The organism is Gammaproteobacteria bacterium (assembly GCA_024235095.1).
Lineage (GTDB): Bacteria > Pseudomonadota > Gammaproteobacteria > Competibacterales > Competibacteraceae > UBA2383.
Window position 1 is genome coordinate 230,420 of record JACKNC010000002.1, and the last position, 57,671, is coordinate 288,090.

46 protein-coding genes and 2 pseudogenes (2 of these 48 running past the window's edge) are annotated in these 57,671 nt (G+C 57.0%); 21 read left to right on the forward strand and 27 right to left on the reverse strand.

All coding sequences use genetic code 11. The features are described 5' to 3' along the window. Positions 1 to 306, forward strand: the end of a protein-coding gene (locus H6973_14170) for a hypothetical protein (protein ID MCP5126734.1). Its footprint begins 372 nt before the window's first position; 306 of the gene's 678 nt are visible here — the last part of the coding sequence; its start codon lies beyond the left edge, outside the window; it ends in the stop codon at positions 304 to 306. On the opposite strand, the pseudogene H6973_14175 reads toward H6973_14170, so the two are convergent. Continuing rightward, positions 295 to 1,469 (reverse strand): annotated as a pseudogene (locus H6973_14175) (IS630 family transposase). The gene H6973_14170 and the pseudogene H6973_14175 sit on opposite strands and share 12 nt — an antisense overlap. Before the next feature lie 79 nt (positions 1,470 to 1,548). Here H6973_14175 and H6973_14180 point away from each other — a divergent pair. The 4 genes and pseudogenes from H6973_14180 to H6973_14195 all read left to right on the forward strand — a co-directional run bounded on the left by H6973_14180 (position 1,549) and on the right by H6973_14195 (position 6,414). Then, positions 1,549 to 2,094 (forward strand): hypothetical protein, encoded by a 546-nt coding sequence (locus H6973_14180; GenBank protein ID MCP5126735.1) that lies wholly within the window; start codon positions 1,549 to 1,551, stop codon positions 2,092 to 2,094. A 62-nt stretch (positions 2,095 to 2,156) separates the two neighbouring features. Beyond that, positions 2,157 to 3,331: pseudogene (locus H6973_14185) on the forward strand (IS630 family transposase). 185 nt (positions 3,332 to 3,516) lie between these two features. Next, entirely contained in the window at positions 3,517 to 5,778 is a 2,262-nt protein-coding gene (locus tag H6973_14190) for a YgiQ family radical SAM protein (protein ID MCP5126736.1), read from the forward strand. A 69-nt stretch (positions 5,779 to 5,847) separates the two neighbouring features. Next, a complete protein-coding gene (locus H6973_14195) occupies positions 5,848 to 6,414 on the forward strand; it encodes a Uma2 family endonuclease (GenBank protein ID MCP5126737.1) in 567 nt (188 codons plus the stop codon). 8 nt (positions 6,415 to 6,422) lie between these two features. Here the strand turns inward: H6973_14195 and H6973_14200 are convergent, their stop codons facing one another. The 3 genes from H6973_14200 to H6973_14210 are packed head-to-tail and all read right to left on the reverse strand — an operon-like array spanning position 6,423 to position 10,017. After that, complete coding sequence (locus H6973_14200; GenBank protein MCP5126738.1) at positions 6,423 to 7,103, reverse strand: response regulator; 681 nt, start codon at positions 7,101 to 7,103, stop codon at positions 6,423 to 6,425. Positions 7,104 to 7,109: 6 nt separating this feature from the next. After that, positions 7,110 to 8,576 carry a HAMP domain-containing protein gene (locus tag H6973_14205; GenBank protein MCP5126739.1) on the reverse strand — a complete coding sequence of 489 codons (1,467 nt, stop codon included), beginning with the start codon at positions 8,574 to 8,576 and terminating at the stop codon, positions 7,110 to 7,112. Between the two features lie 31 nt (positions 8,577 to 8,607). Continuing rightward, entirely contained in the window at positions 8,608 to 10,017 is a 1,410-nt protein-coding gene (locus H6973_14210; protein MCP5126740.1) for a hypothetical protein, read from the reverse strand. Positions 10,018 to 10,388: 371 nt separating this feature from the next. Between H6973_14210 and H6973_14215 the strand changes: the two genes are divergently transcribed. After that, positions 10,389 to 11,156: a GntR family transcriptional regulator gene (locus H6973_14215; protein ID MCP5126741.1), complete on the forward strand. Its 768-nt coding sequence runs from the start codon at positions 10,389 to 10,391 to the stop codon at positions 11,154 to 11,156. On the opposite strand, the gene H6973_14220 is transcribed toward H6973_14215, so the two are convergent. Then, entirely contained in the window at positions 11,131 to 12,072 is a 942-nt protein-coding gene (locus H6973_14220; GenBank protein MCP5126742.1) for a ribokinase, read from the reverse strand. The two genes, H6973_14215 and H6973_14220, sit on opposite strands and share 26 nt — an antisense overlap. 169 nt (positions 12,073 to 12,241) lie before the next feature. Here H6973_14220 and H6973_14225 point away from each other — a divergent pair, with 169 nt between their 5' ends. The 5 genes from H6973_14225 to ald all read left to right on the forward strand — a co-directional run bounded on the left by H6973_14225 (position 12,242) and on the right by ald (position 17,309). Further along, the gene (locus H6973_14225; protein MCP5126743.1) at positions 12,242 to 12,904 is read left to right on the forward strand and encodes a hypothetical protein; all 663 of its coding nucleotides are present in this window, start codon (positions 12,242 to 12,244) and stop codon (positions 12,902 to 12,904) included. 50 nt (positions 12,905 to 12,954) lie between these two features. After that, a complete protein-coding gene (locus H6973_14230; protein MCP5126744.1) occupies positions 12,955 to 13,122 on the forward strand; it encodes a hypothetical protein in 168 nt (55 codons plus the stop codon). Positions 13,123 to 13,238: 116 nt separating this feature from the next. After that, on the forward strand, positions 13,239 to 14,360 hold the full coding sequence (locus H6973_14235) for a hypothetical protein (protein ID MCP5126745.1): 1,122 nt from the start codon (positions 13,239 to 13,241) through the stop codon (positions 14,358 to 14,360). Positions 14,361 to 14,613: 253 nt separating this feature from the next. Further along, positions 14,614 to 15,894: a VWA domain-containing protein gene (locus tag H6973_14240; protein ID MCP5126746.1), complete on the forward strand. Its 1,281-nt coding sequence runs from the start codon at positions 14,614 to 14,616 to the stop codon at positions 15,892 to 15,894. A gap of 296 nt (positions 15,895 to 16,190) precedes the next feature. Next, positions 16,191 to 17,309 (forward strand): alanine dehydrogenase, encoded by a 1,119-nt coding sequence (ald, locus tag H6973_14245; protein MCP5126747.1) that lies wholly within the window; start codon positions 16,191 to 16,193, stop codon positions 17,307 to 17,309. 122 nt (positions 17,310 to 17,431) lie between these two features. Here the strand turns inward: ald and H6973_14250 are convergent, their stop codons facing one another. Next, positions 17,432 to 17,593, reverse strand: coding sequence for a hypothetical protein (locus tag H6973_14250; GenBank protein MCP5126748.1), 162 nt, complete (start codon positions 17,591 to 17,593; stop codon positions 17,432 to 17,434). Between the two features lie 522 nt (positions 17,594 to 18,115). Here H6973_14250 and H6973_14255 point away from each other — a divergent pair. Together H6973_14255 and H6973_14260 are read left to right on the forward strand one after the other, a co-directional pair. Continuing rightward, positions 18,116 to 20,599, forward strand: coding sequence for a DUF4214 domain-containing protein (locus H6973_14255; GenBank protein MCP5126749.1), 2,484 nt, complete (start codon positions 18,116 to 18,118; stop codon positions 20,597 to 20,599). Between the two features lie 554 nt (positions 20,600 to 21,153). Then, on the forward strand, positions 21,154 to 23,028 hold the full coding sequence (locus H6973_14260) for a potassium transporter Kup (GenBank protein MCP5126750.1): 1,875 nt from the start codon (positions 21,154 to 21,156) through the stop codon (positions 23,026 to 23,028). A gap of 132 nt (positions 23,029 to 23,160) precedes the next feature. On the opposite strand, the gene H6973_14265 is transcribed toward H6973_14260, so the two are convergent. From H6973_14265 to H6973_14285, 5 genes are all read right to left on the reverse strand, one after another. Continuing rightward, positions 23,161 to 24,387 carry a hypothetical protein gene (locus tag H6973_14265; GenBank protein ID MCP5126751.1) on the reverse strand — a complete coding sequence of 409 codons (1,227 nt, stop codon included), beginning with the start codon at positions 24,385 to 24,387 and terminating at the stop codon, positions 23,161 to 23,163. A 4-nt stretch (positions 24,388 to 24,391) separates the two neighbouring features. Further along, positions 24,392 to 25,474 (reverse strand): AAA family ATPase, encoded by a 1,083-nt coding sequence (locus tag H6973_14270; GenBank protein MCP5126752.1) that lies wholly within the window; start codon positions 25,472 to 25,474, stop codon positions 24,392 to 24,394. Positions 25,475 to 25,510: 36 nt separating this feature from the next. Beyond that, positions 25,511 to 26,341: a hypothetical protein gene (locus H6973_14275; GenBank protein MCP5126753.1), complete on the reverse strand. Its 831-nt coding sequence runs from the start codon at positions 26,339 to 26,341 to the stop codon at positions 25,511 to 25,513. Between the two features lie 96 nt (positions 26,342 to 26,437). Next, complete coding sequence (locus tag H6973_14280; protein ID MCP5126754.1) at positions 26,438 to 28,216, reverse strand: DEAD/DEAH box helicase; 1,779 nt, start codon at positions 28,214 to 28,216, stop codon at positions 26,438 to 26,440. Positions 28,217 to 28,342: 126 nt separating this feature from the next. Beyond that, on the reverse strand, positions 28,343 to 28,864 hold the full coding sequence (locus H6973_14285; GenBank protein MCP5126755.1) for a DUF2062 domain-containing protein: 522 nt from the start codon (positions 28,862 to 28,864) through the stop codon (positions 28,343 to 28,345). A 245-nt stretch (positions 28,865 to 29,109) separates the two neighbouring features. Between H6973_14285 and H6973_14290 the strand changes: the two genes are divergently transcribed. After that, on the forward strand, positions 29,110 to 31,152 hold the full coding sequence (locus H6973_14290; GenBank protein ID MCP5126756.1) for a lipase: 2,043 nt from the start codon (positions 29,110 to 29,112) through the stop codon (positions 31,150 to 31,152). A gap of 81 nt (positions 31,153 to 31,233) precedes the next feature. On the opposite strand, the gene hemL is transcribed toward H6973_14290, so the two are convergent. The 3 genes from hemL to H6973_14305 are packed head-to-tail and all read right to left on the reverse strand — an operon-like array spanning position 31,234 to position 33,955. Continuing rightward, on the reverse strand, positions 31,234 to 32,514 hold the full coding sequence (gene hemL / locus H6973_14295) for a glutamate-1-semialdehyde 2,1-aminomutase (protein ID MCP5126757.1): 1,281 nt from the start codon (positions 32,512 to 32,514) through the stop codon (positions 31,234 to 31,236). Positions 32,515 to 32,525: 11 nt separating this feature from the next. Beyond that, the gene (locus H6973_14300; GenBank protein ID MCP5126758.1) at positions 32,526 to 33,155 is read right to left on the reverse strand and encodes a thiamine phosphate synthase; all 630 of its coding nucleotides are present in this window, start codon (positions 33,153 to 33,155) and stop codon (positions 32,526 to 32,528) included. Positions 33,156 to 33,157: 2 nt separating this feature from the next. Further along, the gene (locus H6973_14305; GenBank protein MCP5126759.1) at positions 33,158 to 33,955 is read right to left on the reverse strand and encodes a hydroxymethylpyrimidine/phosphomethylpyrimidine kinase; all 798 of its coding nucleotides are present in this window, start codon (positions 33,953 to 33,955) and stop codon (positions 33,158 to 33,160) included. A 187-nt stretch (positions 33,956 to 34,142) separates the two neighbouring features. On the opposite strand from H6973_14305, the gene H6973_14310 reads away from it, so the two are divergent. Continuing rightward, positions 34,143 to 34,307, forward strand: a complete 165-nt coding sequence (locus tag H6973_14310; protein ID MCP5126760.1) for a rubredoxin — start codon at positions 34,143 to 34,145, stop codon at positions 34,305 to 34,307. Between the two features lie 100 nt (positions 34,308 to 34,407). Then, the gene (locus H6973_14315) at positions 34,408 to 35,115 is read left to right on the forward strand and encodes a hypothetical protein (GenBank protein MCP5126761.1); all 708 of its coding nucleotides are present in this window, start codon (positions 34,408 to 34,410) and stop codon (positions 35,113 to 35,115) included. Positions 35,116 to 35,228: 113 nt separating this feature from the next. Here H6973_14315 and H6973_14320 read toward each other — a convergent pair whose 3' ends face one another. Beyond that, positions 35,229 to 35,852: a twin-arginine translocation signal domain-containing protein gene (locus tag H6973_14320; protein MCP5126762.1), complete on the reverse strand. Its 624-nt coding sequence runs from the start codon at positions 35,850 to 35,852 to the stop codon at positions 35,229 to 35,231. A 250-nt stretch (positions 35,853 to 36,102) separates the two neighbouring features. Between H6973_14320 and mfd the strand changes: the two genes are divergently transcribed. Further along, positions 36,103 to 39,558, forward strand: coding sequence for a transcription-repair coupling factor (mfd, locus tag H6973_14325; GenBank protein MCP5126763.1), 3,456 nt, complete (start codon positions 36,103 to 36,105; stop codon positions 39,556 to 39,558). 12 nt (positions 39,559 to 39,570) lie between these two features. After that, the gene (locus tag H6973_14330) at positions 39,571 to 40,293 is read left to right on the forward strand and encodes a cobalt-precorrin-6A reductase (GenBank protein ID MCP5126764.1); all 723 of its coding nucleotides are present in this window, start codon (positions 39,571 to 39,573) and stop codon (positions 40,291 to 40,293) included. Between the two features lie 41 nt (positions 40,294 to 40,334). Here H6973_14330 and cobM read toward each other — a convergent pair whose 3' ends face one another. From cobM to H6973_14375, 9 genes are all read right to left on the reverse strand, one after another. After that, positions 40,335 to 41,090: a precorrin-4 C(11)-methyltransferase gene (gene cobM / locus H6973_14335; GenBank protein MCP5126765.1), complete on the reverse strand. Its 756-nt coding sequence runs from the start codon at positions 41,088 to 41,090 to the stop codon at positions 40,335 to 40,337. Then, entirely contained in the window at positions 41,087 to 41,650 is a 564-nt protein-coding gene (locus H6973_14340) for a nitrous oxide reductase accessory protein NosL (GenBank protein MCP5126766.1), read from the reverse strand. The genes cobM and H6973_14340 overlap by 4 nt, the downstream gene beginning before the upstream one ends. Beyond that, positions 41,647 to 42,273 carry a nitrous oxide reductase accessory protein NosL gene (locus tag H6973_14345; protein MCP5126767.1) on the reverse strand — a complete coding sequence of 209 codons (627 nt, stop codon included), beginning with the start codon at positions 42,271 to 42,273 and terminating at the stop codon, positions 41,647 to 41,649. Before H6973_14345 ends, H6973_14340 begins: the two co-directional genes overlap by 4 nt. Before the next feature lie 199 nt (positions 42,274 to 42,472). Beyond that, entirely contained in the window at positions 42,473 to 42,967 is a 495-nt protein-coding gene (locus H6973_14350) for a TlpA family protein disulfide reductase (protein ID MCP5126768.1), read from the reverse strand. Between the two features lie 7 nt (positions 42,968 to 42,974). After that, positions 42,975 to 43,970 carry a hypothetical protein gene (locus H6973_14355; GenBank protein ID MCP5126769.1) on the reverse strand — a complete coding sequence of 332 codons (996 nt, stop codon included), beginning with the start codon at positions 43,968 to 43,970 and terminating at the stop codon, positions 42,975 to 42,977. Positions 43,971 to 44,022: 52 nt separating this feature from the next. Next, positions 44,023 to 46,641, reverse strand: coding sequence for a DUF1566 domain-containing protein (locus H6973_14360; protein ID MCP5126770.1), 2,619 nt, complete (start codon positions 46,639 to 46,641; stop codon positions 44,023 to 44,025). 24 nt (positions 46,642 to 46,665) lie between these two features. Then, positions 46,666 to 47,493: a DUF1566 domain-containing protein gene (locus tag H6973_14365; protein MCP5126771.1), complete on the reverse strand. Its 828-nt coding sequence runs from the start codon at positions 47,491 to 47,493 to the stop codon at positions 46,666 to 46,668. A 69-nt stretch (positions 47,494 to 47,562) separates the two neighbouring features. Next, positions 47,563 to 48,480, reverse strand: coding sequence for an Rpn family recombination-promoting nuclease/putative transposase (locus H6973_14370; protein MCP5126772.1), 918 nt, complete (start codon positions 48,478 to 48,480; stop codon positions 47,563 to 47,565). Positions 48,481 to 48,741: 261 nt separating this feature from the next. Continuing rightward, a complete protein-coding gene (locus tag H6973_14375) occupies positions 48,742 to 49,683 on the reverse strand; it encodes an Rpn family recombination-promoting nuclease/putative transposase (protein ID MCP5126773.1) in 942 nt (313 codons plus the stop codon). A 281-nt stretch (positions 49,684 to 49,964) separates the two neighbouring features. Between H6973_14375 and H6973_14380 the strand changes: the two genes are divergently transcribed. Continuing rightward, on the forward strand, positions 49,965 to 52,184 hold the full coding sequence (locus H6973_14380) for a filamentous hemagglutinin N-terminal domain-containing protein (protein ID MCP5126774.1): 2,220 nt from the start codon (positions 49,965 to 49,967) through the stop codon (positions 52,182 to 52,184). Between the two features lie 113 nt (positions 52,185 to 52,297). Here H6973_14380 and tsaE read toward each other — a convergent pair whose 3' ends face one another. Both tsaE and H6973_14390 read right to left on the reverse strand, forming a co-directional pair. After that, a complete protein-coding gene (gene tsaE / locus H6973_14385; protein MCP5126775.1) occupies positions 52,298 to 52,753 on the reverse strand; it encodes a tRNA (adenosine(37)-N6)-threonylcarbamoyltransferase complex ATPase subunit type 1 TsaE in 456 nt (151 codons plus the stop codon). A gap of 3 nt (positions 52,754 to 52,756) precedes the next feature. Beyond that, positions 52,757 to 54,241: an NAD(P)H-hydrate dehydratase gene (locus H6973_14390; GenBank protein MCP5126776.1), complete on the reverse strand. Its 1,485-nt coding sequence runs from the start codon at positions 54,239 to 54,241 to the stop codon at positions 52,757 to 52,759. A 235-nt stretch (positions 54,242 to 54,476) separates the two neighbouring features. On the opposite strand from H6973_14390, the gene queG reads away from it, so the two are divergent. After that, positions 54,477 to 55,550, forward strand: coding sequence for a tRNA epoxyqueuosine(34) reductase QueG (queG, locus tag H6973_14395; GenBank protein ID MCP5126777.1), 1,074 nt, complete (start codon positions 54,477 to 54,479; stop codon positions 55,548 to 55,550). A 15-nt stretch (positions 55,551 to 55,565) separates the two neighbouring features. Here the strand turns inward: queG and H6973_14400 are convergent, their stop codons facing one another. Then, the gene (locus H6973_14400; GenBank protein ID MCP5126778.1) at positions 55,566 to 56,966 is read right to left on the reverse strand and encodes a sigma 54-dependent Fis family transcriptional regulator; all 1,401 of its coding nucleotides are present in this window, start codon (positions 56,964 to 56,966) and stop codon (positions 55,566 to 55,568) included. Positions 56,967 to 57,134: 168 nt separating this feature from the next. Here H6973_14400 and H6973_14405 point away from each other — a divergent pair, with 168 nt between their 5' ends. Further along, positions 57,135 to 57,671 carry the 5' portion of a ParA family protein gene (locus H6973_14405; GenBank protein MCP5126779.1) on the forward strand. Its footprint extends 228 nt past the window's final position, so the window shows 537 of its 765 coding nt (coding positions 1–537); it begins with the start codon at positions 57,135 to 57,137; its stop codon lies beyond the right edge, outside the window.

Sequence of the window (57,671 nt, forward strand, 5' to 3'; positions counted from 1 at the left end):
CTGGAGGGTTTTCTACCTACCCCGGTGCATATCGCTGTCGTCTCGATGCAGAACCCGGACGCCTTTACCTCGCAGGCCAATCTTCTGGATGCCATAGTACGACGAGCGTCAGAGGCCCTTCAACCGGAAAAAAAGCCTGCCGTGCAGACAGTTGGGAACTTGAAGGACTTTTTTCAACGGCTTACCGATTGCAACGCGCGTCTGGCGGAAATGGATCAACGGCTGATGCTGGCCATCGACGAGTATGAAAACCTGGACCGTAAATTAGGTGAAGGCGTATTCAATGAAGATCTGCTAGTGGGCTGACACAGAAGTTTTGACAGGTTCAGAGGTTTCTAGGTCCACCGGGGTTTCAGAAGATTTCAAGGGAGGATAGAGGCGCTTGAGTTTGACCCGGGCCAAGTCGGTGCCGAACTGCCAGTGGATTTTGGTCTGACGTAGGTTGCGTGGGCCTTGCCAAGCGGCGATTTCCTTCCGCAAAGTTTCGAGGTTCGCAATGCGGCGATTCAAACACTGGCCGGCGAGAACAGCGAACTCACATTCCGCCATATTGAGCCAACTGCCATGCTTGGGGGTGTAATGAAATTCGAGCTTGCGGGTGATCCGGCGGGCTTCCTCTGGAGAAAAGACACTATACAAGGCCGCAGGAGTGTGGGTATTGAGGTTATCCACGACCAACCGGATTCGCTCCGCCTTCGGAAAGTACACATCAACGAGTTGCTGCATTTGCTGGGCAAAATCGCGTTTGGTGCGCTGTTTCGTGACATTAACATGACGCCACCCGCGCAAGGGTTGTACGAATAGAAATAAATTGGCGGTGCCTTCGCGTTTGTATTCACAGTCATAGCGCGCCGGTTGACCCGGGCGGGCGGGTTGAGGACAGCGGGTTTCGCTGGTCAATTGCACCGGACTTTCATCGAAGCACACTTGGGGGTATTGAGGATCATCGGGTTCGGCGTACAGGTCCAACACATCCTCCATATGCCAAACATAATCGGGACTGACACTGGGAATACACCATTCTTGACGTTGCCAGGGTTTGAGGTCGTTTTTTTAAGGATGCGCCGCACACTCTCACGGGAAATGGCTTCGATGGGCCGGAGTTCCATGAAGCGGTCCGCTAACAATTGGAGAGTCCACTGACAACGGCCAGCGGGCGGGGTACTACAGGCCAAGGCGACCAGAAAGGCGGCCTGTTTGCCGGTCAAGGCCGGGGGCAAACCGACTCGTGGCCGCTCGCTTAACGCCGCCAGCAACCCTTCGTCGACAAACCGTTGACGGGTACGATGAACGGTCGAAATCCCCAAGTGAAGGCTTTGGGCAATGGCCTCATCCGTCGCCCCTTCCGCAGCCTGCAGCAACACATGGGCACGGGCAACCTTGCGCGCCGCTGCCTTGCCTTTATGAATGACCTTCAGCAGGTCTTCCCGCTCCTCTTCAGTTAGATCAACCAGATACTTGTGGGCCATGGTGATTCCTCCTGTTGATCTCAACCATAGGGCACCCACCGCTACCTGTCAAAACTTCTGTGTCAGCCCACTAGCTACGATGCGCGAATCGATCCAAACGCATCGGCAAATCACCTGGGTTCTCGCCGGGAGTCACGCTATCGCCGAACTGACCCATGCGCCTTGGTCCTCCTATCTGGTGAGCGCGCGGACCTTGGAGGTGCCGCCTTTTACCGCTGCTGAGACCCGTCTTTTGCTCACCGAACCCTTGCGCTATTCCTCCCTGTGGCCAAAAGATGATCCGATGCGCCCCCGGTTCAGTCCCGAATTCTGGGGCATGGATGGCATCGGGCGCATCCATACCGAAGCGGGTGGTTGGCCACACTTGGTGCAACTCTTGGCGGAAACGGTCGTCGATCTCTGCAACGATCACGAGCAGGATCAAGCGGACCCAACACTGCTGGAGCAGGCTATCGCCAAGGCCATCGTGGCGGGAGATACCGTACTCCGGCAATTGATGCAACCCGAGGACGCCGCACCGGGCGAGTGGGACTATCTACGCGGCTTCCGCACCCGTGATGCCCAGCTTCCACCGGACGACGATGTTGTTTATCAAGCCTTGCGCCGGCGCTTGCTAGTGGGCTGACACAGAAGTTTTGACAGGTAGCGGTGGGTGCCCTATGGTTGAGATCAACAGGAGGAATCACCATGGCCCACAAGTATCTGGTTGATCTAACTGAAGAGGAGCGGGAAGACCTGCTGAAGGTCATTCATAAAGGCAAGGCAGCGGCGCGCAAGGTTGCCCGTGCCCATGTGTTGCTGCAGGCTGCGGAAGGGGCGACGGATGAGGCCATTGCCCAAAGCCTTCACTTGGGGATTTCGACCGTTCATCGTACCCGTCAACGGTTTGTCGACGAAGGGTTGCTGGCGGCGTTAAGCGAGCGGCCACGAGTCGGTTTGCCCCCGGCCTTGACCGGCAAACAGGCCGCCTTTCTGGTCGCCTTGGCCTGTAGTACCCCGCCCGCTGGCCGTTGTCAGTGGACTCTCCAATTGTTAGCGGACCGCTTCATGGAACTCCGGCCCATCGAAGCCATTTCCCGTGAGAGTGTGCGGCGCATCCTTAAAAAAACGACCTCAAACCCTGGCAACGTCAAGAATGGTGTATTCCCAGTGTCAGTCCCGATTATGTTTGGCATATGGAGGATGTGTTGGACCTGTACGCCGAACCCGATGATCCTCAATACCCCCAAGTGTGCTTCGATGAAAGTCCGGTGCAATTGACCAGCGAAACCCGCTGTCCTCAACCCGCCCGCCCGGGTCAACCGGCGCGCTATGACTGTGAATACAAACGCGAAGGCACCGCCAATTTATTTCTATTCGTACAACCCTTGCGCGGGTGGCGTCATGTTAATGTCACGAAACAGCGCACCAAACGCGATTTTGCCCAGCAAATGCAGCAACTCGTTGATGTGTACTTTCCGAAGGCGGAGCGAATCCGGTTGGTCGTGGATAACCTCAATACCCACACTCCTGCGGCCTTGTATAGTGTCTTTTCTCCAGAGGAAGCCCGCCGGATCACCCGCAAGCTCGAATTTCATTACACCCCCAAGCATGGCAGTTGGCTCAATATGGCGGAATGTGAGTTCGCTGTTCTCGCCGGCCAGTGTTTGAATCGCCGCATTGCGAACCTCGAAACTTTGCGGAAGGAAATCGCCGCTTGGCAAGGCCCACGCAACCTACGTCAGACCAAAATCCACTGGCAGTTCGGCACCGACTTGGCCCGGGTCAAACTCAAGCGCCTCTATCCTCCCTTGAAATCTTCTGAAACCCCGGTGGACCTAGAAACCTCTGAACCTGTCAAAACTTCTGTGTCAGCCCACTAGTGACGGAGGAGCAGAATCAATGGCAGCTGCGCGTTCCGCTTATGCAACGCTGGCTGCGGGAACGTGGGTAGACAAAACCCACCCTGACAGGGAACAGGACGAGTCACGCATTGCTCTAACCGTCCACCCCCGTATAATTTCCGACTTCTTTCCCTGGTTATCGGCCCCGCGCCTTCTGAATGCTCATGCACACCGCTCCCCCGCTCTTCTCCTACCGTCCCTATTGGGCCACCCGTTTTGGCGTTGCGCCTTTTCTGCCGATGTCACGCGCTGAAATGGATCAACTCGGCTGGGATTCCTGCGACATTATCCTGGTCACCGGCGACGCTTACGTCGATCATCCCAGTTTTGGCATGGCGATTATCGGTCGACTGCTGGAGGCGCAAGGGTTCCGGGTGGGTATCATCGCTCAGCCGGATTGGACTTCGGCGGAATCGTTCCGGGCGCTGGGGCCGCCGAACCTGTTTTTCGGCGTGACTGCCGGCAATATGGACTCGATGGTCAACCGTTACACCGCTGACCGGCGCTTGCGCCACAACGACGCCTACACGCCCAACGACGAAGGCGGCAAACGCCCTGACCGGGCGGTGATCGTCTATAGCCAGCGTTGCCGTGAAGCCTACCCGAAAGCGCCGATCATCATTGGCGGCATCGAAGCCAGCTTGCGCCGCATCGCCCATTACGATTACTGGTCGGACAAAGTGCGCCGGTCGATCTTGCTGGACGCCAAGGCGGATTTGCTGTTGTACGGCAACGCTGAACGCGCCATCGTCGACATTGCCCACCGCGTCGCCGCCGGTGAACATCCATGTACTGTGCATGATATTCGCGGCACGGCCTTTATTCACAAAGGCGACTTGCCGGAAGGTTGGCTGGAAATTGATTCCACCGAAGTGGATCAGCCGGGACGGGTGGAACCGCATCCCGATCCATACTCAAACCACCCCGGCGCTACGCGCCACCCCTCCTCATCCAAGGAGGGGAATGTACAGATGAGTACGCTCACCTTCCGCCCCCGCGCCATCCGCCATGACCGCGCTAAAACGGTGATCCGTTTGCCCGCCTATGAGCAAGTGCGGGATGACCCGGTGCTGTACGCTCACGCTTCGCGGTTGCTGCATCTGGAAACCAATCCCGGCAACGCCCGCGCCCTGATCCAGCGCCACGGCGACCGCGATGTGTGGCTCAACCCGCCGCCGATCCCGTTGACGACCCCGGAAATGGACGCCGTATTTGACTTGCCCTACGCCCGCGTTCCCCACCCGGCCTACGGCAACGCCCGCATCCCGGCTTATGAGATGATCCGCTTCTCAGTCAACATCATGCGTGGTTGTTTTGGCGGCTGCACCTTTTGCTCGATTACCGAACATGAAGGCCGCATTATTCAATCCCGTTCGGAAGCATCCATTTTGCGCGAGATCGAGGACATCCGAGACCGGACGCCGGGCTTTACCGGCGTGATCTCCGACCTGGGCGGGCCGACCGCCAACATGTACCGGCTGGCCTGTAAATCCAGCGCGATTGAACAAAGTTGCCGCCGGCTCTCCTGCGTTTACCCGGAAATCTGCCCGAATCTGAATACTGATCATTCGGCGTTGACCGCGTTGTACCGTAAAGCCCGGGAATTGCCGGGCGTGAAGAAGGTGCTGATTGCTTCGGGATTGCGCTATGACCTGGCCGTGCGCGACCCGGCTTACGTGCGGGAACTGGTCACCCATCATGTGGGCGGTTATCTCAAGATCGCCCCGGAGCATACCGAAGCTGGCCCGTTGTCCAAAATGATGAAACCGGGCATGGGCGCTTATGATCAATTTAAGGCGTTGTTTGAGAAATTCTCGCGCGAGGCCGGTAAGGAGCAATACCTGATTCCCTACTTTATCGCTGCTCACCCTGGAACTACGGATGAAGATATGCTCAACCTGGCGCTGTGGCTGAAGCGTAATGGCTTTCGTGCTGATCAAGTCCAAGCGTTCCTGCCGAGTCCCATGGCGCTAGCTACCGCCATGTATCACACTGGACGGAACCCATTGAAAGGCATTCACCGCAACCGGGGTGAGCAGGTGGTTTCGGCGAGGGGATTGAAACAGCGCCGGTTGCACAAGGCGTTTCTACGCTACCATGACGCGGAAAACTGGCCGTTGCTGCGCGAGGCGCTCAAGCGCATGGGCCGCGCCGATTTGATCGGCAACGGTCAGCGGCATCTGATCCCCAGTTGGCAACCGGTGGGTACGGGTGCTGGCGGTGGGGAAGGCACGCGCACCGGTCGCAAACATCGACCGCAGCGTTTTTTGACACAGCACACAGGTTTACCTCCGCACAGCGAGGAGACAAAGCCCAGCCAGCCTGCGTCGAAACCGTCCAAGCCCACGATCACTGATCGACGACCAGCGCGGGCGTTTACTCAAGGCAGTCCCTGCGGCTCTGGTCGTCGGTCGCGCCGGCCTTAACGTTAGCCAATGCATTACGTCAAAATAGGGCTTTTCTGAGCGTTGCTCAGTCATCTGGAGAAGGCTGTCATGTCCGCACTCGCGCAATCCTCTTGTACGCCTGAGCAATACTTGATTCTGGAGCGTCAGGCCAACTACAAAAGCGAGTATGTGAGTGGCGGCATCTTTGCAATGGCTGGCGCAAGCAAGGAACATAATCAAATTGCGTTCAACCTCGCTGGAGAATTGCATAGTCAATTGAAGAATCGTCCGTGTCTAGCGTATCTCAACGATTTACGGGTTAAAGTCAGCGCTACCGGCTTGTATACCTATCCCGATGTGGCTGCGCTGTGTGATGAACCGGATTTCGAGGATGCGCACATGGACACCTTGCTAAATCCATCGGTCATTATCGAAATTTTGTCGCCAAGCACCGAAGCGTATGACCGGGGTGATAAATTCGCCCACTATCGCCGGTTACCATCGCTGATGGAGTATGTCTTAATCGCTCAGGACAAGGTGAGGATTGAACACTATATTCGGCAAGATAAACAGTGGGTGTTGACGGAGATGGATCATTTGGACGATATGCTTTGCCTAGTTTCGATTCAATGTGAAATTCCGTTGCGGGAGATTTACGCCAAGATTGAATACTGAACTTGACATTACTCCACTTCCAACTTGTAACCGACGCCGTAGATGGAATGGATGAGGGTTTGATCCGGTTTAATGGCCGCCAGTTTCTTGCGCAGGTTTTTGATGTGACTATCAATAGAGCGGTCGCTAACATCATGGTCGGTATCGTATAACTGATCCAGCAGGGCGTCGCGCGAATACACCCGGCCCGGTCGTTTCAGTAAAATAGCCAGCAACCGGTACTCGTTGGGAGTCAAATCCAGCGGTTGGCCAGCGCAGCGTATTTGCATTCGCTCTTCATCGACAGTAAAGCCGGTTTTCGGAGAGGCTTGATTGATGAGGCAATCAAGCCGCCGAAAAATGACCTTGACGCGCGCCACAACCTCGCGGGGACTGAAGGGTTTGCAGATGTAATCATCAGCGCCCAGCTCTAAACCCAGCAAACGGTCAATTTCTTCAACCCGAGCGGTAACCATAATCACGGGCAAGTCGCTGAACCTCCTTAATTCCTGGCAAATCGTCAGGCCGTCCTTGCCGGGCAGCATCAGATCCAGCAGCAACAAATCGGGCGTCGCGTGCTGGATCGAATCGATCACACGATCACCATGATCCAGCCAACGAGTTTGGAAGCTTGCCGCTTGCAGGTAGTCGCTTAGCAATTGCGCGATCTTGGGTTCGTCTTCGACGATCAAGATTTCTTTAGCGGGCATAAGGCATCAGTTCATAAAGTAGCGTGGCAGCGAGACGCTGATCCGCAATCCGCCCAAGGGCGACGGTTGCGCCGTAATAGCTCCTTCATGGGCAGTTACAATGCTCTGACAAATCGCCAGTCCGAGACCACTGCCGCCGCGCGTCCGACTCCGGGAGGCATCGACCCGGTATAAGCGTTCGAACAGACGAGGACATTCCTCCAGCGCCACACCGGGTGGAGAATCGTCGATGAAGACGCGGATAACCTGATCAGCGACGTGGACAGTCACTTCAATCCGCCCTCCTGCATCAGTATAGCGCACTGAATTTTCGAGCAGATTGGAAAAAAGTTGCAACAGACGTTGGCGATCGCCATGCACCGGCAACTCCGGCAAAGCTTGTTGCGCCAAGGCAAGCGTTAAGCCATGCCGTTGTGCGCGAATGACAAAAGTATCGGCTACCTGCGTCAGAATTTCCTGTAGATCCAGCAGACGCCACTGGTAACTTAGCGCGCCCAGATCAGCAAGGGATAGCTCGTGCAAATCCTCAATCAGCTTACTCAATCGGTCGATTTCATTCTGTAACGACTGCAACCCCGACCGGTCAAACGGACGAATGCCATCCTCCAGGGCTTCCAGTTCGCCACGCACCACAGTCAGTGGGGTGCGTAGTTCATGGGAAATATCTGCGATCCAGCGCTGTCGCGCTTGCTGATTGTCTGCCAAGGTGCGGGCTAGAGTGTTAATGTCCCGACCGAGTTCGGCAATTTCATCCTGACCATTGATGTAGACATGTGTCTGATAATCGCCTGAAGCCAGATTTTTGACCAAGCCAGTCAATTCACGCAGTGGTCGCGTTAATCGTTGCGCCAATAACAAAGCTAGCAATGCCGCGCCAGCGAGCAGAGCTACTGCAATTAATAGAAATGTGTGCGACTGCTGACGGATGAAACCCAACTCCCGTGTATTGGTGATTTGTCTCAGCGGCATCAATGTTAGCCAGCCAACGATCTGATTTTTTACAATCAGTGACTTACGAATCAATGAACGATCAGAGCTATCAATTTGACCAATCACCAGTTGCCCATCAGCGTTAAGTAGCGCTAAACGAGGCCCAAACGATAAGGGATCTGGGGGCAGTGGTGGTGGTGGCGGTGGCGGCGGCGGCGGTAGGAACGGTCGCGGCGGTAACGGCGGTCGCGGTGGCGGCGGTCGCGGCAGTGGCGATGGCTGGCCATAAACAGGCGCGTCCTGCTGCAACAACCACTGCCACATCCGAGGGTGATCCCGCAACCAGGCCCACTGCCTCCGATAAGCATATTCATTTTGCAAACGTATGGCCAGAGCATCCAGATGTTCACTTTCCATCTGATTAATATAGTTTAAAAAGCCATGGCCAATGCTCCACTGAGCGAGCAGAGCCATGACCGCCAATGCGCTTCCCGTACTGAGCAATAAGGTCAGAAAAAGTTGATGAGCAATTTTTAAACGCATCGGCACCCCATATCTTGAGAGGTTCTACGCCTTAATGTACAAATGTAGGTTTGTGCCGATCATTCGGACCCGCGGGATCCTGTGCGAAGCTGGCAAGCAGACTTTCCAGATCCTGCCGCCGTCGCTCCAGGTCGGCAAATTTCCGGGGTGTAACGCCATCTACCGGATCCAGCACTTCAGTACCGGTCAGAAAACCGGATAACGCCGCCGGTTCCCCAAGGGAGTTCGGCAAAGCGTGTTGCTCGGGGAACCCGACATGCAGGAAGCCCGTGCCGGTCTCGTCCCGATGGCAGCCGCTGCACGTGTTGAGAGCAAAGAGGTGACGGGCATCGTTATTGATGATGCCGGCGGCGCTCCAGGGAATATTGTTAAAGGGTCCAATCAAAGGAGTGACGGTGAAGCTGCGGTTATCCACATCGGGAAACTCCACCAACTGGAACGGGCCAGCGGCAGATACGCTACCGAACCATTGGGGGTCCAGTTCGAAGGTATCGTTCAGCAACCGGCGTTCATTGGCATTGATCAGCGCCGCCAAAGTTTCGGTACCGTTGAGCGCATAGGTATCGGGCGTCAGCGCTACCGGTTGGAGACGCAACCGACCGGTGGCAAAATCGATGACAAACTCTCTTAACTCCCAAGGCAAACCCAACGCCACTTCATTGGTGCGGATCTGGGCGAGGGCGGAACCATTAGGCTTGTCCGGAGCCATATTTTTGTCGGTAAATCGGCGAGTAAGGGCCTCCAGCGCCGCATTGTAACCCTGACTGCCAGGCGTGAACCGACTTAGATCCGACCAGTCTTCCGCCCAATATCGCAGTTCGTCCATGGTCTCGGCGGGCAGCTTGTACTCGAAGATGACCGTGAATCCCCCTGGTGCGGTGCCGGCTGCTGGCGGCAACGGTAAACCATTCTTATCCAATACGCCGAAGATAAAACGACCTTCACCGGCGTTCTTTGCCTGACGTTGGTCATGCTCGCGCAGATCAATGCGACTCACGATCGCCAGAAGCTTAAAGGGCGCCTTGCGTAAATCCAGCCGCTGGCCGCCGCTGGCCTGCAACCAGGGTTCAATAACCAGCGGGCAGATATTCGGGCGGGCCGGCACCCGACTTCCATTAATCACCTGTTTCTGCTCCCAGTTTTCGAGCCAGCGCAGCGCAAATTCGGCAGGATCCTGTTCACCGGCCATCTGCTCGATCAAATGACGGAAGGTCCAGACACCGGGAATGTCGGTGGTGGGATCCGTTCGCACCGGGTCTTCCACCACGCCAAGATCGGTGATCAGGAGACTACGATCAATCTCGATACCCTGATGTGGCGGCTCAGCGGCTGGGTTTGGAGGAGGTGCGGGCGCGCGTTGATCGCTGTAAGCGAGCGGCATAATGATGGCGCTGGCCAAAAGACCTGCAATCAGGAGTTGGACCGTCGATGCTTGTTTCATAGATTGTTCTCCCGTAAATCCGTGATTTGCGCTAAACGATGTAGGCCAGCCGCCGTACTCGGATAGTACGGTGAATGATCGATCACTGGATCGCTCGACCTCATGCGCCAACTTACTGGAGCAACATGGAAAAAATACGGATGAAATGAGGAGGAATTGTGGAGATGACAGAATTAAATAGTACGATCAGTGAGGTGCGCCAGTGGGATTTCCGTCGTTGGGCAGACGCATCTGAAAATGATGCAGGAACATCCCCGACGTCGACAACTCCAAACCTTACCGGCAAGGGTCAGCCAGCGTCTACTGCCAGCTACAAGAACTGAGTAATAACTTGGTAGTCGAGTATCACGTTTCCTTAATCCAGGATCGCTATGAAGTCAGAGCAACTGATCGAACATTTAGTCCCCGACCGTGAAATAGCTGAACCCAGCTACCTGCAGGTAGCGCAGAAGCTGACTCAACTGATCGAATCGGGAGAGGTTCCGGCAGGCCAGAGTCTGCCCTCTGAACGGGTGTTGGCCGGAAAACTGCAACTCAGTCGCACGACAGTGCGCCGGGCCTACGATGAGCTGCGGGCCAAAGATTACTTGTCAACGCATGGCCGCACAGGTGTGGCGGTCAAGGCGCCGCCGCGTTTGTCGCCGCGCCTGGGCCGTCTCAAGGGGTTCACCGAGGAAATGCGGGAATTAGGCATGAAGCCGTCGACCCGCCTGATGGAGCGGGGCATTGTGACGGATCGCACCCTGTCCTCGCTGTTTGAGCGCCCGACCACCGCGCAATTCCTGCGCCTGGTGCGGGTACGGCTGGGCGATGGCACGCCGCTATCGCGAGAAGTCGCCTGGTATGATCTGAGCGCCGCCCCAGCGTTGGCTGAGTGGAATGTCGTGGGTTCGATCTACCAGTATCTCTATGAACATTGTGGCATCGCCTTGACCTGTGGCGAACAAACGATTGAGGCCGTCATGAGTTCCCCCACGGAAATGGCGGTGTTCGATTTCGCCGAACCCGGCCCTTGCCTGCTTCTGAAGCGCAAAACGTATAGCGCTTCCCGGCAAATGATCGAATATGTCGAAGGCACTTTTCGTGGAGATGCCTATGCTTACCGCCTCACGCTCAATCTGGAACAGCCGCTGTCATGAAAGTCTTCACTGCGGTACGCCGGGGCAGGCCGTCCAGGATGCCCTCGCGGGCGGCGATAAGCGCGCCGCAAGCATTGCCGATGCGCAAGGCTTCGATCAGAGGTAAATCCCGCATCAGCGACCATACCAATCCAGCACCAAAAGCATCGCCAGCACCGGCGGCGTCGATCTGCTGGATGGGGTAAGCGGGTTGGCTTATGACCGTACCCGCCTCATCGAGAGCGACGCAACCCGCATCAGCCAAGGTAACGACCAGCAACCGACCCTGCCAGCTCATTTGTCGGGCCAGGGTGGACAGTCGCTCAGACCAGTCTTTCGGTGTCAGCTTCTCCAGATCCGTTTGATCGAACATCAGCGCCGCTTCGCTGGCGTTGACCACCAGCACATCAGTCAGCGCCAGTAACTCGTTGTCGATTTGACGCCATGGTGAGGGATTCAGGTAGGTGTGCTTGCCGAGCCGGCGGGCTTGACGAAAAGCGTGCAGGATGGCCGAATCGGGAATTTCAAACTGCGCCACGACCCAATCCGCATGAACGAAGACCTCGCGCGCCTGCTCGACATGCTCGGCGGTCAGCAAGGCGTTCGCGCCAAGATGAGCTGCCAGAAAGTTGCAACCGTCCGGGGCAATGAAACCGACGCCATAACCGGAATGCGATCTCAAAGTTAAAACCCACGTAGTATCCATCCCTTCCTCAGCGAGTCGGTGCTTGACCGCCGCGCCCGCTTCATCCTTTCCCACTGCCATCAGCAAGTCCACGGTAACGCCCAAACGGTGCAGTCCTACGGCCAGGTTCAACCCTTTGCCACCGTGTTCCTGGAAGATGCGTGTAGCCACCAGGGATTCGCCAGCTAGCGGCAGGCGATCCACGTATAAGAAGTTGGCGTTTATGTAGTTGCCAAGCACGAAGGCGCGCACGGGTCTATCTCTATACTCTTTACAGTCAGATTGACAAAATGGTTTTTTATGGTATTAATATGGTTTATCCAAACGACACGTGTAGGATGCTGTTCGTGTATCGCCTCATTTTGTTAATGCCGTATGTTATTGGTGGTCGATAATAGACACTCGGGCTTAGGAGAGAAATATGGAAACTTTCCATCGTCACCGCGAACCGCGCACGGTCGAGACGACCCACGCCAAGCGGGATGATTCGATCAGGCCAAAAAAACCTACGCTCGGCGGGCGCATCGTCCAAATCGCGCTTGGACTGGTTGGATGCCATTATATCAACGGTGCCTATGGCGCGACGCCGGGTCATAACGATGGCGCTTCCTGTCGACCTGGCGGTGTTCAATTGGTTGCTGACTCCAAACGCCTTGATCCCATCAAGCAGGCGGATAAAAAAAAGGATTTGGCGGTTTTAGCTGCCCACACTTTCATCAAAGATGAAAAACGACACATCGAAAGATACTGCATTTGCGGCGGCAACTATCAAGGTTTCAAGGGAAGTTTCAAGGGTAGACCCGCTTCACCCTCTGACTGGGATCTCAATAATTATCTGAACTTCCCTCAAAGGCAAGCATCCGGCGGCCTGGACCAATTACTACGGACACTTTACCCCTCGCCGTGTTTACGGGCCAGCACCCGGTGGCGATATCGGCGGCAAGCTGATATGGGCACAATCTTGCCAGGGCATTCGCCATTTCGACTGTATCGGGTTTATCAACTACTGTCTGTCACCAAGCGACGGGCAAGAAAGCTCTCCAACTTGAAATCGCCCAGTGGCGCACGCCCAACCAACCCATGACGGGCTCGAAGGTTTACGACCTAAGCGTGGGACGTAAGCCCGAGATATTAATGGATGGCGATATTCTGGTGAAAGCCGACCATCACATCGCCTGGGTTGCGGCCAATGGAACCATCATCGAAGCGGCGGACACCGATCTTGGCGTCGTGGCGAAGGGCCGGTTTGAACTCGGGAAACCGTCCGGCGCTTGGACCCATTTGGTGCGTTTGCCGCTTTAGAGGTCACGAGGATTGCAGCAGTGCTTGACCGTTCCAACGGGTGTTTCATTTCCGTTTTATCCTTCTAATTTCTAAAGCCGGTTGTTCAGTAGTGCTACTAGCTTTGAGGTAATACAATGGCTGAAAATTGGTTTCGTGGAGAAGGGCTTAGTATAAAGCCTGCGAAGGCAGGCGGTGTTGATAATGACATCGGCGATGGAATGTATCTGACCGACAAGCTCGATGTTGCAAAGCAATATGCTCAGGAGCGCGCCAGCAGTCCAGACGATCGTCGTGTATATATGGTGAAGGTAGACACAACCCAAATACGCGTTCTCGACTTAACAAAAGATATGCGGTGGAAAAAACATATTAGTTTTATGAAGCCGCCTACCGATAGCTCAGGTAAATGGTCATCCATTGAATCTGAACTACAAGCGGGGAACGCCAGTCAGTACAGTAAACATTTTAAAAATTTTTTGGACGCGAATAAAATTAATCTGAATGATTATGACGCTGTTATTGGATACGAATATCGAAGTGGCGGCAAGCAGATGTGTATTTTATATAATAAAAATGGGCAACCATCATCGGTTCAGGTTAAGCTAAGAGCATCATTCATTCCTATCCATGCAGTGGCAACGCCGAAAACTCCTGTTGGCGCTCTTAGATTTACTGGAAAAATTGGTCCAGGATTGAAGATTGCTGGAGGTACATTTATCGTTGCTATTATCAATCTCTTATTAGCATGGTTACTTGGAAAAGTCATAGAAAAGCAGCAAGAAGAAGATTTCAAGAAGAAACTAGAAGCCTTGCGTCCAAAAATCGAAGTCGCTATCAAAGGTGAAAAACAAACTGCTCTAAAACTCTTGGTAGATGGAAAACCAGCTTATGCTACGGTGCGTATATCGGTAACTAATCAGGAGCATTATCAAGGCGGTGGGCTTGGCTATATGCCAACTGTTCCATCTGTAGAGTATGTAGATATGGAAATCACTAGCCAGGAAGAAAACAAACCGGATGGTGAGGAGAATGAGAGATTTTTAGCTCCTGGTGCAATGTTGACAAGAAGATTTTTTAAAATGTCCCTTCAATTGACCTTCGCTCTACAGGAAGTTGAATTATATCGCGCCTATCTAAAGGAAATCGAATGGTGCGAGTCACAGATCAAGATTGCCCCTTCTATACAAGATGCACAACGCCTCAGTCAGGACAGAAATAATTTAGTCAATCAGCTTTATGCAGCACTTTCTGACTAGTTTGGACGGTTTTGTACGATAGTTCTGAAAAATTGGTCTTTTCTAAACCAAATAGCTGCACCGTCAACTCGCCAAGAAATCGAGGTTTTTCGAGGTGCCCGGAAGGTAGTGTTGATCGTGGTATAGCCCAACTGGGTTCTTTGAATCACACTCCCCTGAAACTACCCATGCGACAGCGGCTATTCGCTTACTAGTTTGTCCAAAATCCCAGCTTCTTTCACCATTCCATCATCTCGCTCATGAGGCTAGTCCAATGAAGAAACGCATCCTAATCGCCGGTCTGATGCTGGCTCTTTGTGGATCAGGCAGCGTCCGCGCCAACGCGCCCACAGTCCTGTTCGTGCTGGACGGCTCGGGCAGCATGTGGGCCAAGGTCGGCGATCAGCCAAAAATCGACATCGCCAAAACGGTAATGACGGACATGCTCCATAAGCTTCCATCCGACGTGAACGCCGGGTTGATGGTGTATGGGCACAACCGCAAGGATGACTGCAACGATATTGCCCTGTTAGCACCCATCGGTAGCGATCGCGCCACCATCGTTCAGGCTTTGCACAATGTCAGCCCGAAAGGAAAAACGCCTTTGACCGGAGCGATCGAATTGGCGGCTTTACAGCTTCAACAGACGGAGGGCAGCGCCTCGGTGGTGGTGGTCAGCGACGGCAAGGAAACCTGCGAGGGCGATCCGTGTAAGGCGGCGCAGGCGGTGACCAAGACAGGAGCTAACCTGCGTATCCATGTGGTGGGCTTCGATGTCACGCCCGATGAGACGCAACAGCTCAACTGCATTGCTGAGGAAGGCAAGGGCAAATATTTCGCCGCCGCCAATGCCGAGCAATTAACGGTTGCCTTGGCGGAAGTGCGGAAGGAAGTGGTGGCGCCCCCGCCGCCGGTAGAGGTCGCGCAGACTGCGCCGCCCCCTTCCAAGCCCGCTGCCGAAGTGCTGTTTGAGGATCATTTCGACCGGGATGAGCTGGGCGAAATGTGGGAGGTTTTGAATCTCGACTCCAACCGACTCACTCTCTCCGATGGCAAGCTTTTAATTGTAGGCTCCAATGAAACCAGCAATCTTGCATTGGTGCAGCAGCCCTTTTCGGGAAACTTTGTGGTTACCGTCAAAATGGATACGCAAATAACAGAGAAAAACTGGGCAGGGTTGCTTTACTGGGTTGATGAAAAGAATCTGCTCTCCTTTGGGCTACAAGGTTACTGTTGTGCGATAGGTCGTCGGCCTACCTTCACAAAAGTGGTCAATGGGCAGGCGAACTCAATTAGATTCGGAGAATTCAGTGCAAAGATTGGAGATCGTGAACTCAAGGAGTTGGCCAATAATTCTGAAACTTGGTACCTGCAAATTGAGCGATCTGGCGTCAAATTTATCGCACGAGTTAGCGTTGACGGTAAAGACTGGACAGAGGCAGGCACACATACACTCCTGCAGAAGAACGGCAGAATAGGTGTATCCGCTAATTCTGGTGGAGGTATTGAAAATGCCGCTGAATTCGACGACTTCGTGGTGAAAGGGACGAAGTAGTCTGATGAAATCGGCTGATCCACGCCAGGTTCAGCCGGACCTCGCAGTAGAGATTAGCCTTGTCGCTTTGCAGATCAATGAAGGCTGCAATAGCAGGGACTTGGCTTGTCGCGCGCGCAGGCAGGGTTAAAGCCCAGTCTACCGATCTTGCTATCATCTTAAAGCTAGAACGCAAGCAGGTGACCCGATAACTAAATCCAGTACGTCGAAACAATGGCCAGGATCACTCAACAGGAAATAGCCTATTCTTTTGAAGATCGGCGCTTGTTAGCGATCCCATTGAGGAGGCTCAAACCATGTTGATCGGCGTACCCAAAGAAATCAAAGTCCATGAATACCGCGTCGGCCTGACCCCGGACAGCGTGCGCGAGTTTGTTTCCCACAGTCACCGCGTGCTGGTGGAAACCAACGCCGGGATCGGCATCGGCAGTTCAGACGATGACTATCAAGCCGCAGGCGCTGACATCGCGCCCACGGCTTCGGATATCTTTGCCAAAGCCGACATGATCGTGAAGGTCAAGGAACCACAAGCAGTCGAGCGCCAGATGTTGCGTCCCGGCCAGATCCTATTCACCTATCTGCATCTCGCCCCCGATCCGGATCAGACGCGCGATCTGGTCAACAGCGGCGCAATCTGCATCGCTTACGAAACCGTGACCGATGGCCAAGGCGGACTGCCGCTGCTGGCGCCGATGTCTCAGGTCGCGGGTCGGCTGTCAATTCAGGCCGGCGCGGTGGCGCTGGAACGGGCCAAGGGTGGGCGCGGCATCCTGCTGGGCGGTGTCCCTGGCGTGGCGCCGGCCAAGGTGGTGGTCATCGGCGGCGGCGTGGTCGGTGAAAACGCCATCTACATGGCGCTGGGCATGGCCGCTGATGTGACTGTCCTCGACCGAAATGTCGGCGTGCTGGCGCGCTTGGCGCGCCGCTTCGGCGCGGCGCTCAAAACCGTATATTCCACCCAGGCGGCGCTGGAAGAGTATGTGCTGCAAGCCGATTTGGTCGTCGGCGGCGTTCTGGTCGCTGGCGCGGAAGCGCCCAAACTAGTGACTCGCGATCTGGTGCGGCGGATGAAACCCGGTACGGTGTTGGTGGACGTTGCTATCGATCAGGGAGGGTGCTTCGAAACTTCACATCCTACCACTCATGCCGAGCCGACCTATGTGGTCGACGGAGTCGTGCATTACTGCGTCGCCAACATGCCAGGAGCGGTGCCCAACACATCGACTTACGCCCTCAACAACGTCACCCTGCCCTACGCCTTGGCGCTGGCTGACAAGGGCTATAAAAAGGCGTTGCTGGATAATCCCAATTTCCTGGAAGGTCTCAATGTCTGTCAGGGCAAGGTTACCTATAAGGCGGTTGCCGACGAACTCGGCTATGAGTACGTGGATCCGCGCGTTGCGCTCGCTGGTTGAACCCATCCTGATGCTATTGCGGCTTCGGCATGGCTTCAAGAAACATAGACCTCAATCCAGATGCTGGAAGAGAAGGAGATTTTTTAATGAATAGACTTGTTCATCAATAAGCATGATCTAACTCATTCAACAATAAATGAATTTTTGAGGTTCCAGAGACTAGCAACGGCAAAAATAAAGTCATCGGCTAATTGTGTCAGATGGTTTCTCAAACAGATTGTCAGTATGCGAAAAGCTTTCATCCCGCCGATCGCATGCTCGACAAGAACACGAACCCGGCCGATTTGACGATTTTCTCGCTTTTGTCGGCGTGTTAATCAAGAATCCGGATTCTTTTTCTATTTTCGTGGTTTTTTATGAGGAATGTGGATATGTTGAGCCGACGAATAATCTTTTTGTATGCCTTGATAGCCGAGATCAACTGAGGCTTCTGTGGATTCAAATCAATCTATTTCCGGATTTAATTCTTCTTTTAAGAGGTTCTTCGAGGGTTCTTTTGGAATTCGGCTTATCTGGGCGGTTCAGTCCCCAAGCTCGCTGAAATTGACCATACCGCTTTCCAGATTAATAGATTGGTGAGGCAGCCTCTTCCCAATCCGCCTAGCTCCACAAAAACCCTCGAAGAACCAATCTGAAAAGATCATTTCGTTAAGGCGCTAAGTATAAACCTGTCGTGAGGTATGGACAGAAAGTTGCAGATCCTGAACGATCCAGAACAGCCAGACTGCCAAAGGCGACCGTCGTCACAGTCGCGCGAGGTGATGCGGCTTTTTTCGGCTCAATCGATATAACCAAGAGTAATCGCTATGGCCTTCAGTAATAAAGCCCCATCGTTTTGGCTCATCAGCCTGATCTTCATGGCTGCTCTTTCCATCCTGCCTGCCACCGGGCGGGCAGCGGCGCCCGTTTACACGGATAGTCTGGCGTCAGGTTGGGAAGACTGGTCGTGGGGAGAGTTCACTCGCAACTTCACGAATCCAACCCCCACACATAGTGGCAACGCTTCGATTGCGGTCACCTATACCTCAGGTTGGAGCGGACTGCTATTAGGTCAAACCGCATCCATCGACATTATCGGCCTTGACACGCTGCGGTTCTGGGCGCATGGCGGGACCAGCGGCGGTCAGCCTGTCGATATCATGGTGTGCATTGCCCCCCAAACCTGTATGCAGTATGGCCAGATCGCGTTGCAGGCCAACACCTGGACCCAAGTGGACGTGCCAGTAACAGAACTCGGCAACAAGGTTTGGTCCATCACCTGGTTCAACAACAGCGACCACGCCCAGCCTACGTTTTATCTGGATGACATCGCGTTCGTTGCCTCGGGTACGCTGCCACCACTTCCCATGAGCGGCCCCGAGTTGAGTGTGGATGTCAGCACTGATCGGCATTCCATCAGCCCGTATATTTATGGGATGAATTATGGGGTGAGTTTTACCGATGGATCGCTTGAGGCGCTGGCGGCTGAATTGCGCCTGCCGGTGCGGCGCTGGGGCGGCAATTCGGCTACCCGCTATAATTGGCAGAACGACACGCACAATACCGGTAGCGACTGGTATTTCGAAAATATCAGAGAGGACAATTCCAACCCCGGTGCTCTACCCAATGGGTCGGCAGCCGATCGTTTTATCGAACAAGACCGCCGAACGCAAAGCAAAACGCTGATGACGGCGCCGCTTATTGGCTGGACGCCCAAACGAAGGCTGGAAGATCATCCGTATGATTGCGGTTTCAGCACTGACAAGTACGGCGCCCAGCAGAGTACCGATCCATGGGATTCCAAATGTGGTAATGGCATTGGTACTAACGGTGTACCGATAACCGGCAATGATTCCCACGACACCAGTAGCGAAGTCACCCCCGATTTTGTCACCGAGTGGGTTCAGCACCTGATCGACCGTTATGGAACCGCCGACCAAGGCGGGGTGTTGTTCTATAACCTGGATAACGAACCGATGCTGTGGAACACCGCGCACCGCGATGTGCATCCACAGCCGGTCTCCTATGACGAAATCTGGAATCTTACCCGTACTTATGCGGCGGCGATCAAGGCGACAGACCCCGGAGCTAAAACGCTCGGTCCGGTTGTGTGGGGCTGGATGGCGTACTTCTGGTCGGCCTTGGATGGGGTATCGAACAACAGCGATCGGTTGGCGCATGGCGATACCCCCTTCCTGGAGTGGTATCTACAACAAATGCGCGCCTATGAGCAGCAACAGGGGGTGCGGATTCTGGATTACCTTGATGTGCATTTTTATCCACAGGCCAATGGGGTTTACAGTACGAGCGCGGGTGATGGCAACACCCAGGCCCTTCGTCTGCGCTCCACGCGGTCGTTGTGGGATCCCACTTACACGGATGAGAGCTGGATCGGCCAACCGGTCTACCTGATTCCCCGCTTGCGCGAATGGGTCGCCAACTATTATCCGGGTACCCAGCTCGCCATCAGCGAGTACAACTGGGGAGCGCCAGGCTTCCTGAACGGCGCCTTGGCGCAAGCAGACATTCTGGGAATCTTTGGCCGTGAAAGGGTTGACCTGGCTACCTTGTGGGGTCCGCCAGAGTCCTCCCAGCCCGGCGCTATGGCGTTTCGGATGTACCGCAACTACGATGGCGTCGGCGGCATGTTTGGCAATGTCAGTGTGCATGCGGCCAGCACCAACCAGGATCAACTGGCGATCTACGCCGCCGAACAGGGTCCGACGTTGACGCTGATGATCATCAACAAGACGAAGGACGCGCTGATCAGCACGATCACGTTATCCGGATTCAACGCTGCCGCCGCGACCGGGAAGGTCTACCGCTATAGCGTCGCCAACCTGAACGCCATCGTTCGGGAAGCCGATCAAGTGGTGAGTGGAGCGGGATTCACGACTACTTTCCCTGCGTCCTCAATCACCCTTATCGCCGTCGCCGATTTCGCCGCCGCCGCCACTACACTGATCACCCACTACTACGTCTCCATTCTCGAACGGGAACCGGAACCGGACGGACTGGCGTTCTGGCAGGCACTGATAGCTGATACAGAGGCCCGGGGCGAGGATGTCAAGGATGTTTTTCGACGGATGGCGGACTTTTTCTTCAACAGCTCGGAATACGTTGCTCGGAACACGACCGATCGTCAGTTCATTACCAACTTGTATCTGACCTTCTTCCAGCGCGAGCCGGATGAGGAGGGACTGGCGTTCTGGCTGGATCGCCTGGCCCAAGGTGATCCTCGTAATGGCGTGATGACCTTCTTCCTGTATTCGCAGGAATTCCTGGACTTCATGCTCAAACTGGGATTCTGAGAGGCTGTAATAAAAATAAGTTGTTTATTTTATTGTTATAAATTTTAAAAAATTCATCAAAAAGGCTAAAATTTATTGGCTCTTCGAGGATTCTTGTGGAGTCGGCCAATTCGGGAGCGGTTCGCGGATCCAACCCTTTGATCTTGCAAAGGCAAGCCACGGCTTGGCGTACTGATCTTGGCCCAAAGGCCCACATTCCACAGAAACTCTCGAAGAGCCAAAGAGGTTCTTCGATACTGATTGTGGAATCAATGCTGCGATCTCCTGGACCACATACGGTCGATACCCCTTGAACCGCGCACTGGCGGGAACCCCGGTCAAGGGGACATTCTAGGTTTCGTTAATTACACAATTAAATCAATGCATTACAGCATAAAATTTTTGATAGCCTTTAGAAGCATAAGCTAGAGGCTTACCCGCAGAGAATGAGCATGTACTCGGACGGATTGCTTTAACTACCACCGCTGCTTATGATGCGCTGCATCATTATCTGTTCCGGCGATGGCCGCGGAACAGGCCGGGATTTGAAGAACAACAAGCCTGGAGATAGCGCGATGTCCGCAAGTGAACACAAAAGCCGTGCGTCGGCGTTGGTGGTCGGCGCCATTGGGGTCGTCTTCGGGGACATCGGCACCAGTCCCCTCTATGCCTTGAAGGAAACCTTCGCCGGGCATCACCCGATTGCGGTGGAACCGGCCAGCGTTCTGGGCGTGTTGTCACTGATCTTTTGGACCATTATGGCCCTGGTTACGCTGAAGTATGTGGCCATCATCATGCGCGCCGATAACCACGGCGAAGGCGGCAGCCTAGCCCTGCTGGCCCGCGTCACGGAGTTGACGAAGAACTCGCGCGCGACCTGGTTTGTCACCATGCTCGGCATCTTCGCCGCCGCGCTGTTCTATGGCGACAGCATGATCACGCCAGCCATTTCCGTGCTCAGCGCCGTCGAGGGGCTGGAGGTGGTCGCGCCGCAATTCAAGGAGTATGTGCTGCCGGTCACCGCGCTGATTCTGACCGGTCTGTTCTGGATTCAGCGCTATGGCACCGGCGCAGTCGGGCGCTTCTTTGGTCCAATCATGTGCGCCTGGTTCGGCGTGCTGGCGATCCTGGGCCTGATCCATATCTGGGAAGCGCCAGCGGTGCTTGCCGCGCTCAATCCGATCCATGCGTTCGAGTTTTTGGTCCGGCACCCCTGGATCAGCTTCCTCGCGCTGGGAGCGATCGTGCTGGCGGTGACCGGCGGCGAAGCGCTGTACACCGATATGGGGCACTTCGGTAAATTTCCGATTCGCGTCGCCTGGTTTGGCTTTGTGCTGCCGGCGCTGGTGCTGAACTACTACGGGCAGGGCGCCCTGTTGCTCAAGGATCCTGCCGCTATCCAGAATCCGTTCTACCTGCTGGCCCCCGGCTGGGCGCTGGTTCCGATGGTGTTGTTGGCCACGGCAGCGACAGTGATCGCCTCGCAGGCGGTGATCTCCGGCGCGTTTTCGGTAGCGCGGCAAGCCATTCAGCTGGGCTATCTGCCCCGGATGAAAATTGTCCACACCTCCCATCAAGAGGCCGGCCAGATTTACGTCCCGTTCACCAACTGGACGCTCTATCTGGCTGTGATGGCACTGGTGTTCGGCTTTCAATCCTCCAGCAATCTAGCGGCGGCCTATGGCATCGCCGTGACTGGTACGATGATGATCGACACCATTTTGGTTGCGTTTGTCGTGTTTCTCGCCTGGCGTTGGAATCCGTGGCTGGCCGCGCCCCTGCTCGGCGCGCTGTTGCTGATCGATTTTGCCTTTTTCTCCGCAAACGCCATTAAACTGTTGCAGGGCGGCTGGTTCCCCGTCGTTGTCGCGCTGGCGTCTTTCACCACGCTGACCACCTGGCGGCGGGGCCGGCAACTGCTGTTCCAGGAGATGGGCAATCTGACTATGCCTCTTGATCAGTTCATTCGGTCCATCCAAAAGGCGGCGCTGCAACGAGTCAACAGCAATGCCGTTTATCTGACCAGCCGTCCGGAAGGCGTGCCTTCAGCACTGTTACACAATATCAAGCACAACGAAGTGCTGCATGCCCGCAACATCCTGGTCACAGTCATGACCGCTGAAGCGCCCTATATCGCCGATGCCGACCGGCTCGAGGTCATCGATCTAGGTCACAGCTTTTACCGGGTGCTGGTGCGTTATGGTTTCATGGACCAGCCGGACATTCCTAAGGCGCTGGAAATATGCGGGAAGAAGGGACTTGCGTTCGATCTCAACAAGACCTCGTTCTTCCTCAGCCGGGAAGTGGTGGTGCCCAAGCTGACGCCGCCGATGATGTTGTGGCGCGAATTGTTTTTCATCTGGATGCTGCGTAATGCGCAAAGCGCGACCGACTTCTTCCGCATTCCCACCAACCGCGTGGTTGAACTGGGTACGCTGGTTGAGATTTAATACCGTTTCTCAATAGATTTTATGATTCAGAAGGGTAGGGCTGGTTAGGGCGCCAGCCCGTAACAAGCCGATTCAGCTGTAATTTCGTCGGGTTACGCTTCGCTAACCCGCCCTACGCGGGAAATATAAAACCTACTGAGAATTTGTATTATTTTTGAGAAACACTGCTCGTCCCCGCTTGCGCAACGGTGCGGCGCCGGCCTGATACGTCTTTTCGTCAATGAAGACCCAGAGTAACTGGACGTGCGGCGAGCGCGGCGAGCGTGGGGTAGGGGCAAAACCATCGGTGAAAATAATCACTCCGTCATAGCCGGGATGCGCGTCGACATAATCGATCACCGCGTTGAAATTGGTGCCGCCGCGTCCTGTGACTATGATCTCTCGACGCGCCTGCTTGAGCTTCAGGGCTTCGCCGTGGACCTCGGTATCGAAGGCAATCGCATCGATGCTGTCGATGCCGTACTGGAAAAAGCAGTTGACCAGCGAAAAGCCGAGCTGAATGTCCTCGTTGCTCATCGACCCGCTGACATCCACCGCCGCCAGCAGCCGGGTGGTGAAATCGTAGCGGCTGCCCATGTACTGAAATCCGTAACGCCGGCTGGGTTTCATTCGGGTTAAACGCCGTCGCCGCGACAAGATTGAGCGATGGAACAGACGCAGGATACTGCGATAATCCAGCCGTGGCTGGCGATTAGCCAGCACTCGCAGGCGGATCGCGCCCGGCAGCGTTCCCCAGCTCCGATTCAATTCCGCGTCGGTGACCCGCTCATCAATGCGGTCGCTGAACAGGTCGTCCTCGTCCCACTCCTGGGTGTTTTCCAGACCCACGCGGGGCGAATGGACGTAGTCGTCAAGCTGATCGGGCGCTGACCCTTCACCCCCGTCCTGTCGAGTCGGGGACGAAGGGCCCGCCCCTGCCGCAGGGAAAGATACCTGAGCCGAGGATGCCTGTTCCAGCAGGCGATGGTGATAGAACTCGTAGAATTGTTGGTCGTAATCGTGGTGACCGAAGACCTCCACCGCCTGGGGTAACGGCAACGGCAACGTTCCCAAATGTTCGCGCAGGGTCAGGTTGCTAGCCTGCCAGGCGATTTGCGGGGGCAACAGCCGGCGCGAATAGGGATGCTTCAACAGGATGCGCACTGCCTCACAGCGCATCACTGCTTCCAGTTCCGCTGGCGACAGGCTGTCGATAAACGCCGGGTTGTAGGCGATCACGCCCGACCCGACCCAGATCGTCGCGACTGGGGCGCTGGTCACGCGATGATCGTTCCACAGGCTGAACAGCAACGGTTCGGTCAGGAACCAGCGTTCCAGAATCCGCCCGATGCGTTCACGTGCCAGAGGCGCAGCGGCCATGCGCTCACCCCTTGATCCCAGCAATGTAATCGGTGAGCAACGTCAAAATCTCCACCGATCCCGAACAGAGCGCCATGGCGCGCTCGAATTTGGGGTTTTCCAGCAGCGAAGCGAAGTGCGCCAAGGCCTCGTTATGCCGGGCGGATTTGAGCATTTTCAGATAGGCCAGCAAGTTGCTCAACAGGGTTTTAGCATCTGGAACCGGCGGCTGGAGGCCGTGCAGCCAGAGTAGGAGACGCTCGTTGAGCTGAATCAGTTCGTGCAAGGCGAGTTTCTTCACTTGCGCCTGATGCTCGCGCCAACGCCGCAGCACCTGTTCCGAGGTCACCTGCTGGGTGGCGTCGAGATACTGCTGAAACGCGACCGCTGCTGCCGTGCCGACCATGCCGGCGATAGCCTTGATGTGCAGCCCGTCCAGCGCCACATGGGGCTGGATGAATTCGGCGACCCGCACCCAGGCGCGCCGATCCGGCGTTTTGGCCAAATCGGAAAAGCCCGCCAGATCCTCGGTGGTGCGCGCCCCGTCCAGATGAAACGACTGCTCGTGGATGAAATCGATCACCCGGCTATCTAGATCCTTCGCCCTGGCCCACAGCAGCCAGTCCTCAACGGTCGGAGCGAATTCGTAAAGGTTGAAGCGCGATACCAGAGCCGGGTCGAGCTCGGTCAACTGATATTCATCACCGTGGTTGATCGCGGCAACCACCCGACTGCCCGGCGGCAGGGATTTGCCGGCCAGTCGCCGGTTCAGCGCCAGGTCGTAAACCGCCTGGAGGATTTCGGGCCGCGCCCGGTTGAGTTCATCCAGAAACAGGACAATCGGCTCCTGACTAAGCGGCCACCAGTACGGCGGCAGAAACACCGAATGCCCGGTCTGTTCATCCTTGTGCATCAGGCCGATCAGATCGCCGGGGTCGCTCATCTGGCCTAGGAAGAAGCACTCGACCGGCAAACCCTGCTGCGCGTAAACGTCGCGGATCAGTTCGGATTTACCAATGCCGTGCTTACCGACCACCATGATGTTCTGGCGCGCCGGGGTCATTTTCAGAACCGCGACCAGTTCGTGGGCATCGAGACGAATCGCCAAAATTCCCCCTGCCTCTTTCAAAGAGAAACTGAATGGTTACGAAGATATCGAATCGACCTCGGGAGGTAGATCGGGTTCGATCCAGGAACCGGATCTATACCCGCATTGATGGGTCTTGAAGCGGATCCGACGCTGATGCAACGCCCGCAGGTTGACGATCATCTCGCGCAGTTGCGGCAGGGCATTCTCGAATTCGGTGAAGGGTACTGAGAGAGTAAGCTGATTGTTTTCGTCCAGCCGCACCTCGATCCTGATCAGGCGCGCTGAGGTGGCAATGCGGAAGGCGAACCGTTCCTCGTTAGCGATTTGTCGCACCTGCGCCTGGATCGCCTGGGTTTGCAAGTTGCGCACCTTGCTGGCTTTTCGTTGCTTGAAGGCGCGTTGCCGCAACCCGTCCAGGAACACCTTGAGCAATGCGCGCAGGGCCTCCGGACTGGCCAGATAGCGCAGTTCGTCCATCTTCAGCAGTGGATAGTAGTAGCCGTGCTCGCCAACCCGTTCGGGGGCGATGGCGACCTGATGACTTCCATCGCTCGCGTCGACCCAGTACAGGGGGACCACGACCGAGCGCCCCCAGTCGTAATAATACGAACGGCCATAGTTGTTATGGGGTTCGGACTCAATGGAAAGATGAATACAGCCGATCAACCGCGCGGGGATCTTCGCGGAGCAGTCGTCAGGGATGATCCATGTCGGTGATGAGCGCTCCTGATACGGCTCGAATCGCGGCGGGGGCGTCGTCAAATCGACCAGCAAGGGCTGGATCGCTTGCTCGGCCCATTCGCTCGGCGCGATGTCACGGACTACCCAGCCCGGCGTCTCTTGCGAATGTTGCTTGGCGATCTTTCTGCAGGTGTTTGGATGCATGGCGCACTGCATTATGATTCATAAAAATTACAAAAACTCCCCTTTATGTAAATGAAAACCCGCTAAAACTGTTCGGCTATAATAGCAGCCAAATAATCAATCCACCGTTGGTTGAGTCGAACGCCGGCGGTGGGATTTTCGTTCCACCGCCGGTTCCCGATGACTGGAACCTCTTTCGGCTTTAGGCTTTCCTGGTCGCTTCCGCTCAGGTTCGGCACCATCCAGGCGGCGGATGTTCAACATTTGTTGTCGCACCCGCACCCGCTTGAGGTGCTGGAAAATCTCCGGGGGCATCCCATCGGGGAGATCCACCGTGCTGTAGTCATTATGAATCTCGATACGCCCGATGTAGCGTCCCTCAATACCCGCCTCGTTCGCAATGGCGCCCATGATGTTCTGCGGCGTGGCCCCATGTTCGCGGCCTACATCAATCCGGTAGCGAATCTTGTCGAAATCAGCGGCATCCCGCGCAGATCGTTCGCCCCGGCTTGAACGCCCTTCACGGGTGGCCCGCCCCGGCGGTCTCGCGCGCTCCTTCTCCGCATCTTTGGGAATCGCGTCCTCGAACTGGAACGGGCGGTCGCGTTGCGCCAAGTAGGTCAGCGCCGAAGCAATATCATAGGCGCTCATTTCCTGTTCCCGTTCGATTTCGGTGATCAGTTCCTGGAAAAAACCGAGATCTTGGCTATTAAAGACTTCGCCAACCTGCTGCTTGAACTGAGCCAGCCGGTGGCCGGTAATCGCCTCGGGCGTCGGCAACGGCATGCGTTCAATCGGTTGCCGGGTGGCTTTTTCAATCGCGCGCAACAAACGTAGTTCGCGAGGCGCAATAAAAAGAATCGCATCGCCCGCTCGTCCCGCCCGTCCGGTGCGACCAATACGATGGATATAGGCTTCGGTATCGTAGGGAATGTCGTAATTAATCACGTGACTGATACGTTGTACATCCAGCCCGCGTGCTGCGACGTCGGTGGCGACGACAATGTCGAGACTGCCACCGCGCAATTGTTCGATAGTTTTTTCGCGCAGAGCCTGGGTCATGTCGCCATGCAGGGCGGCGCTCGGATAACCACGCGCTTCCAGGCGTTCCGCCAGCTCAGTAGCAGCAATCTTGGTGCGCACGAAAATCAGAATCGCATCGGCGTCTTCGACTTCCAGAACCCGGGTCAGGGCATCAAGCTTGTGTTGAGCGCCGACCTGACAATAACGCTGCCGAACCGTGGCGACTGTGGCGGTGCGGGTTTCGATCTTGACTTCATGGGGATCGCGCAAATGACGGTGCGCGACCCGGCGGATGGGTTCGGGCATGGTGGCCGAGAACAGCGCGACCTGCTTTTCCGCTGGCGTTTGTTCGAGAATCCAGTCCACATCGTCGATGAAACCCATGCGTAGCATTTCATCAGCCTCATCCAATACAACGGTGCGCAGCGCCGCCAGGGACAGAGTTTCCCGGCGCAGATGATCCATGACCCGGCCCGGCGTGCCGACGACAACATGTACGCCACGGCGCAGGTGACGGAGTTGCAGACTCATGCTTTGGCCGCCATAAATCGGCAGCACATGAAATCCAGGGATATGGCGAGCATAGCCCTGGAAAGCTTCCGCGACCTGGATGGCCAATTCACGAGTCGGCGTTAGCACCAGCGCCTGCGGCTCCCGGCTGCTTAAACTCAACTTTTCCAGGATGGGCAGGGCGAACGCCGCGGTCTTGCCGGTGCCGGTCTGGGCCTGGCCCAGCACATCGCAACCGTCCAGCATGGGGGGAATGGTTGCGGCCTGAATGGGTGAGGGCGCCTCGTAACCCAGTTCCTTGAGGGTTTCCAACAGAGGAGGGGACAGCACGAGCTGTTCAAAACGTTCAATGAGAGATGACATGCAGCGTATTACCTGAATGAAAAAATCGGCGGCGCATCAAAACCAGCCGGCCTGAACGAAACTGAGGAATGGTACAACTTTTTCGATGGCGCTGTGAGGCGGGTTTTAGTCAGCCCAATTGGAGATTCAACCCGAACAAACCACAATCCGGTGGCGGCGGCGGAATTTGTTGATGATGTGCCAGCGCCAAAGCAGATGGGCAATGATAAAGGTCAGGGTGCTGGCGATCACCGCCGTGGTCATTGAACCGACAAGCAACGGCCAGCCGATATCGCCTGCCCTGCGCAGCAACCATGCCAGCGTAGGTTCAAAAGTCCAGTCCAGCGGTGGCCGACCCAGCAACCAGGCGCCAAACTGGTAACAAGCGAACATAACCGGTGGAATCGTCAGCGGATTAGTGATCCATACCATGGCCACCGCCACCGGCAGATTGAAGCGCATCAACGCAGCGGCAGTGGCGGCCAGCAACATTTGCCAGGGAACCGGAACGAACGCGAAAAACATACCGGCGGTTAATCCGCGCACGGTCGAGCGGCGACTAAAATGCCAAAGACGGGGATCGTGCAACAGGTCACCGAGGAAGCGCAAATTCCTGTGTGTGCGCAACTGATGGCAATCCGGTAAATAACGCTGTAGAAACGGCTTCATGGCGACGCTCGACCAGGAATTGGCGGAAATGCGGCTAATAGGACTATGAACTCATCTGAAAATTCAGATGATGACCTCTGAAGATTAAACTGGTCTGCTCAGTATAGCCAATGTCGTCAAAGTCAAAACGGACCAGAGTATCTATACTTTATATCAGTCGCTCCAAAAAAACCGACAAACATTGAGATTTCTATTGGGCAAACTACCCGAGTTTCCCTGCTCGACCACTGTCGTAGAGTACCGCCATGCAAAGTTCAATAAAAACCTTCCGGCTTGTCCCCCTGTGTCTTGCCCTGGGTTTGACTGTGGTTCATCCGATCCAGGCCGCGACCCGCCCTGATTTTTACGCAAAATTCAATCCCGCTACTAGCGAGCTTCCCTTCCCGACCAATCTATTATTCAGCGGTTCGACCGACGGTACACTGAATATTCCGGTTCCCGATCCCGATAATTCAGCAGATCCACGTCTTGCGTTGAACGCTCTAGACGGATTTTCCACCGTCGCGCCGCTGACCGCACAATTCTCCAGTACTCTGAATGCGGACACTGTTCAGGCCGGCGATACGGTGCGGGTGTTCGAAGTGGATCTGGTCAATCCGTTCCTGGACCCGACGCATCCTGGAGCGTTCCAGATCACCGCGGTTAAACGCGAATTGCAGGCTGATGAGGATTACAGCGTTAATTTGTTGCCGCAAGATCCGGATCAGACCACGCTGAATATCCATCCGTTGCGCCCGTTAACGCCAAAAACCGGTTATCTGGCCGTACTCACCAGGGGCATCGAAGATCGCAGCGGTTTCGAGGCGTCACCCTCGCCCACCTATGCGCTCACTCAGCGGACGAGTCCTCTCGTGGACGCCAATGGTCAAAGCGTGATTCCGGGTCTGAGCAACGCCGAGGCCCAGGCGCTGGAGCCTTTGCGGCAATTGACTAACAACCAGGAAAACGCCGCCGCCAGTCAGGGCGTGGCCCGCAGCAGCATCGTGCTGAGCTGGACGTTCATGACCCAGTCCATTGATGATGCGTTCACGGCTCTGCGTGAGGATCTCAAGCCCATAGGTATGACAGTGCAGCCGACCGGCGCGACCACGGTGGCGCTTGGCCTAGGCTTGCCCGGTTTCTCCGACATTTACGCTGGCGCGCTGGCGATTCCTTATTACCTGAACAAAGAGCAACCATTGAGCGGCTCCTGGCAAACCGCTGAAGGCGGTGCTGTCACGCGCTACAACCCGTTGCCGGCAGCGACTGCGACCCTGCAAATCCCGGTGCTGATGACCGTGCCCAACGCCAGGAGCGGGCAGCGCAAACCGGCGCGCGGATGGCCAGTAGTGATCTTCCAGCATGGCATCACCCGCAATCGCACCGATCTGTTCGCGGTTGCTGATGCGCTGTCGTTCGCCGGGTTCGCAGCCGTCGCGATTGATCTACCCTTGCATGGCGTCACGGATGTCAATAATCCGTTTTACCTGCCAGGCATAGAGCGCACGTTTGATCTGGATTTGGTCAATAACGAAACGGGCGCGCCTGGCCCGGATGGCGTGATTGACGCCTCTGGCAGTTACTTTATTAACTTGCAAAGCATGTTGACTACCCGGGACAATCTGCGTGAAAGCGCTCAGGATTTGCGACAACTGACGGCAACCCTGCCTCTCATCGACCTGAACAGCGATCAACAACCGGATTTGGACGCCAGACGACTGCAATTCGTCGGGCATTCGCTTGGCGGTATTGTGGGGGGAACTTTTTTGGGTATCGAGAATGCAGTGACCAGCGCAACCTTGGCCATGCCAGGCGGCGGCCTGCCAAAATTGCTCGATGGCTCCGCAACATTTGGACCGCGCATTGCCGCCGGTTTGGCCAATGCCGGGTTGATCAAGGGTACGCCTGAATATGAATCCTACATCAACAGTTACCAAACCGCCGTGGATGCCGGTGATCCGATCAATTACGGCGCTGAAGCAGCCCGCCTGCATCCCATCTATCTGATTGAAGTCGTCGGCAGCACTGGCTCGCTGCCTGATCAGGTGATACCCAATACCGTCGCAGACGCGCCGCTATCCGGGACCGAACCGCTGGCACGGATCATGGGTTTGCAATCCATCAGCCGCTCGGCATGGAATGACCAGGGTCTGCGCGCCATTGTGCGCTTTACCGAAGGCGATCACAGTTCGATCATCAGCCCCGCCGCCTCTTTTGGGGCTACGGCGGAAATGCAGGGTCAGATGATCGACTTCTTGCAAAGCGAAGGAACGGAGCTGGAGGTGATTTATCGGCCCGTGGTGAAATAGCTGACCCGTTGAATATTTGATTTTCATCAGATTGTGGCGATGATTCGCTCAGACAGTGGGGCACAGGATGCGCCCCATCCACTATATGTGCGCGAATACCTGCCGGGCGGCGAGGACCGTAGCATCAATATCCTCTTCGGTGTGCGCCGAGGACATAAACCCAGCCTCGAACGCGGACGGTGCGAAATAGACGCCTTCGGCCAACATGCCATGGAAGAAAGTCTTGAATCGCTGAATGTCGCAAGCCACTGCCTGAGCATAACTGGCGACGGGTTCGGTGGAAAAAAATAACCCGAACATTCCGCCAACATGATTCATGGTGAGCGGCACACCGTTTTCACTGGCTGCCGCAGTCAACTCTTTGCACAATTGCTCGGTTTTGGCAGCGAGTTGGTCATGAAAACCGGGCATTGAAATCAAGTCCAGGGTCACCAGACCGGCGGTCATGGCGACTGGATTGCCGGACAGGGTGCCAGCCTGGTAGATCGGCCCGAGCGGCGCCAGTTTTTCCATGATGTCCCGGCGACCGCCAAAGGCGCCCACCGGCATTCCGCCGCCAATGATTTTGCCAAGCGTGGTCAGGTCCGGCTTGACCTTGTACAACTCCTGCGCGCCGCCACGCGCCACCCGGAATCCTGTCATCACCTCGTCAAAAATCAGCACGGTTTGATAGCGGTCGCAAATCTGCCGCAATCCAGCCAGGAAGCCGTGCGTCGGAGGAATACAGTTCATATTGCCGGCTACCGGTTCAACAATCACCGCGGCGATTTCCTCGCCCATTTCGGAAAAGACCTGACGAACTTGCAGCAGATCGTTATAGGTCAAGGTCACGGTGTAAGCCGCTAACGCCGTCGGTACGCCCGGCGAGGTCGGTACGCCCAAGGTCAGCGCTCCGGAACCCGCCTTGACCAGCAGGGAATCGGAGTGGCCGTGGTAGCAGCCCTCAAACTTGACAATCCGGTTGCGTCCGGTGAACCCGCGCGCCAGGCGGATCGCGCTCATGGTCGCCTCGGTGCCGGAGTTGCACATCCGCACCAATTCCATGGAAGGCATCAATTCCTGAATCCGCGCAGCCATGACTGTTTCAATCTCGGTCGGCGCGCCGAAACTCAGGCCGCGACTAGCGGCTTCCCGCACGGCGCGGATCACCGCCGGATGAGCATGGCCGAGGATCATGGGTCCCCAGGAACCGACATAGTCGAGATAGCGTTTGTCATCTTCATCATACAGATAAGCGCCTTCCCCCCGCTTAAAGAAGATGGGCGCGCCGCCGACGCCGCGAAAGGCGCGGACCGGCGAGTTGACGCCTCCGGGAATGTAGCGTTGGGCTTCAGCAAATAATTGTTCGGAACGAGTCGTCATCGTAGGGGTCCTCACGCAAATAAAGCCGCGTAACGCGCGGCGGCGGCCTGAATATCGGGTTGGCCAAACACCCCGCTGATGACCGCCAGCGCATCCGCGCCCGCTTCCAGCAGTGGGAGCGCATTTTCCGGGATAATACCGCCAATAGCGATAACGGGAACGGTCAATGCTGTGCGCGCTTCCCGCAACAATTCCAGCGACGCGCGGATTTCCGTCAGTTTAGTCGGTGACGGGAAAAAGGCTCCAAACGCCACATAATTCGCGCCCGCCTGTTCAGCAGCCAGCGCCAGGCCCAGACGGTTATAGCAGGAAACGCCAATCAGCGCTTTCGCGCCTAGGCGAGCGCGGGCCGTAGCGTATTGCGGATCGTCCTGGCCAATATGGACGCCCGCTGCGCCAACCTCGGCGGCCAATTCCACATCGTCATTAATGATCAATGGCGCATCATGACGTTGGCATAAAACATTCAGCGCTTGCGCCTGCGCCCGTCGCCGCGCGATATCGGCGCTTTTATCCCGGTACTGGACCATCTGTGCGCCGCCGAGCAGAGCTTGCTCAACAGCAATGAGCAACCGTTCGTCGGGAATCAGCAAGGCGTCGGTAACCACATAAAGCCCTTGACAAGCAAAGGTTTGACCCATATCTAACCTCGGGAAGCGCTGGCCCAGTACATGCGATTGGGAATTTGTTGCCCGCTGCCGATGGCATAGCCCGCTTGCAGGGAGCGCCATGTATGGTCCTGAGCGCGATGGATAACCGTAGGGATGACTTCCTCCGGGATCAGGCCACGGCTTTGCGCGAGCAGGGCGGCGATCGCAGCGGCTAGAGTACAACCAGAGCCATGATAATGGGCGGGCAGGCGCGGCCAGTGATAAGTTTCCAGTAACCGGTTATTGCCATACAACCGGTTGATAACCTCAGTAGACGATTCAGGTTCATGTCCGCCAGTAATCAGCGCATAGCGGCAACCGCGCGCCAGCAGGGCCATGGCGCAGGCTTCCAGCGTATCGGCCTCCGGGGCCAGTCGGCGCGCTTCGATACTGTTGGGCGTCAGCACGGTGGTCAACGGCAGCAGCAGCGTCTGAATCGCTTCAATCAGACCGTTATCCGCCAACGCGGCCCCGCCGCCCGCTGCTAATATGGGGTCCAGCACGACCGGGATATGGGAATAGGCGCTGAGCAAGGTATGCAGAGCCAGAGCATTGTCGGTATTCCCGATGACTCCAATTTTGAACGCCAGCACCGGCAAATCTTCCAATACCGCCCGCGCCTGCGCCAGCAACTCTTCAGCGGCGACCGGCCATAACGCCTGGACGTTGCGCGTGTCTTGCACGGTCAGGGCGGTAATGACCGGCGCAGGGTGGCAGCCCAGACTGATCAGGGTTTCGATGTCGGCGGCGATGCCAGCGCCCCCACAAGGATCGTTGCCGGCCAGGGTCATGACAACCGGCGGTGTGGAAGGAAGGGAATCAGTCAAGCCGATGCTCCAGTGGAAAATGAATACATGATTGGAGTCCTTATCAGGGCGGATGTTGCCTAAAATTTCAGCAAGGCAGAGGCTTTTTCAGGACGCCTCTGCATGGGACAATGGTTTTCCGTCAAATTGCAACCATTGGGAAGTATATCGGATGAAGAAGTATATGTGTTTGATTTGTGGTTTTATCTATGATGAGGAAAAGGGATGGCTCGGAGACGGTATTCCACCGGGCACCCGTTGGGAAGATGTGCCCGCGGATTGGATCTGTCCCGAGTGTGGCGTGACCAAGGATGACTTCGAGATGGTGGAAATTTGATGATTGATCATCTTAGGGCTAGAGGTGTGACCATCAGAGAATAGACGAACCGCCATTACAACCAGGTCAGCAAGACAACATTTGTGAAAGTGAGATCCCCATGTCCGAAATCACCTGCCTGAACGGCGCCTGTCCGCCCCCTCCACTGGGGATCAACAGTGGTTTACCTGAATACCTCAAGCTCGATCCACGCGGCTGGGATCGCGGCGATATCGAAATGGCGATTGCCCTGAAGCGCACCGAATTGAATCAGGCAATGGATTACCGAAAAAACTATGATACTGAGGAACATAATATTTGCCTGGCGCTGATCCGCTTTCAGGATGGCTCTTCCGAAGTTTTGACTGCGTACTCCAACGACAGCGCCATTGCCGAATCGGTCCGGCTGGGGTTGCATCTGATCCCAAATGTGTATGACAAGGTTCCGGCTAACGAGCGTTTCGGTTGCGATGGCATGGCGCAGCATCATACCGAGCCGAAGCTGTTGAACTATCTGTGTGCAACCCTGGAGGCGCGGCAGGCTGCTTACCGGAAACAATTCCTGCCGCGCGATCCGCTTTACCGCTTCATTCTCCAGCGTCAGCGCCAACACGCCAGCGAGCAGGCGGCGCTCTCCCGTGATATCAAGAAAGTGGCGGCTGTGGTGATTGTGACCGAGATCGATTGCTGTCCGACCTGCACCGCCTATTCCATCGAACGATTCCGGGAGCGGTTTCCCGGAATTCCATTGCGAACTATTGAATTGGGCAAGCAGGTCCGTGGTGGGGTCAAGCCCCAGTACCGGCAAGTAACGGTTGGCCGCAAGTAAGGCAACTCGCAATGAATCGCCAATAACCTGCTGTTCTCGTTCCTCCATCGGTCTTGATCTCCCCCTTGAAAAAGGGGGGTGGAGGGGGATTTTGACGGGCGACGGGTTCCGAATCAGGCGGTTGGCTCAGGGACCGTCTGCACCGTGCCATCCAGATTCATCAGCAGGGTTTCTACTTCCAGTTTCGGATACGTCTTCTGGATTGCCTGCTTCAAGTCGCGCAGGTATTTGGCGTGAACATTCTCCTCCAGCGTCGGATCCTTGGCAAAATCCGCTTTCAGAATCACCTTGTAAGCGCCACAGTCCCGATGATCCATCACGATCACCCGGTTGATGTGGTGCAGATCAATGGAAATCTTGAGATGTTCCCAGAACGTCTTGTTCCAGTCCTTGAACTCGCTGGTGAGCGCCCCCAGGGAAGCGCCCGCCAGAATGACATGATCATACTGATCGGTCAGGCCGCGCCCATCCATGTATTTGACCATATCATCAATCAATCGGTAGTCCATGCAACTCAGCAACAGGGCCTCAGTGCCGTGCGCTGCCGGGGCGGCGTCGGACTTGGCGGTCCCGTGCCCGGCTTCGGCTTGGGCCAACCGCCAAGGCGTAGCTAGCCCTAGCAGCGCCGCGCCGCCGCCCAGAGCCGCTAACTGGATAAAGCGGCGGCGGTTGAGTCCAGCGGGCGAATCGTCATGCAGATGTTGGCAACAGGGGAATGAGGGAATCGTGGTTGTCATCGGGTATCTCTCTTGGATGAGTTAGGTCGTTTTTATCGAGCACAATTTGGAGCCATGGGATCGTAACTGGGGTCAATGCCGCCAGGACGCCCCGATCCGAAGCTTCCGTCTTCCAAGAATAGTTGATAAGTAAGTAATCTGTTAACATTGATGGCTGATTCAAAAATCAGTATTCCGCGTCTTCCAGGCCAAAAGCAACCGCTGATGTTAGAATATCGTCCCTATTTTTTTACTTGAAATCCATAAATCCATGTCGGCTGCTATCCAGATCGCCAACCTGCCATCACCCCTGCAAGCCGTTCTCCCTCCCGACAACCGTCAACCGCTCTACTGGACGCAGCTACATGGCGCGGCGCAGGCCCTGCTCATTGCCGCCGCCACCCGGTTTCGCGGCCTAGTGCTGGTTGTCGCACCGGACAGCCAGACCACCCTGCGGCTGGAAACCGAATTGCGGATTTTCGGCGGGCCGGACTTGGAGATTCTGGCGTTTCCCGACTGGGAAACCCTGCCTTACGACGGATTTTCGCCGCATCAGGACATCCTTTCGCAGCGCCTGGCGAGCCTCTATCAATTACCGAAACGGCGGCGCGGGGTGCTGGTGGCTCCGGTAGCGACGTTGATGCAGCGCTTGGCGCCGCGTGATTATCTGGATCGCTACGCCTTGGTGCTCACCGTGGGCGAACATCTGGCGCTGGACCCGTTCCGCCAGCGTTTGGAAGCGGCAGGCTACAACGGTGTGTCGCAGGTCGTCGAGCACGGTGAATTTGCCGTGCGTGGCTCCATTCTCGACCTGTTCCCGATGGGCGCTGAGCGGCCCTATCGGATTGAACTGTTCGACGATGAAGTAGAGAGTATCCGCGATTTCGACCCGGACACTCAGTTGTCGGTGAACAAGGCGCAGTCCATTCAGTTGTTGCCAGCGCGCGAGTTCGCGCTGGACAAGGAATCCATCACCCGCTTTCGCCAAGCCTGGCGCCGTCATTTTGAGGGCGACCCACAGCGGAGTCCGGTCTATCGCGAAGTGAGCGCAGGCCATGCGCCGGGCGGCATTGAGTACTACCTACCGTTGTTCTTTGAACAGGCGGCGACGCTGTTTGATCATTTGCCGGAAAGTACGCTGGTGATTCGATTGGAAGGCGTGGATGCGGCAATGGCGGCGTTTCAGGAACAAATCATGGATCGCTATGAGCAGCATCGTTATGACGCGGAACGACCCTTGTTGCCGCCTTCGATGCTGTTCCTTGAAGCGGCTCAGGTGGATCGGGCGCTGGCGCGTTATCCACAGGTTGAGTTATGTGCGGTAGGGGATAGTGGGGTGGCCTATCCGACCCTGCCGCCGCCGGCCCTGCCCTTTCAGCCGCGCCATGAACGACCGGCGCAAGCGCTGAAACAGTTTTTAACCGAATTCCCTGGGCGGGCGCTGATCGCCGTCGAGTCCGCTGGTCGCCGTGAAGTCCTGCTGGAAACCTTGCGCAGCTATGGCTTGTCGCCAGTAGTTTGCGGCGATTGGGCGGAGTTTCTGACGCGGGAAGCGTTGCGCCTGGCGCTGACCGTTGCGCCGCTGGAGCAAGGTCTAATTCTGACCGAACCGCCCCTGGCGATTATCGCCGAATCGCAGTTATACGGCGAGCGGGTGCGTCAGGCGCGCCGGCGCACTCAGAGCCGTGATCCCGAAACCATTATCCGCAATCTGAGCGATCTTAGTCTGGGCGCGCCCATTGTTCACGAGGAGCATGGCATTGGCCGCTATGCCGGGTTACAGCGGCTGGAAGCGGCGGGCATCGATGGCGAATTCGTAGTGGTCGAGTATGCGGGCAGCGACCGGCTGTACGTTCCCGTCGCCGCGCTGCATCTGCTCAGCCGCTACACCGGGGCTGCGCCAGAGAATGCGCCGCTGCACAAACTCGGCAGCGGTCAGTGGGAAAAAGCCAAACGCAAGGCAGCCGAACAAGTCAACGATGCCGCAGCAGAGTTGCTGGATCTTTATGCCCGCCGCGAGGCGCGACCGGGTCATGCTTTTGGCCTTGCTGAAGCCGACTACATCGCCTTTGCCAGCGCTTTTCCTTTTGAAGAAACCGCCGATCAACAAACCGCGATTGAAGCGGTGATCGCTGATCTGCGTTCCGGCAAGCCGATGGATCGCGTGGTGTGCGGCGATGTGGGTTTCGGCAAGACCGAGGTGGCGATGCGCGCGGCGTTCGTAGCGGTGCAGGACGGGCGGCAAGTTGCGGTTTTAACGCCGACCACCCTGCTGACTCAACAGCATTACCAGAATTTTCAGGATCGCTTCGCTGACTGGCCGGTGCGTATTGAGATGCTGTCCCGCTTCCGTTCGGCCAAGCAGCAGGCAGAGACGCTCAAGGCGCTGACAGAAGGCAAAGTCGACATCTTGATCGGCACTCACAAATTGTTACAGGACAGCATCCAGTTCAAACGACTGGGACTGGTGGTGGTGGACGAAGAACATCGCTTCGGGGTGCGGCACAAGGAACGCTTGAAAGCGTTGCGCGCCGAGGTGGACATTCTAACCCTGACCGCCACCCCGATTCCCCGAACCTTGAACATGGCGATGGCTGGGTTGCGCGATTTGTCGATTATCGCCACGCCGCCAGCGGGACGGTTGGCGGTTAAGACCTTTGTCGGGGAATGGAACCCAGCGACCATTCGCGAAGCCTGTCAGCGGGAATTGAAGCGCGGCGGTCAGATTTATTTCCTGCACAACGAAGTCGAGACCATTCAGCGCATGGCGGCGCAAGTCGCGCAACTGGCCCCGCAGGCGCGGATTGCCGTAGCGCACGGTCAGATGCGCGAGCGGGAACTGGAGCAGGTGATGCTGGATTTTTATCACCGCCGCTGCAATCTGCTGGTGTGCACCACCATTATTGAATCGGGCATCGACGTGCCTAGCGCTAATACCATTTTGATCAATCGCGCCGACAAGCTGGGGTTGGCGCAGTTGCATCAATTGCGCGGACGGGTGGGGCGCTCGCACCATCGCGCCTATGCCTATCTGATCGTTCCGCCCAAAAAGGCGATGACGGCGGATGCGGTCAAGCGCATTGAGGCGATTGAATCGCTGGAGGATTTGGGCGCCGGTTTTCTGCTAGCCAGTCACGATCTGGAAATTCGCGGCGCGGGCGAGTTATTGGGCGAGGCGCAGAGCGGCCAGATTCATGAAGTCGGTTTCAGTCTGTACATGGACCTGCTGGAGCGGGCGGTGCAGGCGCTGAAAGCCGGGAAAGTTCCAGAACTGGATCGACCGCTGGATCACGGGCCGGAGATCGATTTGCAAAGTCCAGCGTTAATTCCCGAAGACTATTTGCCCGATGTTCACAGCCGGCTGATTTTGTACAAGCGCATCGCCAGCGCCGGTGATGACGGGGAACTGCGCGAGTTGCAGGTTGAAATGATTGACCGTTTTGGGCTGCTGCCGCAACCGGTGAAAACCCTGTTCCGGGTGACCGGGTTGAAATTGCGAGCGATGCCGGTAGGGGTGCGGAAGATTGAGGCTGGGCCAAAAGGCGGGCGGATCGTGTTCGGGCCACAGCCAAAGGTGGACCCGGCCAAGCTGGTGCAATTGATTCAGCAACAATCCAGAGTGTACAAGCTCGATGGCCGGGACAAGCTGCGGTTTATCAGGGAATTGCCGGATGTCGAGGCGCGGGCGATGGAAGTGGAGGCATTGTTGGCGAAGATCGGGATTTAGAGATTTGCGGTCATGCGTATCCTGCTGCTTGGCGGCATCGGCGAGGCGCTACAGCTAGCGCGGGCGTTAACGCCGACTCATCCGGTCATTTACAGCATCGTCGGCAAGGGGCGCGTCCCAGAGTTGCCCGGCGCGGTGCGGGTCGGCGGGTTCGGCGGCGCGCAGGGATTAGCGCTATTCCTGCGAGAGCAAGGTATTGAACTGCTGATCGACGCTACGCATCCCTACGCCGCGCAAATCAGCCAGAATGCCTTTCAAGCCGCTCTGCAAGCAGGCATTCCGCTCTGGGCCTACCGCCGTCCGGCCTGGCGACCGGAACCCGGCGATGACTGGCGTTTCGTCGCTGACTGGGCCGGGATTCAACAGGCGATCTGGCCATTTCAGCGCCCGTTCTTCACCCTTGGCCTGGAACCCTTGCGTTATGTCACTGATATTCCAGCACATCAACACTGGTTGGTGCGTTGCCTAGCGGCGGAACCACCGCCTGCAACGCGCTTGACCCTGCTGTGCGCAACCGGGCCGTTTACGTTGGAGCAGGAATTAGCGCTCTTCCGGGATTATCGGGTCGATGTGCTGGTCGCCAAGAACAGCGGCGGAAGATCAGTCGAGGCTAAATTGAGGGCGGCGCGGCAATTGCGCATCCCGGTCGTGATGCTGGAGCGCCCCGCGTTGCCCACAGTGGATCGGGAGTTTACCGAGGCGGGGGCGATAGTAGAGACGTTGCTATCATATTGACTTTGTTGTGCGCAATCTAGTTGTTCACGCTCGAAAGGCCGCTAATCATGCTGCCGATACCATTCCGCGTGCTCCGTACTGTAGAGATAGGAATCCATAAAGCTCTTGGGTTCAATCACCCATCCCACCAGAATCAGCGCGGTGCGGGTAAATCCCTTAATCGCCACCTTCTCAACAATATCGGTCAAGGTTCCGACCACCCCATCCTGATCCGGCCAGGATATCCGGTACAGCACGGCAACCGGACAATCCGCGCCATAGTGCGGAGTCAGTTCCGCAACAATGTCCGCCAACTTGTCCACGCTGAGGTAAATCGCCATCGTCGCCCGGTGTTGCGCCAATTCCGGCAGACTCTCCCCTTTCGGCATTGGCGTCTTGCCGGCGTGACGGGTAAGAATAATCGTCTGGCTAACGCCTGGCAGCGTCAATTCCCGGCGCAGCATGGCCGCTCCGGCAAAGGCGGCGGTGACGCCCGGTATGACCTCGTAAGGAATATCACGCTTTTCCAATTCCCGGATTTGCTCACCAATTGCCCCGTACAGGGCCGGGTCGCCGGTGTGCACCCGCGCCACGTTCAATCCTTGCAAGTGCGCACTGTAGATGTGATAGGTGATGTCATCCAGATTTAGGTCAGCGGTGTTGATGATCCTGGCATCCGGATTCGCCGCTAACACGACTTCCTTGGGCACCAGGGAACCGGCATAGAGCACCACCGGACATTCACGGATCAATCGCTGACCCTTGACAGTGATTAACTCAGGATCGCCGGGACCGGCGCCGATGAAATAGACGGTCATTGAAACTTCCCCCGATCCAGGTTTTCCAGCAATTCCAACGTGACCTCATCAAACCGGACGATTCGGCGTCCCTGATGGTCTTTACGAAATTCCTCCGCCTCAGCCTGGGTCGCCAACGGCACGAGTTCATGGCCCATCGGCCCCAGCGTATCGGAACCGATCACGTACCAGGCAGTGTGCGCGTCGATGCGCGTCACATCATAGTACTCAGTGACGCTAATAACAGCAATGTCCGTCAGGCGATGATTGGGCGCATATTTCGGCAAATCGAGCAGATACTTGAACAGATCCTTAGCGCCATCAAAATGGTGAGCGTGACCATCTTTATAAAGTACGGTGGCGACCCAGTCCGGATAGAGCGCGACAAACATGCCGCACACCGGACAAGTGTCCTTTGGGCCAGGATCGGGCAGTTGCAAGCCTTCCCCCCAGGCCGGGAAAAGCAGGTGCAGCGTCAACAAGAGGGTTGCTACCCATCCCCATCCTCTCTTGGCCAGGACTCCCTTCCTCCAGGTGGAGCAGGAGGGTGGGGGTGAGGGGAGCGAAGCATGGCGGTTCATGGTTTTCCGCTAGCCCGTTGACGCCGTTCCGCCCGTTTTTTGCGGATCATCGCAGTGTCCTGGGCCATGCTTTGATAAGCTGCTTGCAGTGCGGCGTCGAAATCGCCTAGTTCACCGCCTTGCTCGATCTGCACCGCTTCAGCGGCGGACCGGGCGGCGAAGGCGACCTTGCTCTGCCGGGTCATCACGCCCGGCAATTTTGAACCGATCAAATAAGTGGCTGCATCCACATCGACCAATGGCTTCGGTTCAATGGTCGCCCCAAAGTCAGCGGCGTAAATGGCTTTCGGCCCCCGGTCCAGATTCAGCCCCAGACTGAGCGCGGCGCAGTGCAGAGAACAGGTCGCGTCCACTAAATCGTCCTGGTAATGCACCAGATGGCGGCTGTAGTGGTATTGCCGACGATCCATGCCGCAATAGGGACATTTCGGGTATTTGGCGAATTCATTATCCAATGGCTGAGGGTCGGGCTGGGTTTTTGGCGTAAACTGCAAAGGAGTCCCATCGTGTCCACAAGACGCAGCGGTGACCGGGGAACTCAGAGTTGCGAGGCCAGCGGCTGCGCCAGCCGTGGCAAGAAAACGGAGAGCTTGGCGACGTTCAGCCTGGGCAGGATCGCTCATAATATGATGACCTTAATTGGAGTGTAACCGTTTAGCTCCCTCCTTTGGCAAAGGGGGGCTAGGGGAGATTCTGGCCTCAGCACCCGTGTGAAATCCCCCCGACCCCCCTTTTTCAAAGGGGGGAGGTGAATGTTTCCATTGGAGTTATGGAAAGGACTGCAATTGTAAGGTAAAAACGAGCAGTAGGATTTGAGAATACTCATAACAAACTGGCAATAGCCTGCTCAAAAACTTCCGGCGTGGATTCGCCGATGATCCGGCTCCGAACGATGCCTTGCCGGTCGATAATAAACGTAACCGGCAGGCCCATGACCTGATAGCGACGCATCACCTCGCCCTGACGATCCAGCGCGATTTCGTAGGACAACCCCAGTTCGTCAACAAAACGCTGCACGGTTTCCGGCAGCTGCATGACATTGACGGCCAGAATGACCAGACCTTCAGGGTGGTGACGGCGATAGACTGGCTCCAGCGCCTTCATTTCGCCGTAGCAGTAGGGACACCAGTCCGCCCAGAAGCGTAGAGCGATCACCTGTCCCCGGTACTGTTCGGGAAAATGAAGGGCAGACCCGTCCAGGCGCTCCAGGGTAAAGGCGGGAGCCGGAGCATTGGTTTTAATGCCGGGCAACTCTGCTTCACAGGCTGCAAGCAGCGTCACCAACACCAAGTAGAAGCCAAGGCGCAATGAATGCATGAGGTCGTCAAAGCAAAATGAGATTGGATCGCCCGATCAATCCGGTCGCCAGTCCGTAAAACAGTCCGAATCCCCCCAGCGCCAGCCAGGTCAAGCGCCGCACTTCGCCGGGAATCGTCTCGCGCAGGCTGATCAGATGGCGAAACGGGGCGATGAGTCCAGCGCTGATCCCCGCAGCCGTGGCGATGAACAGCGGTAAATACAGCGCGTAGCCGACATAATCATAGCCTGCTTTCAGCAGACAAAACGGGCAATGATGATTAGGATTTTCATAGATATAAAGTGACAGGAAAGCAACAATAGCAGCGATGGCGACGCCAAAGCCTAGGATGCTGCTAACGGCGAACAATGGCCCAAGCCACGGCCAGCGCCGAAATGCCAGACCCACGGCCAACAATAATCCTGCCATTCCATAGAAGATCGCCAACGCCGGTCGCGCGGGCCAGCCCGCCAGTTCTGCGGCAACGCCCCGAGAGTTAGCGCTGAACAGCGAACCACAACAGGAGGTGATCACTTCCGGTTCCAAGCCCAGAAAATAGCGGGTTTGCAGTACGCCTTCCACGATGATCAACGGTGCGATGGCCAACAGCAACCCGTACTTTACCCGAACCAATGGATAGTCATAGCCCCGATTATCCACCCGATCCAGCGCCAGCCAGAACGTCGCCAAAAGAAATATACTGATTTTCAGCAGCAGTGTAGGGAACCCGAACGAGTTGACGTTCAATACGCCGGTTGCGCACATGGCCCCGACGAACTGACTGGACAGGCTTTCCGCCGTGTGGACAAACAGCAGCAAAGATAGCAATTCCGCGCCCAGCGCAAACCCGAGCAAAGTGGAAATCAGGTAGGTTCGCCGCTCCAGCCAAATCTGCAATTCGCTGCCGCTGGCGATGTTCCAGTAACGCAGAATTTTCCAGGCAAAACCGCTGGCCAGCAGAACAGCGCCGGTCGCACTCAGGGCAATGAGTTGTAGAGCGACGATAGCGGGGGTGATTAACATGTATTGAAAATTATTGCAGGGCTGATGAATTTAACAGCCCTGCCTACTTGTTTCAAAACCCCACTTCTTCCATGAACGTGGTGAATTCAGGCGAGTATAGGAAACCGGCCATCGCCGTATTGCGAATCATGCCGTTCGCCAACTGCTCCAGCCAGAACGCATAACCCTCCGCATCCGGTTCGCGCTGGAAGAAGGTCAGGTAGAGATTGGTGATGAATTGCCGGTCGGTGGTGTTGCGGCCCAGGTATTCCTCACTGTTGAAAAAGAAATTGGCCATGTTTCGGAACACTGGTTTAGCATCCTGACCCCGTTCCTGAAGTTCAGCAATCAAGCCCTGCCAATACGCCAGTCCCTCGGCTTCCGGCTCCCGTTCGAGGATCGAGACGTAGTAATGAGTGATCAGCCGGGTGGCCGCCGGGTCAATGATGGCCACCGTATAGCGTTGTTGCGTGGTGGTGGGTTGATCCCCGCGCGCCAGGACTTGCACGGTGAACGGGTAGCGCCCCACGCGGGTGGGCGTCCCGCTCAGAGTGGCGGTCGCGCCCGCACCGGTCAGCGTCAACCCATCCGGGAGCGCGCCCGCAGCCAGACTCCAGTGATAAACCGAATCGGCGGGGCAGACACCTGCATTACAGCGGGCCTGGAAATCGACGCGATAGGGTTCGCCGATGGGCAGGATGGTGGGCACCGCGCCGTCAATGGTGTTGAAGGGAATCGCAGGACCGCTAGGGTCGGTAATTTGAGCGTTGGCGATGAGGTCGGCGTCGCCGAGACCGCCGTCGATCAGGGTGAAGGTGGCGATGTTACCAGCGAGATGCGCGCCGGGCAGAACGTACCAATGGTTCGTCGCATCGTCGAAGGTGGGGCCGTATTTCCAGTATTGCGCGCCGGGCGGCAGGGCGTTCGGGTAGGCGAGGGTGACGTTCAAGGTGACGCCGCCAGCAGTGCAGCCCTTCACTATCAGTTGCAATAGGCCATCGGTGAGAGTGACGCCGGGCGGGTTTGTCGCTGGCGCGCCGAGGTCGCCGACATTGAAGGTGCGGGTGTTTTGATCGTCCAGGGTGCAGGTTGCACCGCTGGGGGTGGTCAAAGCCACGCTCAGGGTTTCGCCGGTTTGCCCGGCGTCGGGACGAGTGAAGGCCGCTGGGCGCACGGTGAACACTGTCGATGCGGTCGCGGTGTGTCCAGCGGGGTCTTGCACGGTGATCTCAACGGCGGTATCGCCCGCCTGGGCCGGGGTACCGGTCAAGAGACCGTCCGCACTCAGGGTAAGACCGGCGGGGAGGCCGGTGGCGCTGAAGGTGTAGGGGAAGCGTCCGCCCAAAGCCGTCAACGTTTGCTGGTAGGGGGCGTTGACCACGCCATCCAGGAGAGCCGGGTTGACCAGCGTCAGGGCTGTAGCGGCGGCCACAGTCAGCGGATAAACCCGTGCGCCGGTTTGGCCCTGGGCGTCGGTGACGATGATCGTGGGGGTAAAGTCGCCGCTGGCGGTAGGCGTTCCCGTCAGCGCGCCGGTGGCGGTGAGCGTCAGACCGGCGGGCAGGCCGGTGGCGCTGAAGGTGTAGGGGAAGCGTCCGCCTGCGGCGGTCACCACTGCGCCATAGGGGACGTTCACCAGCGCCGAGGGTAAGGCGTCCAGGGTTGGCGTTGGGATTGTGGCCGTGGGGAGCGGCGTGAATTCGGCGACGACGGTACAGGCGGCGTTGATCGCACCGGTGGTGTAGGTGGTTCCAGCGAGTGTGCCGCCGCATCCGGCCACGCGGGCGCTATAGCCCGTGTTCGGGGTGACGGTGAAGGTGGTCGTTGCGCCGGGATTCACGCTTCGGGTGGCGGGGCTGATCGTTCCGTTGGGATCGGCCAGGGCGGTGACGGTGAAAGCGGCGCTGAACGTAGCGGTGACGCTGCGATCTTGATCCATCGTGACAGCGCAGGTTCCTGTACCCGTACAGGCTCCGCTCCAGCCGGTGAAGGTCGAACCACTGGCCGGGGTGGCGGTGAGGGTGACGCTGGCCCCGACCGGGAAGGGCGCAGAGCAGAGCGCGCCACAGTCAATGCCCGCCGGGGTACTGGCGATCGCGCCCGCGCCGGTTCCGGTGGTGCTAATGGTGAACGTTTGATAGACCGCGTCCCCGCTATAGTCGCCAAAGGATGACCCGCCGCGGACGAGACGGACAGGGTAGCCGTTCGCCTTAGAGTAGGCGACCACGTGGCCAGAGATGAAGCTCACGCCCCACGCATCGCCCGGATTGTTGGCTTCGGACGAGGAGGACCAATACAGAGAAGAGCGCGTTTGTGGGAAAACGGTTTCATTAATAGAAGGGAAGGAGCATTGCATTTCAACGATTGTTTGTAATTCCTTGACATTCGGCATTCGCCAGTCGTTGTATCCGGCAAAGGCATAACCTTGCGCGAGATGCAGGGCTTCTCCCCATGTGTACGCTAGCGGTGAACTGCTACAGGTTCGCGCAGCGCTCTCCCAAGTTTGGCCTAAGCTACACCGCATCCAGGTCAGGCCCGTCTTGGCATGGGTCGCCGTGCCGTTGATGTCGTCCAAAATGAAATCTTCGGCGGACGTCGTCGCCTGGATGGTGGAAAGACAGGTACCGGTGGCTACGACAGGCAGCAAAGTCGAAATCAGCAGTCCAAGAGCAATTTCAATGCGTTTATTCATCGTAGGGACATCCAAAGAGCCAAATCACTGTCCACCGCGCGCGAGACGCACATGGAAGTTATTCGCCTTAAGGTAGGTGTACACGCTGCCATTGTAGAAGCTCACGCCCCACGCGAAGTCCGGATTGTCGGCTTCGGACGAGGAGGACCAATATGTTCCTACCGTGCGGAAATAGGTTACATCGATGGCCGGGCCAGGTTCTGGAACTTCGTAATCCACCAACTCGTTTAGCTCTTGTCTCGTCGGCAGGCGCCAGTCGTTAAAGCCACACAGCCCCGCCGCATTCACCGCCGCCACATACGCCTGGGTATTGCATTGGCTGTTGGGCAAAGTGCCACCGCAGGTGTCAGCACCCAAGTCTCCCGGAACACCGCCGTTGTTATTCGTATGAATATCGTCGTACCAGGTATACGTCCAATCCTTGTCCCGCAAACCGCCGTCATCGGTTTTCACTTCCCAAAGCAACCCGGTCACATTATCGCGGGTGCAGGCCCAGTCAGCGGGGCCGGAACCCAGTGCTGCATCCGCTGGCAATTCCCGTCCGTCATTCGCAATTTTGGTGTAATCAAAGCCTGCGCGGCCCCCGCCTACTTTGGTCAACACGCCCGCTGCTGCTGCCGCATCTCGCCCGATGGTGCAATCCTGGCGCGGATGGGTGCTCGGTTCTGGGGTCACCGCCTGGGTGTCGTTGTAACAAGTGGTCTGGCCGGTGTCGTTCAAACCGGCGGCGTGGGTGGGAGTCATCACTGTACCCGTGAACAGGCACAGCGAGAGGGCGCAGAGGAATCCCCCCCGGCCCCCCTTTTTCAAAGGGGGGAGCGTTCCTGACTGAATGGGTTTTGCTCGAAACATAAGGTTGATGACTCCGTACTGAGATACTATTCAGTATAGTTTATTACAGTAGGTGATCGATTGTTATAGTCAATCCTTTGATAATTGCCGGATCGTTTCCTGGTTCAGCCCGGTTTTCTCCGCAATCACCTCAATGCCAAGGAGACCGATCAGACTCCGCGCAAGGGCTAATTTTTCTGCCTGACGGCCTTGTTCGATGCCCTGTTGAAGACCTTCTTCCCGGCCTTCTTCCCGGCCTTCCTTGCGCCCTTCGTTAAAGCCATCGCCATAGGAGGAGAGAAACATGCTGGCCTGATAGTGCAAGTCGTCCACATAGCGTTCATAGGCCGCGCGTTCCTCCGCCGACAGTTTCAGAATGTCCAGCTTCTCGCACGCCGCCTGTAAGCCTTTGGCGGTGAAATGCGCCTTGATTTCTTCATGTTTGAGAAAGTAAATCCATTCGTCCAATGGGTCGCGGGCGACATCATCAAACTTGTTAATTTTGATCAGGTAATATTCCGGGTACAGGGCGCTGACCGTGGTCTGCTGAAACAAGGTTTTCTGTTTCTCGTTCAGTTGCAATTGATCCCGCTTGTGGATGCCGGTAAACACCGTTTCGCCGTGATAGACATAGTCTTCGCCCTGACCGAGATCAAAGTACAGAATATTGACCGAAATCACTTTGACAATGTCCCCGTAGGCTTGACCTTCGGCTAAATGCTCGGTCACCGTCTTAGCCGCCCCATAAAACATCCGCTGGAGATAGTCATATTCCCGATCATACTGAATTTCAATCAGAATAATTTGCTGGCGACTGTTCTTGACCTTGAGATCAACTCGATTGAATTTATCCTTCAATACCGCTTTGTTGCTTTCGCTTTCCAGCACCTCCACAATCTGCATTTCGTCCTTCAATAACTCGCTCAAAAAGCCTTCCAGCACGTCAAAATTGGCTTTGCTGCGCAACAGGCGCTTGATCGCCCAGTCAAAGGTAATGAGTCGACGCATAGCGATTTATTCCTCCTTTACTGAAAGCCCATCAACCGTACCCAAACATTCAATCCCCCCAAGTAACTGTTCAGTCCCCCCCTTTGGCAAAGGGGGGTGAGGGGGGATTTTGGTCCCGTCGCCCGTGCGTAATCCCCCCCGGCCCCCCCTTTTGCAAAGGGGGGAGCGTTCCTGACTGAATGGGTTTTGCTCGAAACACAAGGTTGATGACTCCGTGTTGAGATGCCATTACGGTATAGCTTATTGACGGTACGGAGAAGTTCATTCCCTCGATAATTGCCGGATCGTTTCCTGGTTCAGCCCGGTTTTCTCCGCGATCACCTCAATGCCAAGGAGACCGATCAGACTCCGCGCAAGGGCCAATTTTTCTGCCTGACGGCCTTGTTCGATGCCCTGTTGAAGACCTTCTTCCCGGCCTTCTTCCCGGCCCTCTTCCCGGCCCTCTTCCCGGCCTTCCTTGCGCCCCTCGTTAAAGCCATCGCCATAGGAGGAGAGAAACATGCTGGCCTGATAGTGCAAGTCGTCCACATAGCGTTCATACGCCGCGCGTTCCTCCGCCGACAGTTTCAGAATGTCCAGCTTCTCGCACGCCGCTTGTAAGCCCTTGGCGGTGAAATGCGCCTTGATCTCTTCATGCTTGAGAAAGTAAATCCATTCGTCCAATGGGTCGCGGGCGACATCATCAAACTTGTTAATTTTGATCAGGTAATATTCCGGGTACAGGGCGCTGACCGTGGTCTGCTGAAACAAGGTTTTCTGTTTCTCATTTAGCTGCAACTGATCCTGCTTGTGGATGCCGGTAAACACCGTTTCGCCGTGATAGACATAGTCCTCGCCCTGACCGAGATCAAAATACAGGATATTGACCGAAATCACTTTGACAATGTCCCCGTAGGCTTGACCTTCGGCTAAATGCTCAGTCACCGTTTTGGCAGCCCCATAAAACATCCGCTGGAGATAGTCATATTCCCGATCATACTGAATTTCAATCAGAATAATTTGCTGGCGACTGTTCTTGACCTTGAGATCAACTCGATTGAATTTATCCTTCAATACCGCTTTGTTGCTTTCGCTTTCCAGCACTTCCACCATCTGAATCTCGTCCTTCAATAACTCGCTCAAAAAGCCTTCCAGCACGTCAAAATTGGCTTTGCTGCGCAACAGGCGCTTGATCGCCCAGTCAAAGGTAATGAGTCGACGCATAGCGATTTATTCCTCCTCTACTGAAAGCCCATCAACCGTACCCAAACATTCAATCCCCCCAAGTAATTGTTCAGTCCCCCCCTTTGGCAAAGGGGGGTGAGGGGGGATTTTGGCCCCGTCGCCCGTGCGTAATCCCCCCCGGCCCCCCTTTGCCAAAGGGGGGAGATGAACGCTTACCGCCATCTTATTCTGTATAGCCACTGGATCAAACAATTTGAAGGAACTTTACCTTTCTCGATACAATTCTTCTTTGCAGAAACACCCACCGGGAGATCCCACCCATGCCCGATACCCGCCGCAAATTGCCAATTGGCCGCTATAGAGCGGTAGGAGGGCTGGCGTTGACCTTGTATGCCAGCTACATCGCGGCGCAAGTGACGCTGGATGGAACGCTGGGCCGAGCTGAGCCGCTGGCCGGACCGAACTACGCCATTACCGCCGATCGCGGCCAGCAGGTCGGCGGCAATTTGTTCCACAGCTTCCAGACCTTTTCCCTCCAACAGGGCGAAAGCGCAACCTTCAGCGGCCCCGCTTCGGTAAACAACATCATTGGCCGGGTCACGGGGGGACAGGTCTCGCATATCGATGGGGTGGTGCGCTCAACCATTCCCGGCGCAAATCTGTACCTGCTCAATCCAGCGGGCATCCTGTTCGGCGAGAACGCCCGGTTGGAAGTCTTCGGCGCATTCCACGCCAGCACAGCAGGCTATCTGCGCCTCGGTGACAACGGACGGTTTGACGCCGTGCATCCCGACCACAGCGTGTTGACCGTTGCGCCGGTCGAAGCCTTCGGCTTTCTCGACCCCACGCCGGGACCGATCACGGTGCAGGGCAGCCGCTTGCAAGTCCCAGACGGTCAGACGCTGTCGCTGCTAGGCGGCGATCTGACCGTCACTAACGGTACGCTGTACGCGTCCGCCGGACGGTTGAACCTGGCTACGGTCGGTTCAGCGGGCGAAATTGTACCCACAGCCCAGGGGTTGGAACTGCGCGGGTTCGACCAGCGGGGTACGTTCACCCTGACGCACACGGCGACACCGCGCCCGACCGTCGATCTCGGCGCGTCGTTTGGTCTCGTGGAACTGGGCGATCTCGATGTCAGCGGCGCAGGCGGCGGGGCGATCTTTATCCGAGGCGGGCAATGGTTGAATCAGAATGGCTGGGTGTTTGCCGATACCTATGGCTCCCAGAGCGGCGGCGGCATGGACGTGGCACTTGGCGGTGAAATGCGCCTGACAGGAGATGCCCGATTGACAGCCGCGACCCTCCACACAGGTCAGGCCGGCGATATTACGCTGGATGTAGGGACGCTGCGCTTGGATGAGGGCGCTTTTATCTCGACAGCCGCCTGGTTTGATAACCTGCAAGATGGCGGCGGCGGTGATTTGACTGTGAACGCTCGTGATGCAGTGGTGATCAGTGGCGCCAATAGTCGAGGCGAACCGTCCGCCCTGTCGGCGGATGCCCTGGATCACTCCAAAGGCGATGCCGGTTCGATTCGCGTGACGACGCCGGTTCTGGTCATCCAGCAGGGCGGGGCTATTCAAAGTACGGCGCTGGGCCTGGGGGCGGGCGGCGATATCACGTTGCAGGCCGAAACCGTGCTCGTGCAGAGCGGCGGCTACGTCTCGACCAGTACTTCGGGTCCCCAGGAGGCCGGCGCAATCGTCGTAGAGACCGGCACACTGGCGTTAACCAGTGGGGGACAGATCGCCACGACCACGCAACTGAGCGCAGGCCAGGGCGGCGATCTGCGAGTCAACGCCCGCGAGGCGGTGATCATCACGGGGGTCAGCGCGGAGGGCGGTTTTGTTTCCGGTATCTATGCCAGCGCTTTGTCAGAGGCCACGGGCAATGCAGGCGCGATCCAGGTAGTGGCCCCGCAATTGACCCTGGACCATTTTGGCCAGATCACCGGCGAGGCGGAACAAACCAGCGGTGGCGTCATCACCCTCCAGGTCGACCACATTAAACTGTTAAACAACAGCCAAATTACCTCATCGGTTCAGGGTAATGACCGCAGCGATGGCGGCAATGTCACTCTCAACAGCGTCAACATCGTGGCCCTGAATGGCAGCAAAATCACGGCCCAGGCGAAACAGGGCCGAGGGGGCAATATCCTTGTCAATGCCAATGTGTTTCTGCATGACGCAGCGAATACGGCGGATATTTTGAATGCCTCCTCAAAAGTGGCGGGCAACGATGGCGTAGTCGAACTCAATGCGCCCGAAATCGATGTCAGCGGCAATTTGACGGCCTTGCCGATCCGCTATCTCGATTTAGCCTCACGACTGGCCGAGCATTGCGATCTGGTCGAGTATGACGAGCGCAGCAGTTTGATCGTCAAGCGGTATCAGAGTCTGCCGCGTGCGCCTGACCAATCCTTATCGGCTACATCGGTCAGTCGCTGTATCCCAGAAATCCATACCGCACCGACGCCTGCGCCACGACCTGAAGCGGCAACCGCTTCTAATCCTATCAGGGGCTTTAATAATCGTTAGGTATGCGTTCATCTCCTCCCTTTAAAAAAGGGGGGTTGGGGGGGATTTTGACGAGCGGCTTCGATTCACGGCGTTCAAATCCCCCCTCACCCCCCTTTGCTAAAGGGGGGAACCTATGGCGCCAGATTGGCCAACATTCGTTGACCCGCCGTTGAGAGCGCAACTGCTTGACAGATACGGCCCTCGCCCGCGTAACTCAGCGCGATCTCCAGATCGGCTGCTGGCAACTCTCCATAGCCATGTTCCGGCCACTCGATCAGTAGCACTGCCTGACCGTCGAGCTGATCGCGGAATCCCAGAAACTCCAATTCCTCGGGATCGGCCAAGCGGTATAAATCCCAGTGAAACAGCCGCCATAATCCAACTGAATACGGCTCCACGAGTGTGAACGTCGGGCTTTTGACTGCGCCCTGATGCCCTAGCGCATGCACCAAACCGCGAACCAGCGTGGTTTTGCCTGCACCCAGATCGCCGCTTAAATAAAGGATGCAACCCGGCGCCAGCGCCACCGCCAAGCATGCGCCCAGGGCCTCAGTGGCAGTTGCCGAATCAAGAGCAAAGGTCAGCATGGCTCAGGGATTGACCCCCTGGCGCAGGAAAGGCAACAAATCAGTCGCCAGCAAACCCCGTTCGCCACCGACTTGCGCGGCTTGATCGCCCGCTAGACCATGCAGGTAAACACCCGCTTTAGCAGCGGCAAACGGCGGAAGACCCTGCGCCAGCAACGCGGCGATCACCCCGGTCAGCACATCGCCCATGCCGCCGCTGGCCATGCCCGGATTCCCCGTAGCGCACAGCGCGACACCCCCTTGCTCGCGGCTGGCGATCAGCGAACCGGCGCCTTTGAGTACCACTATGCCACCATAGCGCAGGGCCAGGTCCTCGACGGCAGTGAGTCGATCGGCTTCGACTTGCGTCGGCGTCATCTTCAACAGCCGCGCCGCCTCTCCAGGATGCGGCGTCAAAATCCAGTTTTCCCGAAACAGCGGTTCGGTCGCCAGAAAATTCAACCCATCCGCATCGATGACTAGCGGTTTATCGCTGGCCAGAGCCGCATCGAGCAGGGTCCGACCCCAGTCGTCGCGTCCCAGACCGGGACCGATGGCGATGACTGTAGCCCGGTTCAGCAGCGGCTCCAGTTCCCCCGGCGTTTCCACGCCCCGGAACATCAGTTCAGGGCGAACCGCTGCTTGCAGACCAGCATGAGCAGCGCGCGTGGCGATGCTGGTCAGTCCCGCACCGCACCGGGCGGCGGCTTCCCCGGTTAGTCGCGCTGCGCCGGCCATGCCATGATCGCCGCCGATGACCAGAACATGGCCGAAATAGCCCTTGTGGGCGCTGCGTTGACGCGGGGGCAGCAGGCCCGGCAAGTCCTCGCCGGCATAGCGCCGACAAGCCGGATGCAGGGGGGGATAAATATCCGGCGGCGCACTCAGATCGGCGAAATGAATCTTGCCGCAACAGGCGGGTCCCTGGCCGGTGAAAAGGCCCAGCTTTAGGCCAATGAAGGTGATGGTCGCCGCCGCGCGAATGGCTGCGCCAAGGATGGCGCCGGTGTCGGCCTGGAGGCCCGAAGGAATATCGAGAGCTAGGATATCGGCGGGATAAGCGTTCAGGGTTTCGATGGCGTCCCGCCAGACGCCGCTCACCTCGCGCTCCAGGCCAGTGCCCAGGATCGCGTCGACCAGCAGTTCGGAATCGTCCAGGCTCGCTGTACTGAAAGGGGTGATCGGCGTTTCAGCGGCAAGCGCATCCCGCCAGGCCGTTTGAGCGTCGCCACGAAGTCCGGCGGGATCGGCCAGCGTCAATACGCGCGCCTGCAACCCGGCTTGGCGGGCTAACCGCGCGACCACATAACCATCGCCGCCATTATTGCCGCCGCCGCAGATGACCGCGATGCGCCGCGCGTTTGGCCAGCGCTGGCGCAGCAGATCGAAAGCCGCTTCGCCGGCCCGGCTCATCAGGGTATAACCAGGAATACCACGTTCCTCGATAGCGATACGGTCCAGCTCCCGCACCTGGGCGGCGCGGTACAGTTCAAAAGGCAGTTCGCGCATGAGCAACCTCCTGGGCGGCGGCAATAATGAGGCATAATAGATAGATCCAATATCTATTGTAGACCTGTTTTGACAACCGCCATGAACCCTTTTTGCGCCGTCGAGCCTGTTGTGCTGGTAGCAGGTGAATACTGAATCTAATCTTGAGGTAAGCGTTCACCTCCCCCCTTTGAAAAAGGGGGGCCGGGGGGGATTGCGCACGGGCGATGGGGCCAAAATCCCCCCTAACCCCCCTTTGCCAAAGGGGGGGACTGAACGGTTACATCTTGAGTTTGCTGAATTCGCCGTTCTCATCAAGACCTGGGGACAGGCGTTGGGCTTTCAGAAAGTCGGCGTCACGGATATTCATCTCGGCGAACATGAGCAGTGGTTGCTCGACTGGTTGGCGGCGGGTTTCCACGGCGAGATGGGTTACATGGCTCGGCATGGCGTCAGGCGCAGCCGCCCGGCGGAATTGGTTCCCGGCACAATCCGGGTAATTACAGCGCGCATGGATTATCAACCACCGGAGACGGTTGAGCCGTGGAGCGTGTTGCATCGACCGGATTTGGGCTATGTCTCGCGTTATGCTCTGGGGCGGGATTATCACAAAGTGCTGCGCAACCGGTTGCAACGCCTGGCGGAACGCATCGCCGCCGCTATCGGGCCGTTTGGCTATCGGGTGTTCGTGGACAGCGCGCCGGTGCTGGAAAAAGCGCTGGCGGCAAAAGCCGGGCTAGGGTGGATTGGCAAGCACAGCAACCTGCTGGACCGGCAAGCGGGTTCCTGGTTTTTCCTCGGCGAAATTTATGTCGATTTACCCCTGCCTGTGGATGAACCGGCGAGTGCACATTGCGGGCGCTGTACGGCCTGTCTGGACATTTGTCCGACCCACGCCATCGTTGCGCCCTATCAGATCGATGCCCGGCGCTGTATTTCCTATCACACAATTGAATTGCATGGGCCGATTCCATTGGAGTTCCGCCGGGCCATGGGTAACCGGATTTATGGCTGCGATGACTGCCAACTGGTTTGCCCCTGGAATCGCTTTGCCCGACCCACGGTAGAGCCGGATTTTCGCGCCCGGCATGGTCTGGATGCGCCGAGTTTGATCGAGTTATTCCGCTGGAGCGAAACGGAATTCTTGCATTACACCGAGGGCAGCGCCCTGCGCCGGATCGGTCATGAACGCTGGCTACGCAATATCGCTGTGGCGCTGGGTAATGCGCCACATTCGCCCGAGGTTATCGCCGCCTTGCGGGCGCGGCTGGCGCATCCGTCAGACCTAGTGCGAGAGCATGTTCACTGGGCGCTTGCAGGGAGGGAATGAACGCTGATCCAGCCTCTACTCGTCCTCGCCAATCCGGTATTCCTTGAGGCGGCGCTTCAAGGTGGAGAGCGGGATACCCAACTCGCGAGCGACAGCCGCCTTGTTGTTGCGATTCCGCTCCATCGCCTCGACGATCATTTGCCGCTCCATGTCCTTGAGATGCGCGCGCGCGTCCGCTCCGGTTTTAGGGATCGAGGTCGGCTCAATCGGGCTGGGCGGTGGCGAGACCGGGGGCAGCGCGGAGGTTACCGGAACCGGCATTATGGCCGGCGCCAGCGCCACCTTGGGCAGTCGCAAATCCTCGGCGCGAATTTCCCGGTCGCCACACATGACCGCCGCCCGCTCCAGCACATTGCGCAATTCCCGCACATTGCCCGGCCAGGGATAGCTTTGCAACGCCGCCATGGCCCCTTCCGAAAACCGGCTGTTTAATTGCAATTGCTGGCAAAGATGCTGGGCAATCGGGGGGATATCCTCACGAATCTCGCGCAGCGCCGGCAGGTCGATGGGCACCACCGACAGGCGGTAAAACAGGTCGGTGCGGAAGGCGCCCGCCCGGACCATCGCCGCCAGATCGCGATGGGTAGCGGTAATGACCCGGACATCGACCCGAGTCGATTTGTCCGAGCCGATCGGCGTGACCTCGCGGCTTTCCAACACCCGCAGTAATCGGGGTTGCAAGTCCAGCGGCAATTCGCCAATTTCGTCAATGAACAAGGTGCCGGTGTGGGCCTGGCGGAACGCCCCTTCGCGGGAACCAGTCGCGCCGGTAAACGCGCCCTTGATGTGGCCAAACAGGTCGTTGCGCACCATTTCGGGATCGGTCACTGAAGCGTCGAACACGACAAAGGGGCCAGATCGGCCAGAAAAAGTGTGCAGCGTGCGCGCCACCAACTCTTTGCCCGAACCGGATTCACCGTTCAGATGGACAGTGGTTGGCGTGGGCGCTACCGCTCGAATCAGGCCATAGAGTTCCCGCATTCGTTCGCTCGATCCCACCAGTTCGCCCAGATGATCCTGGTGCGGCACCGCGACCTTGCGTTCCTCGGTATGCTGGCGGACCAACAGCTGCGAATAGCCAAGCCGGCATTCCGCATCAAGCGGAATATAGGCTTCAGTAATCTGTACGCCGTTGATGAAGGTGCCATTGGTCGATCCCAGGTCGCGCAGCAACAAGCCATTTGGCGTCATGAGAATTTCAGCATGCCGGCGCGAAACCGCGCGGTCGGTGAGCACCACGTCGTTGTCCGGCGCCGTGCCGATTCGCACGTTGGGCAAACCCAAACTGATTTCCAGTCCGGCGTCTGATCCAGCGATTACTCGCAATTCAATCGCTTCGAACTGGAACCGCAATCGCGACTTGGCGGCCGCGACAATGATTTCGGTCCCATCGCCGGGAGAAGTAAATGAAGCCATGCCATCACCGGATAAGGTCGTAAATGAAAATTATTCTACATCAATTTGGTCGGGTTTGACGCTGACGCAAGCACTCCGCATGAGCACATGGTTGGACGGCCCATCTCGACGCTGTTCGATAACTTGCACTACACTTGACGAAACCCCAACAAAACCGTGGAAACCGCCATGCGCCGAGTTGTCTTTAATCAAAAAGGGGGAGTGGGTAAATCCACTATTGCCTGCAATCTGGCTGCGATCAGCGCCGCGCAGGGTCGCCGGACCCTGCTGGTGGATCTGGACCCGCAGGCTAATGCCTCCCGCTATCTGCTAGGTCCATCCCTGGAAGAACAGAAAAAAACGCTGGCCCATTTTTTCGACGATATCCTGGCCTATAAGGTCTTTGGCGACAAGCCGAACGCCTATATAGTGCCAACCCGGTTCGACAATCTTGGCGTGTTGCCGTCCGATCCTCGGCTGGAGGAACTCCAGGTCAAGCTGGAATCGCGCTACAAGATGTACAAACTGCGCGAGGCCCTGGACACGCTCAAAGAGGTTGACGATATTTTCATCGATACCCCGCCAGCATTGAATTTCTTCACCCGTTCAGCACTGATTGCCGCCGATACCTGCCTGATCCCCTTTGACTGCGATGATTTTTCGCGCCGTGCCCTGTACACGCTGATGGACAGCGTTCGGGAAATCCAGGCCGATCATAACCGCGAT

What these genes read in the sequence shown, in the direction of transcription:
- H6973_14180 (MCP5126735.1), top strand. Translation starts at nt 1,549, where the DNA reads ATGCGCGAATCGATCCAAACGCATCGGCAAATCACCTGGGTTCTCGCC.
- H6973_14190 (MCP5126736.1), top strand. Translation starts at nt 3,517, where the DNA reads ATGCACACCGCTCCCCCGCTCTTCTCCTACCGTCCCTATTGGGCCACC.
- H6973_14195 (MCP5126737.1), top strand. Translation starts at nt 5,848, where the DNA reads ATGTCCGCACTCGCGCAATCCTCTTGTACGCCTGAGCAATACTTGATT.
- H6973_14200 (MCP5126738.1), bottom strand. Translation starts at nt 7,103, where the DNA reads ATGCCCGCTAAAGAAATCTTGATCGTCGAAGACGAACCCAAGATCGCG.
- H6973_14205 (MCP5126739.1), bottom strand. Translation starts at nt 8,576, where the DNA reads ATGCGTTTAAAAATTGCTCATCAACTTTTTCTGACCTTATTGCTCAGT.
- H6973_14210 (MCP5126740.1), bottom strand. Translation starts at nt 10,017, where the DNA reads ATGAAACAAGCATCGACGGTCCAACTCCTGATTGCAGGTCTTTTGGCC.
- H6973_14215 (MCP5126741.1), top strand. Translation starts at nt 10,389, where the DNA reads ATGAAGTCAGAGCAACTGATCGAACATTTAGTCCCCGACCGTGAAATA.
- H6973_14225 (MCP5126743.1), top strand. Translation starts at nt 12,242, where the DNA reads ATGGAAACTTTCCATCGTCACCGCGAACCGCGCACGGTCGAGACGACC.
- H6973_14230 (MCP5126744.1), top strand. Translation starts at nt 12,955, where the DNA reads ATGGATGGCGATATTCTGGTGAAAGCCGACCATCACATCGCCTGGGTT.
- H6973_14235 (MCP5126745.1), top strand. Translation starts at nt 13,239, where the DNA reads ATGGCTGAAAATTGGTTTCGTGGAGAAGGGCTTAGTATAAAGCCTGCG.
- H6973_14240 (MCP5126746.1), top strand. Translation starts at nt 14,614, where the DNA reads ATGAAGAAACGCATCCTAATCGCCGGTCTGATGCTGGCTCTTTGTGGA.
- ald (MCP5126747.1), top strand. Translation starts at nt 16,191, where the DNA reads ATGTTGATCGGCGTACCCAAAGAAATCAAAGTCCATGAATACCGCGTC.
- H6973_14255 (MCP5126749.1), top strand. Translation starts at nt 18,116, where the DNA reads ATGGCCTTCAGTAATAAAGCCCCATCGTTTTGGCTCATCAGCCTGATC.
- H6973_14260 (MCP5126750.1), top strand. Translation starts at nt 21,154, where the DNA reads ATGTCCGCAAGTGAACACAAAAGCCGTGCGTCGGCGTTGGTGGTCGGC.
- H6973_14265 (MCP5126751.1), bottom strand. Translation starts at nt 24,387, where the DNA reads ATGGCCGCTGCGCCTCTGGCACGTGAACGCATCGGGCGGATTCTGGAA.
- H6973_14275 (MCP5126753.1), bottom strand. Translation starts at nt 26,341, where the DNA reads ATGCATCCAAACACCTGCAGAAAGATCGCCAAGCAACATTCGCAAGAG.
- H6973_14280 (MCP5126754.1), bottom strand. Translation starts at nt 28,216, where the DNA reads ATGTCATCTCTCATTGAACGTTTTGAACAGCTCGTGCTGTCCCCTCCT.
- H6973_14285 (MCP5126755.1), bottom strand. Translation starts at nt 28,864, where the DNA reads ATGAAGCCGTTTCTACAGCGTTATTTACCGGATTGCCATCAGTTGCGC.
- H6973_14290 (MCP5126756.1), top strand. Translation starts at nt 29,110, where the DNA reads ATGCAAAGTTCAATAAAAACCTTCCGGCTTGTCCCCCTGTGTCTTGCC.
- hemL (MCP5126757.1), bottom strand. Translation starts at nt 32,514, where the DNA reads ATGACGACTCGTTCCGAACAATTATTTGCTGAAGCCCAACGCTACATT.
- H6973_14300 (MCP5126758.1), bottom strand. Translation starts at nt 33,155, where the DNA reads ATGGGTCAAACCTTTGCTTGTCAAGGGCTTTATGTGGTTACCGACGCC.
- H6973_14305 (MCP5126759.1), bottom strand. Translation starts at nt 33,955, where the DNA reads ATGACCCTGGCCGGCAACGATCCTTGTGGGGGCGCTGGCATCGCCGCC.
- H6973_14310 (MCP5126760.1), top strand. Translation starts at nt 34,143, where the DNA reads ATGAAGAAGTATATGTGTTTGATTTGTGGTTTTATCTATGATGAGGAA.
- H6973_14315 (MCP5126761.1), top strand. Translation starts at nt 34,408, where the DNA reads ATGTCCGAAATCACCTGCCTGAACGGCGCCTGTCCGCCCCCTCCACTG.
- H6973_14320 (MCP5126762.1), bottom strand. Translation starts at nt 35,852, where the DNA reads ATGACAACCACGATTCCCTCATTCCCCTGTTGCCAACATCTGCATGAC.
- mfd (MCP5126763.1), top strand. Translation starts at nt 36,103, where the DNA reads ATGTCGGCTGCTATCCAGATCGCCAACCTGCCATCACCCCTGCAAGCC.
- H6973_14330 (MCP5126764.1), top strand. Translation starts at nt 39,571, where the DNA reads ATGCGTATCCTGCTGCTTGGCGGCATCGGCGAGGCGCTACAGCTAGCG.
- cobM (MCP5126765.1), bottom strand. Translation starts at nt 41,090, where the DNA reads ATGACCGTCTATTTCATCGGCGCCGGTCCCGGCGATCCTGAGTTAATC.
- H6973_14340 (MCP5126766.1), bottom strand. Translation starts at nt 41,650, where the DNA reads ATGAACCGCCATGCTTCGCTCCCCTCACCCCCACCCTCCTGCTCCACC.
- H6973_14345 (MCP5126767.1), bottom strand. Translation starts at nt 42,273, where the DNA reads ATGAGCGATCCTGCCCAGGCTGAACGTCGCCAAGCTCTCCGTTTTCTT.
- H6973_14350 (MCP5126768.1), bottom strand. Translation starts at nt 42,967, where the DNA reads ATGCATTCATTGCGCCTTGGCTTCTACTTGGTGTTGGTGACGCTGCTT.
- H6973_14355 (MCP5126769.1), bottom strand. Translation starts at nt 43,970, where the DNA reads ATGTTAATCACCCCCGCTATCGTCGCTCTACAACTCATTGCCCTGAGT.
- H6973_14360 (MCP5126770.1), bottom strand. Translation starts at nt 46,641, where the DNA reads ATGAATAAACGCATTGAAATTGCTCTTGGACTGCTGATTTCGACTTTG.
- H6973_14365 (MCP5126771.1), bottom strand. Translation starts at nt 47,493, where the DNA reads ATGTTTCGAGCAAAACCCATTCAGTCAGGAACGCTCCCCCCTTTGAAA.
- H6973_14370 (MCP5126772.1), bottom strand. Translation starts at nt 48,480, where the DNA reads ATGCGTCGACTCATTACCTTTGACTGGGCGATCAAGCGCCTGTTGCGC.
- H6973_14375 (MCP5126773.1), bottom strand. Translation starts at nt 49,683, where the DNA reads ATGCGTCGACTCATTACCTTTGACTGGGCGATCAAGCGCCTGTTGCGC.
- H6973_14380 (MCP5126774.1), top strand. Translation starts at nt 49,965, where the DNA reads ATGCCCGATACCCGCCGCAAATTGCCAATTGGCCGCTATAGAGCGGTA.
- tsaE (MCP5126775.1), bottom strand. Translation starts at nt 52,753, where the DNA reads ATGCTGACCTTTGCTCTTGATTCGGCAACTGCCACTGAGGCCCTGGGC.
- H6973_14390 (MCP5126776.1), bottom strand. Translation starts at nt 54,241, where the DNA reads ATGCGCGAACTGCCTTTTGAACTGTACCGCGCCGCCCAGGTGCGGGAG.
- H6973_14400 (MCP5126778.1), bottom strand. Translation starts at nt 56,966, where the DNA reads ATGGCTTCATTTACTTCTCCCGGCGATGGGACCGAAATCATTGTCGCG.